Here is a 57,671-nt window from a genome sequence, read left to right as displayed (position 1 = left end):
GTTTTCATCCACCAATGAGACGGGGTCATCAAAGAGAACACCCTGCTGGCCTACGGGAGAAGCGCGGTGGAGCACATCATCAAACCCTAGCAGCGGTTGGTCCATAGAAGAAGGTACGCCTCGCAGCGCGCTATGCTCTACTGTTGGGTCATGATGCTTCACGATAACAGTGATTCCTTCCTCTACAACGATTTGAACTGTACCTATCCTACCCGGCGCACACGCATTTTCCGGTTTAAAGCGCCCTAGCTCAGCACGGCGTTTTAACGTGGTTCTCGTCATCAAACAAGACTGTGCCCACGGCACCCCCAAGAGAGGCGACCAAGGAGTCTTCCTTCAGTGGCAGTAACCTACTCGTACGTAGGCATTGAGCCAGCAACCAAACCCATATGCAGGCGCAATAAGAGCTGAGCGATATCCCCCGCTAGTTCAGCTGCTCGAGCACGGGAGGTCTCATCCTTACGCAGGGCAAGCGGCCCCACCGCGGTTTCCACCAGATCAACCTCACGATCAGCAGCAGCCCTAAAAGCCCGCAGGTGGCGAGGGTGCAGACCGTGAGCGGTCAGCTGATTACAGACCTTAGTAACCGCCAGGTCATACTCATCGTAGGCATCTTTATTCTCTAAGAGTAGGCCATACTTCATGAGCTCACGAAGCAGCGGCATATCAACCTCTGCCTCCTGCCCCAACTCACGCAGGGTGAAAGTTCGGGAAGGCGCAGCGGCCTCAGTAGTTTGAGCTTCTGCAACTTCAACCTCGGGGTCAGTAAACTGCACCTTGCCAGCGTCCAGATCAGCCAAGCGCTCCCTAATCACCTTGAGAGGGAGGTACTGATCGCGCTGCAGCTCTAGAACGTAGCGTAGTCGCTCGATGTCCTGGGCCGAATACTTGCGGTAGCCGGTATTGGTGCGCTGGGGACTGACCAAGCCTTTGTCTTCCAGGAAGCGGATTTTTGAGGCGCTGATACCGGGAAAGTCAGGTTCAAGAGCAGCGAGAACCTGGCCAATTGTCTTATTCTTGACCTGCCCATCAGCTGGCTCAGTTTGAACCGATTCGCCGGCCATTACCGCCCCGTGCCCAAGTAGAAAGCAAAGTGGAACTTGCCGATGTGCACTTCATCGCCGTTCTTAAGGTAGGCCTCATCGACTCGGTCACCGTTGACGTAGGTGCCGTTCAGTGAGTCAGCGTCAGTCAGGATGAAGCTACCTGCGTTAGGAATAAACAGAGCGTGGCGGCGTGAAACCGTAACGTCGTCCAGGTAAATATCAGATTCGGGGCTACGGCCAGCAATAATGGGCTCTACCGCGCCACTTTCATCAGAATCGGCGGTCAGCAAGAAACGTGCGCCTTTGAACTGACCATCAATGCCGATGAGTACGGCTGAACCGCCGGGCAGAGTAGCGATAACCGACAGCTCTTCATCAGTGGGGTTGTGTGAACTGGCAATATCAGAAATGGACAGCGGGATAGTGGTGGTGGCAGGATGCGCTTCGTGGTGGGACATGCTGGGGTCCTTGATGTAGTAGATCTCTGTTCGGTATGGGAACATACGCGAAGCGAGGGGGTTTCAGACTGGTTCAAAGGTCACAAAATGGTAAACAGTGAACCGTTTGTTTAATCTTAGCCAGAACCCCTGATTATTGCCCCATTCACACCGCTTTCTGGGCAGGTTTTTTACAAACGGAAGCCCATTAGCGCCTGGATAAGAAAAGAGCCACCGCCTTTGGCGGTGGCTCGGGGAAGAAATATCCCTTGACTAGGCGGTCTCAGCCTCGTAATCAGCTGCAGACATCAGGTTTTCGAGATCGGCTGCGTCAGCAGGGCGAACCTCTATGAGCCAACCCGCGCCATAGGGGTCTGAGTTCACAGTCTCGGGTGCCGCTTCAAGCTCCTCGTTAACAGCAACGACTTCACCGTTAATAGGAGCGAACAGATCAGAAACACTCTTGGTGGATTCGATCTCGCCAAAGGTAGCGTCGGCCTCTAGGGTTCCGCCCACCTCGGGTAAGTCAACGTAGACAACGTCGCCTAGGGCGTCCTGAGCATGATCGGTGACACCGATACGCACGGTACCATCAGCGGTGAGTGCGCTCACCCACTCGTGTTCTTTGGTGTACTTGAGTTCTGCAGGAATGTTGCTCATCGGAGATTTCCTTTTCTGTTGTGAAAGATGCCGATCGAGGCGCGTGAAACTCGAAAGTTTAAGGTTGAAACCATCGCGAGGGAACAAGGGCTTCTTCCCTCTTATTCTATGACACAGCCGATAGGTGAACGTAACGCAAGACACCGTGTTGCCTACTGCCCGCCAGAAAAGAGAATAAAGAAGCCGCCTCTCACTCCCCTGCTGGTTGAGCAGCGGCGCGAAAGGCGGCATTTACCTTATGCAGCCTGGACCCTAGATGACTTTCTCTGAGAACTTGTCGGGGTTACCAAAGCGGTGGGCGGTGATAGATACTGCCTGCTCACGCAGGAAAGGCAGCATCTCGATACGACCTGCCTCGGTCACGGGCTGGAAGTAAACCGCAATGTCGGGGCGCCCGTCCAGAGCCTCGTAGATTGAGGTGGAATCATCACCGATGTAGCGGATACGGGCACCTTCTAAGGAGGTACCTTCCAGATCCTGAGTAGTTGCCTTAGCGATACGTTGCAGGGAAGCGCGGTAGTCTGCATCGCTCTGCTCGATGATAGTGATCCCAGCTGAGGTTACGGCACCATGCACTGCCACGGGCAGAGCAAGAGCGGTGCTGAACTCAATCTTCGCCCCGGCCGCTACGCCCGCCAGCAGCACACGGATGGCGTGATCCATATTGCCCGTGGAGTCCAGGCGCACCTGAACGACAGTGGGCAGGTAACGCAGGATGTTACGCTCAACGCCAAGGTTGCTGGGATCATGCCCTACACCGAATTCAGTGGCCCATGCTGCGGCGTCCGAGCTGGCTGAGCGGGTGAGGAACTCGATGCCGCCATCGTTGGTGGCGGTAGGTTCACGCAGGGCTGCCAGGATCTCGCGTACTTCTGCCTTATGGGGGGAAGTGGTAGCGGTTGAGGGCTCGCTGACCCAGTCAGTTAGTGCTACCAGGTAGTTGGGGCCGCCAGCCTTGGTGCCTGAACCGACGGTTGACTTCTTCCAGCCGCCGAAAGGCTGACGCTGAACGATAGCACCGGTAATGCCGCGGTTGACGTAGGTGTTACCTGCCTGAACCTTAGAGAGCCAGAGGGCAAGTTCCTTGGAATCCAGTGAGTGCAGGCCGGCGGTCAGGCCGTAATCGGTGGCGTTCTGCAACTCAATAGCTTCTTCGAGGGTCTTTGCCTTCATGACGCCCAGGATGGGGCCGAAATATTCGGTCAGGTGGTATTCACTGCCGGGCTTCACGCCTGCGCGGACGCCGGGTGACCAGAGTCGGCCGGTTTCATCGAGCTGCTGGGGCTTGATGATCCAGGTTTCACCGTCGCCTAATGTGGTGAGGCCGCGCTTGAGCTTGCCCTCGGGCACCTCGATGACCGGGCCCATTTCTGAGGCGATGTCCTGCGGGTGCGCCACGTGCAGTGACTTCACGGCGTCGACTAGCTGGTTGTAGAAACGCTTGGACTCCCCTACGCTACCGACCAGGATGACGGTGGAGGCGGCTGAACACTTCTGGCCTGCGTGGCCGAAGGCGGAGGCAACGACGTCCTTGACCGCCAAATCGAGGTCTGCGTTGGGGGTAACGATGATGGAGTTCTTGCCCGAGGTCTCGCCGAAGAGCGGCAGATCCTTGCGCCAGGAACGGAACATCTCAGCGGTTTCGTAGCCGCCGGTCAGAATCAGGCGGTCGACGCGGGGGTCTGCAATCATTGTGGAGCCAGCGTCGCGGTCGGTGACTTTGACAAGGCGCAGTACGTCGCGGGGCACGCCAGCTTCCCACAGCACCTCAGCGATGAGAGCGCCGATGCGGGCGGTGTTAGAGGCGGGCTTGAAGATGACACCGGAACCGGCTGCCAAGGAGGCGATCACACCGCCCACGGGGATAGCTGTGGGGAAGTTCCAGGGGGGAATCACTAGGGTAAGCTTGGCGGGCACGGGGCGCGCACCGTCCATCTCATCTAGTCGTTCTGCCAGCATGGCGTAGTAGTAAGCAAAGTCAACGGCCTCAGAAACCTCAACATCGCCCTGGTCCAGCGTCTTGCCGGCTTCGTGCGCCATGATTTCCATAAAGTCACCGCGGCGAACTGCCAAACCGACTGCGACCTTGCGCAGGATTGCGGCGCGTTCGCTGGCGGGACGGGCGCCCCATTCGGCACCGGCGGCAAGGGTATCTGCGACTAGAGCATCAGCCTGTTCCGCCGAGCCTAGCTCGTTATCAGCCAGGGTGTCGATGCCGATGCGGGTGGTCGCTGAGCGTTCCAGAATAGCCCGGCCCCATTCGCGGTTAGCCGCAAGTGAGGAGTCGGTATCCGGGGTGTTCTCGAAGTCGCCGGCGGGCTTGAAGACGGTGTCTTCGGTTTCGGTCAGGCGGTTCTGGGTGCGTTGTGGGGGCTGAACCTCATCGGTGACGTCTGCCAGTGAAGCCAAGAAGCGCTGCTTCTCACGCTCGAAGAGAGCTGGGGATGAGTCCAGGTCGAAGACAGCACTCATGAAGTTCTCGCTGGATGCGTTCTCTTCGAGGCGGCGCACCAGGTAGGAGATAGCAACATCGAATTCTTCGGGGCGCACCACGGGGGTGTAGAGCAGCAGGTGACCGACGCGCTGGCGAATGACCTCAGCTTGCTGGGAGGCCATACCGATGAGCATTTCGAACTCGACGTCTCGGGCCACACCGCGGTCTTCTGCCAGGAGCAGGGCGAAGGCAACATCAAAGAGGTTGTGGCCAGCTACGCCCAGGCGGACGTTCTTGGTGTGCTCGGGTTTGAGCGCATAGTCGAGGATGCGCTTGTAGTTGGTGTCTGATTCCTGCTTGGAGTTGCAGGTCGTTAGGGGCCAGCCGTGAACCGCTGCCTCTACCTTTTCCATAGAGAGGTTGGCGCCCTTTACCAGGCGAACCTTGATGCGGGCACCACCGGTGGCTACGCGCTGGGCAGCCCATTTCTGCAGGTGCTGCATGGCGGCCAGGGTATCGGGTAGGTAGGCTTGAAGAACGATACCGGCTTCAAAGTGCTTGAGCTGGGGCTGATCCAGAATCTTGGTGAAGACCGCGATGGTCATATCTAGATCCTTGTACTCTTCCATATCCAGGTTGATGAACTTCTTCTGGGCAGAGTTAGCTGCCAGCTCGTAGAGCGGGGTCAGGCGGATGACGGCTTGTTCAACGACCTCATCAAAGGCCCAGTGAGAGTGGGGGCCTGACACTGAGGAAACTTTGATGGATACGTAGTCAACGTCATCGCGGGTCAGCAGACGCTTGGTTTCACTCAGACGGCGTTCTGCTTCGCGGTCACCCAGCACTGCTTCACCGAGCAGGTTGATGTTGAGCTTATTGCCGCTGGCGGTCAGGTGCTTGATGGCGGGGCCGAGCTTCTCATCGCGAGCGTCCACAATCAGGTGGCCAACCATCTGGCGCAGCACGGTGCGGGCGATGGGTACGGTAGGCCAGGAGACCTTACCAGCTAGCTTGCCGCCGACGCCTACGGCTGCCTTCATATAGCCGGGGAGGAAGGAGGGAACAATGGGGGCAATGCGTTCTAGGTTTTTACCGGCAACGCTCTGGTCTTCGGGGCGTACAACACCGTCTACGAAGCCTACTGTGAAGTCGAGACCGTTGGGGTCTTTGAGGACGCCAGCCAGTTTCTCTGCAGCGGGGTCTGCAGGAATATTCTGGGCTTCTTTGACCCACTGGGCAACGAGTTCGGTTGCTTGGATGGCTAGTTTCTGGTGGCGTTCATCGGCGAACGGCTGGGCCATGGTAGGACCTCCTCTAGGATGCGCGGTGTGCGCACAACTTGGCACTTGTTACCCATTTCACCATGTTTAGGTCAGTAAAACACTATTAGAAAAAGTGAATCTTCTTGATGTATTTGGTTTAGATTTGCTAAATTGTAATGACACTATAAGGAGGGCTTCCCATGTATGATTTGCGCCGTCTCGCCATGCTGCTTGAAATTCACGAGCGTGGGACACTGGCCGCAGCCGCTAAGGCACTGCACCTCACCTCATCAGCAGTCTCGCAGCAGCTCTCCACTCTTGAAAAAGAGGTGGGCGCTCCCCTGCTGCGCAAGGTGGGCAGGCACGTTGAGCTGACTACTGAGGCGCTGATTTTGGCGGAAAGCACCCGCAATGTGCTCTCAGAGTTGGACGCCGCTCGCACCCGTATTTCCCTTTTGGAGGGCATCCCTGCCGGGCAGGTGCGCCTAGCGATCTTTCAGTCTGCAGCGCAGGCTCTGCTCCCCGGGGCGCTAAAATACCTGGCAGAAGACGCGCCCCAGGTGGAACTTCACGCGGTGCAGATTAACCCTGAGACCGGCCTCATTCTGACGCGTAGCCGCGAGTTCGACATGGTGATTTCAGAGTCCTACCCCCACCGCTTCATCCCCGAGCATGCGGAGCTCACTTCTGAGCTGCTGACCCATGACACCCTTCATTTGGTGGTTGCGGCTGATTCTGGGGTGGAAGACCTAGCTGGTGCCGCTCACCTGCCTTGGGTTTTTGAAGGTGAGCACAACACCTCCCGGGTGTGGGCCATCGACCAGTGCAGGGCAGCAGGGTTTGAGCCTCAGGTTCGCTACGTGATTGACGATCTGGGCACCCACCTGCAACTGGCAGCGGCGGGGGCTGCCGCCGTCCTACCGGGCTTTGCCCTGGCGAACCTGGCTCGAAGTGCTGAAGCAGATTCTGTGAAAGTGATCCCCCTGCCCGGGGAGCCCAAACGCAAGATTTTTGTGACCGTGCGATCCGAGAGCGCAGAGCAACCGGCCATTAAAGCAGTCAAAGAGGCTTTGCGGCACGCGGTGGATAGCGCTCCCCGCTAAGCACAAACCCTGAAGCGCGTGGTTAGCCCTCCAGCAGCACCGTCTCTTCAACGTCAGCGGTCATGCCCTTCGGGTACTACTGGTGCTGGTCAGTGCCGGCAATGGTACGCCAAGCACAGGTGAGGGCGAACCAGCCACCCGTTACCCAGAACGCAATCAGAGCCCAGAGCGGACGCTCGGGTGCTAGTGCAACCAAGTAGGCGGTGGCAGCAAGCCAGAGGGTAATGGCAGCGATATTGACCGCCATAAACCTCTTCACCCTAAAGGGGTGGGTGTAGTAGGTAGGAGTCAGAGTAAGCACCGCTAGTACCAGCACAGCGATGACGTTGAAGAGGGCACCGGTACCCATCACGTACATGAAGACCGCCACAATATTCCAGGCAGCGGGGAAACCCACGAAGTAGTAATCACTGGACTTCCAGTGTTGGTTAGCGTAGCAGAACATGGAGGACACCAGAATCAGAATGACCAGTGCTAAGGCCAGAGGCTTTGGCCCCAGAGGTAACGCTAGGTACATGAAGAGGGCTGGAATGAAGGTCCAGGTCAGATAGTCAACGGCGATGTCAACAATTCCCCCGTCGAACCAGGGCAGCACTTCTTTGACGCGGGCTTTTCGTGCCATGGTGCCATCGACGGAGTCCACGACCAGGGCGACGCCGAGCCAGAGCCACATGGCGGTGTAGTCACCTTCAATGAGAGCGAGGGTTGCCAGGGTTGCCCAGGCTAGCCCTGAGAGGGTGAAGGCATGGACGAACCAGGCGGCGGCGCGCTGAGGAGATGTACTCTGGGGTGCTAAAGGCACGGAGGTCCTTTCGTATGCGGCTTATTTAGACGCAGGATTCAAGGGGTAAGTTACTACTCTAGCCTTTTAGCGGTACAAGGGTTGGTTTACTGCGGTTTTTAGCTGATGCACACCTTCACGATTGGCAGAGGTCTCCCCCACTAGGGATGGCAGTTCAGAAGAGCCAGAGCTAACTTGCATTTCAAGGAGGCTTATTCAAAAGTTCCACCAGCCCCATAAAACACCAACCACCGCACCACACCAAACACCCGCGCATACGGGCCCAGCAGCAGCCGGAAAGCCGTGGGCACAACACGCCACGTCTTACCCTGTGCAATCATTCGTTCGATTATCGCCCTGCGTTAATGGATGAACGTGTTGACCGCCTTTATATCCGATGGGGTTGTAAGTAGCGTGGTGAATTGCTTGGCTTTTTGCCCGGTGGTGCTCTGGTGTAGCAACGCTCTTTCTAGTCTGGCTTGAGGTTATTTCTGGAGCTTTTGCGCAGTACGAGGATCTAATTACGTACTACTGTCAAGTAAGCCATTTACAGCCCACCTAAGCGCTAGAGCAATAACTCAGCCAGGTCGCTGCCCACCACGAGGTCGGTGATGACACCGGTTTTTAGTGCCCCGCGCAGGGCAGCGGCGCGGTGAGTGCCCGCCGCTACACAGACCCGTCTGCCCACCTTCACCAGTTCAGCCGGGGTTGGCCCGGTCGCCCGGCGATTAACGTCCAAGTCAGCCCAGGTGCCGTTTTCCCTAATCATGACCGTGCAAATATCACCAGCGATACCCTCCGATCGCATGGACGCCAGTTGCTCCCCATCAAAGTAGCCACCGACATAGACGTGGGAGGGGATAGAGCCACCAAAGGCACCCACCCCAAAGAGCGCCACATCAGCAGACCGTTGCACCGCCAGCACACCGCGCACACTGCGCTCTCGCCACATCGCCGCCTTGGTCTCGGCAAAGTCAAAGAAAGCCGGCACGGGGAAGTGCACCATGCGGGCGTTATAGGCAGACGCCACCTGACCCAAAATTGCCCCCGAATACGGGATGCCGGTGTGGTGGGCATTGCCCGCCCCGTTGAGCTGCACCACGGTGACATCGTTCAGCGGACGCTTGGGCAAAAAGTGTGCCACCTCCGTCACGGTAGAGCCCCAGGCAACGCCCAGCACGGTGCCATGGTGTACCAGTGAATCCAAGAGCTTAGCGCCTGCTGCTGCTACGCTGCGCATGCGCACCGTCTCGCTGGCTCCGGCTGGCACCTGAGCCACGTGGACGCGAACCCGGTACAGGTCGGCTAGCCGGTTCGCCAAAGGCTCCTTGGGTCGTAGCTCCTCATTGAGCCGAATAGTCACTACACCGCTTTCACGCGCATTCTGCAGAAGCCTGGACACAGTAGGCCGGGAAACCCCCAACCTGGCAGAGATTGCTGCCATGGTTAGGTGTTCAACGTAGTAGAGGTGCGCGGCGTCAAACATCAAATTTTTACTTTTGCTCATCACTTTCCCATTCTAAGTGAAATTTTGCTCAAACATTTTGCAGTTTTTTACACTTGGCAGTTCAAATGGTAACAGACTTCACACCCATCGTATTTTTTTCTGGAGAGCCATTATGAGCGCAACATTCACCGCTAAATCCCATCTCACCGCCGCCTCCCGCACCGCCGCCCTTGAGGCCATGACCGACGATGCTGGAGTCGATATTCTCGTCATCGGCGGTGGTGTCACCGGTGCAGGTATCGCTCTGGACGCCGCCACCCGTGGCCTGCGCACCGCAATCGTGGATGCTGGTGACTGGGCTATGGGCACCTCCGCCTGGTCCTCTAAACTAGTGCACGGCGGTCTGCGTTACCTCTACAACCTAGATTTCAAGCTCGTTTCTGAGGCGCTTAAAGAACGTGGCCTACTGCTCGAGCGCACCGCTCCCCACCTCGTCAAGGCACAGCCCTTCCTCTGGCCCCTCAAGCTACCCCTCATTGAGCGTGCCTACTCAGCAGTAGGCATCGGCATGTACGACACCCTGGCTTTCGCTGGTGCAGGCGGCCGCAAGACCGTGCCCGCCCAGCAGCACTTCACCAAGTCCGGCACCAAAAAGGTCTTCCCCGGCATCAAGGATTCCGCTTTCTCTGGCGCCATCCAGTTCTACGATGCCCGCGTGGACGACGCCCGCCTGGTGATTGACCTGGTCCGCACCGCCGCCGGCTACGGCGCACTAGCAGCCACTCGCACCAAGCTCACCGGCGTCGATAAGGACGCTAGCGGTAGGGTCATCGGCGCCAAAATTCTAGATCTTGAGACCGGCACCGAAAAGACCGTCAAAGCCAAGCACATCATTAACGCAACCGGCGTATGGACCGAAGAAACCGAAGCTCTAGCCACCCAGGACGCCGGGCTCAAGGTACTTGCCTCCAAGGGCGTGCACATCACCGTGCCCCGCGACCGTATTAAAGCAACCAGCGGCATCTTCACCAAGACCGAAAAGTCCGTTCTCTTCATCATCCCCTGGCAGCGCTACTGGATCATCGGCACCACCGACACCCCCTACACCCAGCAGGATCGCCTCAACCCCGTGGCAACCCGCGCGGACATCGATTACGTGCTCATGCAGGCCAACAAGCTCATTGCCGATGAGCTAACCCATGACGACGTTATCAGTACCTTCGCTGGTCTACGCCCGTTGCTGCAGCCAGTGCTCAAGGACGGTTCAGATAAGTCATCTACCAAGGTCTCCCGCGAGCACACCGTCACCCAGATTGCTCCGGGCATGAGCGCCATTGCCGGCGGTAAGCTCACCACCTACCGCGTCATGGCAGAGGACGCTGTGGACTTCGCCCTGGGTGAGCGCGCTAAGACCCTGCCTTCGGTTACCGAGAGGATCAAGCTGGTCGGTGCAGAAGGCTACGAAGTTCTTGCATCCCGTGCTGAGGCCCTGGCTGCAGAAAACGGTTGGGATACTGCCCGCACCGAGCACCTGCTCGAACGCTACGGCGCTGAACTGACCGACATCATCGCTCAGATTGAAAAGGACCCCTCACTGGGTGTTCCTCTGGCTGCCGCACCCCAGTTCCTACGTGCTGACGTCCTGCAGGCTGTGCGCGCAGAAGGTGCCCTACACCTGGAAGACGTGCTCATCCGCCGCGTCCGCCTAGACCTTGAAGCTAAGGACCGTGGCCTGGCTGCTGCCGAAGAGATTATCTCAATCATGGCACCAGAACTGGGCTGGGACGAGGCAACTCAGCAACGCGAACTAGCCACCTACCGCAAGCGCGTCGAGGCTATTGCGGCAGCTTCAACTGAAACGTCCGATGAACGGGCAACCGATCATCTGATCAATGTCCCCACGATCGTAGGCTAACCAGCAACGCTGGCGCCTTCAACCCACCAAAATCCAACCATAATTTGTGGAACGTCCACCGGACGTTTTCTTCACACCGATGTGAAAGAGGTCTCTATGAGCTCACTATTAGCAACTGGCACTGAAGCCAGCGTGCAGGCAAGTGCCCTCGTCAATGCTGACGGCACCGCCACCCTCCTAGGTGCATTTGCATCAGAAACCCTGGGCACATTCATCCTGCTTCTTCTGGGTGCAGGCGTTGTGGCAGCAGTGAGTTTACCTAAGTCTGGTGCTAAGGGCGCTGACTGGATCAACATCGCTTTCGGCTGGGGCTTCGCTGTTTTTGCTGCAGTCTACGTTTCAGGTCCCTCCGGTGCTCACCTCAACCCCGCCGTCACGGTGGGCCAGATGGTTGCCGGGAACGATTTTGCACCCGGTATCGCACCAAGTTTCACCGCCATGCTGGTCTACTTTGCCGGCCAGTTCCTCGGTGCCTTCTTGGGAGCCTGGGGCGCCTACCTAGCCTTCAAAAAGCACTTCGATATTGTTGAACCCGGTGTCTCCCGCGGCGTCTTCTGCACCGCACCCGCTATTCGCTCCTACGGTTGGAACATCCTCACCGAAGCTATTGGTACCTTCGTGCTGGTAGGTTTCGTCGTTGCTTCCGGCCAGACCCCCTCAGGCCTTGGCCCGCTGGCTGTTGCTATTATCGTTGTGTCTATCGGTCTCTCCCTCGGTACCCCCACCGGCTATGCCATCAACCCTGCCCGTGACCTTGGTCCGCGTATTGCCCACGCACTGATGCCCATCAAGAACAAGTCAGCTTCAGACTGGTCCTACTCTTGGGTACCCGTCGTCGGCCCCCTCCTGGGCGCAACTGCTGCTGCCCTTATCGTTCCCGCGATTCTTGCCATCGCAGGCGCATAACCTCTCCCCATATATAGAGCGGCAGGACGCCGCGGCTCACCCCACTACCGGTAGCTACCTACCCGGCGTCCTGCCTCACCCACCCACCCATACACAAGGAAGTGTCACCATGACTAAGACCGAACTGCCCGAGCGTAAGAAGTACATTCTTTCCATCGACCAGGGCACCACCAGCTCACGCGCCATCCTCTTCACCAAGGCTGGCGAAATCAAATCAGTGGGCCAGCTAGAGCACGAACAGATTTTCCCTAAGGCAGGCTGGGTTGAGCATGACCCCCTCGAAATCTGGAAGAACGTGCGCCAGGCTGTCGGTGAGTGCTTGACTAAAGCTGAGGTCAACCACCACGAAATCGCTGCCGTTGGTATCACCAACCAGCGCGAAACCGCCGTGGTCTGGGACAAGACCACCGGCAAACCCATCTACAACGCCATCGTCTGGCAGGACACCCGCACCCAGAAAATCTGTGACGAGCTGGGCGGCGAAGAGGGCGCAGGTAAATACCACGACATCGTAGGTCTGAACCTCGCCACCTACTTCTCAGGCCCCAAAATCAAGTGGATTCTGGATAACGTAGAGGGTGCCCGCGAAAAGGCAGAAGCCGGCGACCTACTCTTCGGCAACACCGATACTTGGGTGCTCTGGAACATCACTGGCGGCGTGAAAGGCGGCGTGCACGTTACCGACGTCACCAACGCCTCCCGTACCCTGCTCATGAATATCAAGACTCTGGAGTGGGACGAGTCCATCGCTGCTGACATGAGCATCCCCATGAGCATGCTGCCCGAGATTAAGTCCTCTTCAGAGGTGTACGGCTACGGCCGCAAGAAGGGCCTACTCAATGGCACGCCCATCGCCGGCATCCTAGGCGACCAGCAGGCAGCGACCTTCGGTCAGGCCTGCTTCGAAAAGGGCATGGCGAAAAACACCTACGGCACCGGTAACTTCATGCTCATGAACACCGGCACCGAACCCGTGATTTCAGAAAACGGTCTGCTCACCACCGTTGCCTACAAGCTGGGCGACGCTGACCCGGTCTATGCCCTCGAAGGTTCAGTTGCAGTCTCCGGCTCCCTGATTCAGTGGCTACGCGATAACCTCCACATGATCGACAACGCTGCAGAGTCAGAAGAACTGGCAACCAGCGTAGAGAACACGGGCGGCGCCTACGTCGTTCCTGCCTTCTCTGGTCTCTTCGCACCCCACTGGCGCTCGGATGCCCGCGGTGTCATCGTTGGCCTTACCCGCTATGTCAACCGGGCCCACATCGTCCGCGCAGCCTTGGAGGCAACTGCCTTCCAGACTCGCGAGGTGCTGGATGCTATGAACGCTGACGCAGAGGCAGCCGGCACCAAGGTTTCCCTCGGAGAAGTGCGCGTGGACGGCGGCATGACCGCCAACGAGTTCCTCATGCAATTCCAGGCAGACCTCCTTGGCGTACCCGTGATCCGCCCCAAGGTCATCGAGACCACCGCTCTCGGTGCAGCCTACGCCGCCGGTATCGCCGTTGGTTTCTGGGACGGCGAGCAGGATGTCATCGACAACTGGGCAGAAGACAAGCGCTGGGAACCTGCAATGGACCAGGACGAAGTCGAACGCCAGTACCGCCTCTGGAAGAAGGCTGTAGCCCGCACCCTCGAATGGGTCGATGAGGACGTTGAGCAGGACTAGTCTCCAGCTGAAATCCCCATAAAAGTACCCGCTGTCTGCACAGACAGCGGGTATTTTTATTCAGGTCGGAAGGCTAAAGGGGGTTGCAGGCGCTCAGCACCGTGAAAGTGCCATTGCGGCCCAGCTGCTCCACCTCCTCAAAACGGTCTTCTAGCTGGGCGCGGTAGCGCAGGTGCGAATTGTGCACCAAAAGCAAACGCCCGCCCGGGGCAAGGAGCCGGGTTGCGGCATCCAGCAGGGGACGCACCATGGTGGCATCTAGCCGGGTACCCTCGTGGAAGGGCGGGTTGAGTAGCAGCAGGTCAAAGCTACCCGGCGCTGAACCAGCTGCAGCATCGTCCCAGGTGACGGTGGCGGACTGCTCCCCTGTTCGGTAGGGAGCAAGGGTCTGCGTAGCCGAACGCACGGCGTCCGCATCCAGATCGGTCGCGGTGAGCACCAAAGGCTGGCCACGTTCTTGCGCTCGGTGCAGGAGTCGCAGGGATACCGAGCCGTTACCACAACCAAGGTCGAGGACGCGTAGCGCTGCACCATCAGCCGGACGGTCTAAAGTAGATAGGAGGTCGCAGGCAATATCTGCCAGATAAGAACCCCCACGGTCTTCACGTCCACCCGAGAAAACACCGCCCAGACCCTGCAAAGTGCCCGCCGGTATCTGGGTCTCTTCGGCAGTATGGGCCAGGACGCTCTGTCGGGGTACCCTTGCTAGCAGGGCACGGAACTTTCCCTGGCCGCGTCCAGCCCAGACCTCGCTAAAGCTTTGCTCTAGCACCGTGTTCATGGTGCGAGTCATGTGCTTGGTGTTGCCACCCAAGCAGAGCGAAAAATCGGTAGTAGTCTGCGCGCTGTGGCGGGCTAGAGCACGGCCCCAATCATCTAGGGCTGCCAAGGTTTTGGGGAGGCGCCCCAGGGCCAGGGTGGGCTTCAGCGAGCACTCCGCTAGAGCTGCTTCAAGGTCCAGAGCTTCGGTGTCCAGGCCGGCAACCACCAGCCGAGCTGCGGCATCTTTCCCCTGACCTTCGAGTAACCGGTGAGCCAGGACGCGCAAAGCGTAGGCCTGCTGGTAGGAGCGACAGCGCACCAGCACTCTGGGTGCAGTGCCAGATTCATCGAGAACCCTTGACAGGGCTTGTAGGGTCAGTGCCGCGCTACTGTCTTCTAGTACTACGATATCCCCAGCATCCACGCCGATGAGCTGCTGGTCAGCCTCCCTCAGAATCAGGCGGTCCAGAGCTTCAGCGCGTTCATCGGCTGCGTCTATGAGGTTCTTCATCATATCGATACTTCGCTTAGCTACAACAGGTGCCAAATTCCCCCGCCAGGTCATTGACGCGCTCGCGCAGGTCATCGCGCAGCTTGTCCATGCGGGCATCGCCCTTGGCTCCAAAGACTGAAGGGTCGATGATGTTCCAGCGCACATATTTGACGCCTTCGAGTTCGGGGGTAGCCGCGTCCCCCACCGTGACCACCACATCAGCTGAACGCTGCATGTCGTCGGTCAACTGGGTGGGTGTTTTGGAGGCCATGTCCGCTCCAATCTTCGCCAGGGAGGCAGCCGCCTGCCCGTTCACGGTATCAGCGGGGGTAAGGCCTGCTGAGATAGCGGTAAAGACGTGGGGGACGTCCAGGGTTGCCAGCGCGGCAGCCATCTGAGACTTGCCGCCGTTGGTGTTGCAAACAAAAAGTACGGTGGGGTGAGTATGTGCCATAGTGGCTAGTCTACGCGGTTGGGTTGCAGGGCGGGAGCCCACCGAATCGGCTCAGTCCGCCCAGGTTCTCCCTGCCCTGGAATTATCTGCTGGCTCAAAACGTAGACCGCTCTGCCATGTCACGTGTCACAATAGAGTTATGAGTGAAACTGACCTGGCCCGGCGTGTCTACGGTATCTTTGAGTCGCCTCTTGGAGGCATGTATCTGGTTGCTGAAAATGAAGCAATCACTGGTGCTTACTTTGAAGGTCAGGCGCACTTTCCCATGGCTCGTGATTTAGGCAAACGCAAAGACCTCACCGACCACCCGGTCTTGGAGCAGGCAGCCCGAGAACTCGCAGAATATTTCGCTGGCACCCGCACCGTCTTTGAGGTCGCTTTGCACCCCGAAGGCACTGACTTTCAGCTAGCGGTGTGGGAGCATCTCAAGGGCACCGCCTACGGTTACACCACCACCTACGGAGCTATTAGCAAGGTGGTGGGCCCGCATGCACCTGCGCAGGCGGTTGGCCAGGCAGTGGGCCGCAATAAGTGCTCCATCTTCATACCCTGCCACCGCGTTCTATCAGCTGATGGTAAGTTGACCGGTTACGCCGGTGGGCTGGACCGCAAAGAATTTCTGCTGGATTTTGAATCCCCTTCAGCGGAAGAAAAGGGTCAGCTCTTCTAGTGGTCGATGCTCTCTTCACCGACAGCCTCTTGCCCCGCCAGCCGCAGGAGCTGGCACCCGGCGTCATTCACCTGCCCGGCTGGCTCAGCGTTGAGCAGCAGGATTTTCTGGTTGCTCAGTTCCACCGCTGGGGTGCTGGCAGCATACCGCCCCATCACCCCGAAATTTACGGCAAGAAAATGTCGGTTAAGCTCACCTCCCTGGGCTGGCACTGGAGCAACTACAGCTACAGCCGGTCAGCACCAGAATTTGGCGGACGCGCACCAGCCTCGGTGCCAGATTGGCTAGTGGGGGTGGGTAGAAAGGCACTACAGGACGCCTATAGTAGCTCCCACGCCAGCTATTGGCCCCAGCTTTCCGAGCCTGAATTAGTAGCTTGGGCTGCTACTTACAGCCCAGATATGGCACTTATCAATTACTACGCACCGGGAACGTCCATGGGCATGCATCAGGATAAAGAGGAGCGTTCCAGCGCCCCGGTCGTCTCGCTTTCCATTGGCCAGACGGCGCTGTTCAGAGCGGGCAATACCGAAACAAAAACGAGGCCCTACCAAGATATTCTGCTTGCTTCCGGTGACCTTCTGGTCTTTGGCGGGCCCAGCCGTTTCATGTATCACGGGGTACCAAAACTTCTGGAGGGCACTACCCCATCCGGCTGCTTGCTACCGGAGGGGCGCATCAACATCACGCTGCGCGTCACTGGCCTGCACCCATCGGAGAAACAAGCTTAGAGTTTTCAAAGGGCAGAAGGAGAATGAAATATGAGCACACCGGGTAACGATGGGCTGGTTCGGCCAAACTGGGCTGAAGCCGATGAGCTGATGCGGCTCTACTACGATACCGAGTGGGGCATGCCGGTCACCGATGAGCGCGGTGTCTTTGAGCGGCTCTGTTTAGAGGGTTTCCAGGCAGGGCTCTCCTGGCGCACGATTCTTACGAAAAGAGATGCCTTCAGAGAACTTTTTTCCGGTTTTGAGCCCGAGCAGGTAGCAGCTCTCACTGATGAGGACGTAGAACGGTTAGCTAGCGACTCCAGAATCATTCGCCACCGGGGTAAGATTCGGGCAGCTAGATCCAATGCGAGAGCCACGCTCAGGTTACGCGACCTAACTTCTCTTCAAAAACCGGATGGCAGCAGTATTTCCTTACAGACCAGGACGCTGGCTAACGGCCTACAGGTAGGGCCAGGTTTGCCCTCCCTCATCTGGTCTTTTCAGCCCTCCAGCACGTATAAGCCCCACGCTGTTTCTGACATACCTACACACAGCGAAACTTCGACTCAACTGGCAAAGACCCTCAAACAGCAAGGGTTCACGTTCATAGGCCCTACCAGTGCTTTTGCCCTCATGGAGGCCATCGGCCTGGTCGATACCCACCTGCTGACCTCCCATAGACGCGGCTCATCAGAGCTGTGGGAACCGGGCGGGCAAGCACGTTAGACTGGTGTAAACCCCGAAAGGCTAAGAATGCACCTGCTGCAGTATGCGCAGAAAACCTTCGCTATCCCCCTAGACGAGCTGCCCTTGACCGAAGCCGATCTTTGTCTGCTCAACGAGCTAGCCTACCTCCCCTTGGACGATATCGCAGAGGACCATCGCGGCTTTGCCCGGGGCATCTCAGCAGCCCAGATTTATCAGGAGTTCGTCACCGACAGCACGCTACGGACCAACTGGTTTCTTGCGACCAACCAGCGTCTGCAACTGCTCAAGATGGTAGCCACTTCACCCCGTTTTGCTGCCCTACGTTTCTTCCATTACCGGGCACATTTAGACGCCACCGAGCAGGTTCAGTTTGCGGCGCTCACCCTGGTTGTCTCGGGGGTCTTCAGGCAGGTCGTGTTTCGAGGGACCGATGACTCCCTGATCGGGTGGAAAGAGGACTTTCATCTGGCAGCGCAGAAGGATATCCCCTCCCAGCTCTTAGCGGTCAATTATTTGGAAGATAACCTCAAGCAGGCTGCCTCCACCCCCATCTATGTGACCGGCCATTCTAAGGGCGGGCATCTTGCCGTGTTCGCTACTGCTGCCCAGCCGCAGGAGCTAGAAAGACGGGTGGAAAGCGTCCTCGCCTTTGATGCCCCCGGCTTCATCGAAGCTTTTCTGAAGAATCCGGGTTATCTGCGCCTGCTCCCCAAAATTAGGGACTTTATACCCGAGGACAGCATCGTGGGCCGGCTCATGTTCCGCAAAACTCAGCAAGAGGTGGTAGCAAGCGGCGGCATCGGGCTCATGCAACATTCCGTCTTTTTCTGGCAGATCGATGAGACAGGCACCTTTATACCCAAGGATGCCACCACCAGTGCCAGCGAGCGCGTGGCAAAGGTGACCGGTGAGTGGCTCACCCGGCATGCACCGGAGGATATCGAAAAGGTGGTGGATGCGTGTTTCGATCTTGCCATGGGTGAGGGTTATGGCAGCCTGCTCGATATTGGGATCAAGGTGCTCCCCTTTATCCAGCTCATGCGGGCCAAGACCGCGGAGCTTGAGCCGGAGACCGCTGAGCTGGTGAGCCGGTTAGCGGATGACTATATGCAACTGTGGAAGGAACAGAAGAAGGCTGAAAAGCAGCAGATTAAAGAGAGCCGGGCTGTACCGGCCTGGCTAGCAGCCCCACCTAAGTTCCCTCAAAAACTCCTGGTGCAGCAAGCAACAAAAACCGGTGTGCCACTGAGCTTACAGAAACTACTGGAACGAGACGCTGCACGGGCAAAGAAAAAGCCAGGTGCCTAGCGGGTTGCTAAGCACCTGGTCATTGACGACGCTCGGCGGTACCGATGCGTTCAAGGGTTTATCTTCCCGAGGGTTTACTCCCCTACGCGACGCTGACGCGTACGCCGGTACTGGGGCGGGTCAGCAGCTGGGTCATGCTGAAGGTGGTGTCATCGGCTTCCTGGGCGATGATCACGTTGTCAGCTGAGAGCGCTGCGATAGTAGAGGACAGAGCCGCCACGGCGATTTTCTCGCCGGGGCAACGGTGCCCGTCCTGTACGCTGCCGCCACCCTGGGGTAAAAACCCCTTGACCTGCTCGTAGTCCTCAATATCCAAGAAACGCTGGGGGTTGAACTCACTGGGGTTCTCCCAGACCTTGGGTGAAGTGTGGGTTCCCAGGATGTCCATGAGTACGCGCTGCCCCTTCTGAACGGGGCAGCCCGAGACCTCGGCGTCCTTAGTGACAAAGCCAGGTAGCATGGGCACGAAGGGGTAGACTCGTCGGGTTTCCTGGGCAAAGGCAGTGGCAATCGGCAGGTTGATGAGGCGGCCGCCGTTTTCTTCAACCTCAGCCTTCACCTTCTGCGCCCAATCTGGGTTCTGTACCAGAGCCACGGCAGCAAAAGCAGCGAAGCGAGAGACAGCCACGGTGGGGCGGGTCAGGTTTTGCAGCTCGATACCGGCTAACTTAGCGGAAACCAGCTCGCCGTTTTCATCGCGCAAATCAGCCATGTGTTGCACAACGGAGTCGGCGTCAACGGTGGTGGCACCTGAGCGCACACCCTCAATGAGCGCTTCAGCCCACTTATCCAGTTTCTTGCGGTCAATCCAGGCCAGAACGTTCTGCTTAACCTCACCGAAAGTATCTAGCAGGTGGCTCATCTGGGTGGCGCGCTTATTCAGTTCTTCATCGGATGCCGGTACGCCGGCCCAGCGGAAGGCTGCACGGCCGTAGGCTACGGCAACATCATCGTAGACGTTCCCTGGCTTAGTCTTCCAGCGCTCGATGACGGCCTTCATTTCTTCTTCTACGTACTCGCGGAAGGCATCTACTCGGGTGTCCTCGTAGGCCATGGCTACCATGGCTGCCTTGCGCACCTTGTGGGCTTCGCCATCCAGGGTGTGCACGGCGCCTTCACCAAAGAGAGGGCCCTGCACTAAGGAGGGCATAGCACCATCGCGTTTGATGATGCTCTCATCATAGAAGAAATCCACGGCGTCCTCACCGCGAATGATGGTTGCCTTGCCGCCCAGGGCATTGATGGTAACTGGGCAGTGCGAATCAGCCGGCAGGCCTGCCTTGCTGCGCTGACGGGAGGCAAAGAGATAGCCGTCTTTGAAAAAGGTAAGAAGCTGGTCTTTGAAGGGGTTTTGCTTAATGGTGATGCTCATACAAAAAGTCTACTTTCTTTTGCAGGTTTAGAGCGCACCCTCACCTTCGTGTTACTTGTGAGTAATTTGTCTTTGCAATTCAATTTAATCTTCAATTTTTTATAAAGTGCGACGAGCAACAATTAAACAGTCATCGATAGTTGCGGGGGTACCATCCGCGCTAAAAATGTCACGGGTGATGAGTTCAGCGCGCACCAGTCCCCAGCCCTCAGCGTCCAAACCTAGATTGCGCCGCTCGTCCTCGGGGGTAATAAAGTGATCGGGGATTTCCCCTTCGTACCAGCTAGGTGGCGACGCGTGGGAAATAAGCACCAGGTGACCGCCGGGCACTAATTGACCGGCAGCTTTCTTAACAATTTCATCCCGAGCTAAAAAGACCGGGGATTGAAAGAAACTCGCGGTAACCAGGTGGAAGGTTTCTGCCTCAGCAGGCTGCCAGTCTTGCGCGTTGTGCGCCCTAAAGTGAGCCCGTTCCACCAGCCCCCTAGCTTGAGCTTCTGCCCGGGCGCGCTCAACCGCTATATCAGAGATTTCAAACCCGGTGGCCTGCCATCCCTGCTCCGCCAACCAGAGGACGTCCCCACCTTCACCACATCCCAAATCAAGAGACCGGCCAGGTGGTAGCCCTGAAACAACAGCAGCCAGCGTCTGATTGACTTTCCCGGACCAGACTTGCTCTTTGGACGAGTACAGCCCGTTCCAAAATTCTAGAGGGTTTTCATGGGGGTCTACATCAAGCACGAGGTTTCCTTTCTGGGGTTTACTATCGGGTTCTAGCTTATCCCGCGCCATCCCCGCTCATCCCACTATTGAGAATAATTCGCAGTAGGCATACAAAAGAGGACGCCAGTCCCTTACCCCGCCCAAGCGAAGCCGGCACCGGCGTCCTCACATGTTCTTCTTTAGAAGTACTAGGCTGGCATGATCATCGAGAGCACGAAAACCCAGAGGCAGAGAATTGCAAGGAGAACCAAGGAGACTTTGATAGCTGCGTTAGTAATCTTTGATTCCTGCCCAGCCATGTTCACTGAAGCTGCCGCAATGGCAATAGACTGCGGCGAAACAATCTTCGCCATCACCCCACCGGCCGTATTAGCAGCCACCAGCAGCGAGGGGCTGGCGCCAATCTGGGAGGCAGTGGTCGCCTGAAGACCTGCAAAAAGAGTGTTGTTATTGACCACTGATCCGGTCACAAACACACCAATCCAACCGATGACAGGTGAGAGCAGCGGGAAAACGGAACCAACTGCTGCCAGCGCTAGCGCCAGAGCAGAGGACATGCCGCCGAAGTTCATGACATTAGCAACGGCCATCACCAGGCAGATCATGAGAATCGGTTTCCAGAGCTGCTTCCAGGCACCACCAAGTTCTTCGAAGGCGGCTTTCCAGCTGATGGTAGAGATCAGAATAGTTATCAGTGCCGCGAAGAGAATAGCTGTACCCGATGCCGCAAAGCTGTTCCAGTTCCAGACAGCCTTCATGGGGGTTTCTTGAGCAACAATTGGGGCGACCTGGGAGATAGCACCGTGCAGGTTGGGCATCTGAACGGGAACGGTTGTCCAGTTCAACAGACCTGCAGCGGTGGTATCGGTGGCGGGGCGTACGAGAGTCTTGATCGTGGGTGTGCTCCACAGCAGAATCATGGCGGAAAGGATAATGAAGGGGCTCCAGGCCTTGAAGATTCCAGTGAAGCTAAACCCGGCAGGGTTACTCCCCAACTCTTCGAGGCTGGGGGCACCGGGCTCACGGTAAATATGGGCAGGCTGCCACTTCATCATGATGAGAGCAAGAAGGACCAAGCCCAAGAGGTAGGGGATAATATTAGCCAGCTCAGGCCCCAGAGCTACCAGGACGCCAGACTGAACAGCCGAAACAACCACGCCCAGTCCCAGAGCAAGAAGACCGGTCTGCTTTAGGCCACGCAAACCGTCTAACATCACGACCAGAAGAACGGGGATAAAGGCAGAAATAATCTGCAGAACCCACACCATCATGCCATTAAGGTCGGCCTGGGGCACTCCTGAAACGGTTGAGCCGGTCAGCACAGGGATACCGATAGCACCATAGGCTCCGGAAGCCACGTTAGAGACCAGCGCGACCAGGCAAGCCTTGACCGGCTCAAAGCCTAGAGTTACCAGCAGGGCAGCACAAATCGCGATGGGGATACCAAAGCCTGCCGCCCCTTCGAGAAAACCGCCGAAGCAGAAGGCAATAAGGAGCACCTGAATACGCTGATCAGCTGAAATCGCTGAGACCGAGCCACGGATGATCTCAAAGTTACCGGCGCGTACGGTGATGCGGTAGAGCCAAACAGCCATGAGTACGATCCATCCAATGGGCCACATACCCGAGAGGAATCCGTAACCGATAGCAGAAAGGGAGGACGCCGCGGGCATGCCAAAAACAAAAATGGCTAGAAGCACCGCTGATGCTAGCGACACTAATGCTGCGTGGAGGCCTTTCATCTTGAGCACGGTAAGACCGAGCAAGAAAATAAGGATGGGAATGGAGGCTACGAGAGCTGAGAGAGCCTGATTATTCAGTGGGTCATAGACCTGCTGCCACATGTGGGTAGGTTTCCTTTTCTAGGAGCAACGTGTCGTTCTTGGGTAATAGCGTGTGTGCCTGGGGCACCTTCATCTCCTAAATTACCACTTATTCCAACACGAAATACGGATAAAACAACGCGTGCAGTCCCGCGATAATTGCTCTGAAATAAGAAGACTCAACGCCCCCTCTACTCCCATTCAGCTGACCCTCCGATATTTGTTCATCAACACAAGTCAGAGCCATATTTTAGGAATATCGCTCACCAATATGACCACCTTTTGGAGCTCTTGCACCCTAAGTCAATGTTCTTCGTCTCATTTCCAGGAGCAGATTCAGGTAGTCGGTAATGAAGACCAAAAGCAACACAAAACCATATCCGCGCTATTCTTCTCTAACCTAATATCCATCTAAGCTTCAGCTATACAAGCGTGTCTTGACCAGCCAAAGCAGTAAACTCAGTTTTATATCCTTCCGTTTACTAGAGCCTACCTCCTCACGGGCTCACCTCACTCACATATCAAGGAAACTCTGATGATCTCTCCCTCTAAGAAACACCTTTGGAAGGCACCAGCGCTGGCCGCATCTGCCTCCCTTATCATCAGTCCAATGATGGCTATACCCGCTTTCGCTGCGGAGACCACCAGTATCGCTGCCATCCAGGGTACCGGGGCTGCCAGCCCACTGGTCAACCAAACTGTCACCACCCGTGGTGTAGTAACCGCTGTCTACAACCAGGGTGACCTGAGAGGCTACTTTATTCAGACGCAGGGCACCGGAGCGGCAGGCACCACGGAAGGGGCTTCAGATGCGATTTTCATCTATTCACCCAATACCGTAGCTCAGGTCAGCCACGGCCAGTTCGTGGAGGTCACGGGCACCGTCTCAGAGTATTTTGGTCAAACTCAAATTACTGTAAATAGCGCAGCTCAGTTGCTCGTCCTAGCAGAATCTTTCTCACCGGTTACTCCGCTGGCTATCCCGCTGCCTGAGGACGAAACACAGCGTGAAGCACTGGAAGGTATGCTCCTGCAGCCCAACGGACCCATTACTGTCACCGATAACTACAACACCAACCGCTACGGTGAAATTGGGTTGGTCAACGGCACCCAGCCTCTGCGTACCGCCACCGATGTTGTAGCCCCGGGCGAAGCTGCTCTGGCCTATGAAGCCGAGAATGCTGCTAAGGCATTCGTTCTAGATGACGGAGCCACCACAGACTACACACGCAGTAATAAGGACACCCCCCTGCCCTACCTCAGCGCCAGTGACCCTTTGCGAGTCGGTGCGCAGGTGACCTTCAATAACCCTGTTGTGCTCTCATACTCACACCAGATGTGGCGCCTGCAGCCCACCAGCCGCGTTACCGGTGATACTGACCCGGCAGCACTACCGGCGTCCTGGTCCAATACCCGCTATGAGGCACCGATCCTGGGGAGCCGTCAAACTGCATCCAGCTTCAACGTGTTGAACTACTTCACCACCGTGGGTGATACTGTAGCGGGTTGCAAGTTCTTTACGGACCGAGAGAATAACCCCATCACGGTGAGCGGTAGTTGTGCGGTGCGCGGCGCTGCCACTCTTGCCAGCTTTGAGCGGCAAGAATCCAAGATTGTTAAGGCAATCAACAAGATCAATACCTCGGTGCTCTCTCTGGAAGAGATTGAGAACAGTCTAGCTACCGGCGGCACCGATAGGGACGCCGCCCTCAACGCCCTGGTCGCGGCTCTCAACGAAGACGCGGGTTACGAAAAATGGGCCGCTGTGCCATCCCCCTCCCAGATCCCAGCTTCAGAGGACGTCATCCGCACGGCCTTTATCTACCAGCCAGCTCAGGTCAGGACCGTCGGTGAATCGGTGATTTATGATAATCCCGCCTTCAGCAATGCCCGCCAGCCCCTGGCTCAGGCTTTCGCTCCCGTCAATTCTCAAGAGGACCACGGATCCGAGGTATTTGTAGCTATCGTCAACCACTTCAAATCAAAAGGCTCAGGTAGCGGTGAGAACGCTGATCAGAATGACGGTCAAGGCGCCTCCAACGCTTCACGTATGGCTCAAGCTGCTGCGCTGGTTGACTTCGCACACGGCCAACGCGAAGCCGTGGCTACCGACAACGTAATGCTTATGGGAGACTTCAACTCCTATACCGAGGAAGATCCTATGCAGGTTCTTTACGAGGCGGGTTACACCAACCTGGGTAAGAAGTTTAATGCTGGTAACACCTACCTATTCGACGGCAGAGTAGGCTCCATAGACCATATCCTGGCTTCACCAGAGCTCACCGAGAAGGTTGAATCAGCACAAGTGTGGAACATCAACTCGGTGGAGCCAATCGCCCACGAATACAGCCGCTACAACTACAACATCACCAATCTCTATGAAGAGAACGAGTTCCGCTCCTCGGACCACGATCCCCTCCTCGTAGAGATGAACATTTACCCGCATGATGCCATAATGTTCACCGACGTATCTGAGGGCGATCCTTTCTATCAAGAAATTGAGTGGATGGCTCAGCAGGGCATTACCACAGGCTGGATTGAAAGAGATGGCACCCATACCTTCCGCCCCAAGGAGGGTATACAGCGAGATGCTATGGCAGCCTACTTCTACCGTCTTGCTGGTTCACCCGATGTCCAGTTGCCGTCGCAGCCTTCTTTCTCCGATGTTCCCACCACCCACCCCTTCTACAAAGAAATCGAGTGGATGAAGACAGAAGGTCTCGCTAACGGTTGGTCTGATGGAACCTTCCGCCCCTCATCAGAAATCACCCGTGAAGCAACCGCGGCATTCTTCTATCGGTACGCAGGTAGTCCTGACTACCAGGTTCCAGCTCATTCTGGGTTTTCCGATATTAGCCCCTCCCATTACTTCTACAAAGAAATTACCTGGCTCCACTCAACAGGTATCACCAATGGATGGGTTGAAGCTGACGGCTCAAAGACTTACCGCCCCTACACCTCAGTCAGTCGTGAAGCAACCGCGGCCTTTATCTACCGCTACTCACACGAGGTAGAGAAGAAAGACTAGCGTAAATTAACTTGGTGCTAAGGGGGCAGACCTATTGGGGTCTGCCCTCTTAGTTTTGTCTGGTCAACAAAATTAAGGTCATAGTTTGACCCACATGCCGGGCTTATTATCATGAGCTGAAGCCAAATCTTCAAGTGTGCGCTTTAGGCTGGTGACTCTAATGCCGGGTAGAAAGACGGTGGTATCAGTAGGCATATGAAGCCTCCCGTGATGAACTTTTAGCCCCTGGGACCGCACTCTGTGTGCAATATAAAGGTGCACGTGCTCAGGGACGCTTTTCGTGGGCAAACCGTGGATAAGAGCAGCTGTTTGGTGGGAAAAAATTGCTCCCGGAAGTGTGTCGGCTAGCCCGATGATACGCGCCAGATACTGCTCTTCTTCGGTGAGCTGAGACCAATAACGAGTACGCATGTATTTGCCCCGCGTCAAGCGTTGATAAACGCCCCGCCCCAGTCTGGATTCAAAGGAATACCTACCACCCAGCTCCTCGAGAAGGTCTGTGTAATCAAGAATATTGTCTGAAATATCTTTGAGCTTAGTCATGACAGAAGATTAGCCAGTCTCAGCGAAGGCAGGGGCTGCATCGCTATCCTGTGGATTACGCGATGCTGCCCCTACCAGTGAGTGTACTGATGTTGTCAGCCGACTGGTGAAAAGAAGATGGCTTGATGACTAGCCCAAGCGAGTTATCAACAGTTCTTCTTCACCATCTGGGTTATAGCACGGTACGAAGTTTAGCCACGATAGGCTACTCCAGTCAGCGGAGTGGTTTCAAAGTTCCACAGGGTCACCTTGCGCACCCTGATCTCGCTCCGTAATGCAGTGCGAGACGTGGGGTAGCCTCCCCAGTTGCCTCCTGCCTGCAGACAGATACGCAGATCAAAGGGGGTACGAGCTGGGTAAGCAGCACCCCAGGCTTTAGGCCTATCAGCACGAGTGATACGGTGGATTTCTTTACGATCCAGATAAATGATGATTTCCTGATCGCTCTTGAACATCCCATAGGTGTGAAAAGTGGTGCTCAAGGGCTTTTCAGTGGCCGGGCTAAGTTTGCTGGAGTGACGGTAGTCAGCGGTTCTAGATAGCGTGCGGTTCTGAGTAAAGTGAACCGTTGAAGTGAACCCCTCAGCCCTTGAATGGCGGGTCTCGGCGCCCTCGTGACCAAAAGCCTCTGCGGGGTCGATCTCACCGCCGATGCCAGCTGCGAAGGGGCGAGACCAGATGCCGCTCCATACACCGGCACTAATGTGAGGAGCTGTAGGCAGCATTGCCTCCACCTCATAGGCTCCATAGGTAATACCGTAGGCCGGTTTGGTTGAAATCCAACCGGTATCCCACCAGCGTTGCGTGACAGGGTCACCGCTAAAGGTACGAGGGCTAGACCGCTTGCTCATGGCAACTACTAGCTCATTATTGCGGACGGAGACCTGGGTGCCGCGGATTACGCCTCGATCGTACGTGACGTAATCATCATGCTTCGCCCCCCAGACATTCCACACATTGGTGTTGATTCCGTTGCGGAAAGTGTCAACGTACACGGGTTTCAATGCGAGTACTGAAGATTTCATTGGAGTCCCCCTGAAAAGTTGGTCGGGTATCGAGAATGGCGAACCCAGCCCATATAATTTTGGCTAAACCGTTTCTTGACCAATGAGGCGCAAAAAAAGGCGCTCTCACTAGTTTATCTAGTGAGAGAGGCTTTGTCTGTCGCCCTTATTGACCTCTGTTCCAGTAAATATCCAACAGGGGTAGAAACTGAGAACCTGCGCCGGATCAGGGATTCTCGCGCAAGCACTTGAACCACAGGTGCGGACACCTTGTCGGACGACGCTCACCTTCTCATCAACGACCCGAGCTCCCTGCCCGCCGTGGCCACCACTATCGGCGCCATACCGGCCTCTCACACCATCACTGCCTACGATCAACTGCCGCATCCAGATGACGCCGTACTCCTCCAAGACCATCCCGGCCTCATCGTGCATGCGTAGCGCTCGTTCCCTATTCCGTGGGTGTGCCTGACTCCACGGCTGGCAAGGTGCGGTTCTCGGGGTCGAGTCGGAGGCCGAGCGCTTCAGTAATCTCGGCGAGCGAAGCCAGCTGCTCGGGGGTGAGGTGGTCGATGACCAGGGCGCGGGCGGTCGCGAAGTGCCCCGGCGCCGCGGCGATGACGCACTCGTTTCCCGCGGCCGTGAGCCGAACGTTGGTGGCACGCCGATCAGCCGGGCAGTCGAACCGCTCCACCAGGCCGCGTCCTTCTAGGCGCGAACAGACATGGGATAGGCGCGCGAGGGAGGCATTGGTGCCCTGGGCGAGAGCGGTCATCCGCAGCGTCGAGTCCGGGGCGAAACGCAACATCGATAGCACCATGAACTCGAAGTGGGTGAGATTCGAGTCGCGTTGCATCTGAGCGTCGAGAGCCGGTGGCAGCAACTCGATCACTCGGATGAGTCCACGCCATGCCCGGGACTCGAGCTCGTCCATACTTGGCATCTGGCAATCCATGCGAGCAGTCTAACCAACTTTGCTTGTTGCAACAAGTATGCAGTGTTATACTTGATGCTACAAGTAATCTTCTGGATCGGCGGCCCTACTCCCGTCATGGGAGGGTCCCGACGCTTCCACTCGCAGAATGGAACCGGCACGGTCATCGGCGCGCTCGAGGTCCTGGGCGCCATCGTGACCCACATTCGTCGCGAGGAGCCCCCGCTGTTCCCCGCCGTTCTCGGCGTGCTGGCCGTTGCCAGCGCAGTGCTCGGGTTCATCGTCCTCACCCATTAAGTCGTCAACAACTAACTAAGGAGAGTCCCATGTCGGATTCATTAATCGCCGTCACCGGCGCCACCGGTCACCTCGGCGGCCTCGTCGTCGACAAACTGCTCGAGTCCCGACCGGCGGCAAGCCTGGTCGCGATTGTGCGTGACCCGGCGAAAGCGCAGCCCCTAGCAGAGAAGGGTGTGCAGGTGCGCGTCGCCTCGTACGTAGACCGCGCCGCCCTGGAGTCAGCACTGACCGGCGTGGAGACGCTGCTGCTGGTCTCGGGTAGCGAGGTCGCCCAACTGGTACCGCAGCACGTCAACGTCATCGACGCCGCTCGGACCGCGGGAGTGGGTCGCGTCGTCTACACCAGCGCATCCAAGGCGACCACGAGCGAGCTTGTGCTCGCGCCCGAGCACAAGGCCACCGAGGAATACCTGACCGCGTCAGGACTGGACTACACGATCCTGCGCAACGGCTGGTACACCGAGAACTATCTGCCGCAGGTGGCAACCGCCCGCCAGACCGGAGCCGTTATCGCAGCGGTCGGCGACGGCCGCGTTGCGAGCGCCTCCCGGCGCGACTATGCCGATGGTGCCGCCGCCGTGCTGGTCGGTGAGGGTCATAGAGGCAAGGTGTACGAGTTCTCCGGAGACCAGGCGTTGGATTACGATGAGCTTGCGGCCACAATCGGGCAGATTATCGGGAAACCTGTTACTTATCAGCGCGTGGATGGGCCGACGCTTGTCGAGATGCTCGTCGGGACTGGGATGCCCGAGGAGGTCGCGCAGTTCATGGCGGCCCTGGATGCGAACATCGCCGATGGTCTCCTCGCGGGCACGACTGGCGAGCTTTCTACGCTCATCGGGCGACCCACCACCAGCCTCAAAGACGGACTCCTCGCAGCCCTGGTCTAAACCACCCAGCCAGCGCCCGTCGGCGTTCTATCGCCGGCGGGCGCTGCAACGAGCTTTTACAGCCGCTGATTCAACCACATACTCTTCTAGCGCATTTCGGATTTAATTGGAGCTTATCTCCACTTCTCCCGCTCCCTCCAGCGTGGCAGTGTCCGCAGTATGCAGTGACGCGCCTTACTGTGTCCCGTGATACGATCGTTTCCAAGGTCGCGACCCACGCGGCTCAGAAAGAGGTAACATCATGAGCGTAACAAAGGGACTGCTGGTCACATTGGAGGCCCTACCCGGTAAGGAAGACGAGGTCCAGGAATTCCTCGGCATCGGGCGAGGGCTCGTCGAGGAGGAACCGGCCACCGTCGCGTGGTTCGCGATCCGCCTTGGACCGTCCACATTTGGGATTTTCGACGTGTTCCCCGATGACGCCGGCCGCGACGCGCACCTGTCGGGCGCAGTAGCAACCGCTCTCGGAGAGCAAACCGGCAAACTGTTCAGCGAGCCCACAATCGAGAAGTTAGACGTCCTGGCTTCTAAGCTCCCCGCCTAAGACCACGAATTCGTCGAGTGTGTCGCTGTGCGATGTTCAAATCGCACAGCGACACGTTTATCCGCGACGTGCTCGCGTGTGCCAGCGGCAACCACGGTCCCGCCAGCGTCGCCCGCACCGGGCCCTAGATTGATTATATGGTTGGCCACTGCGATGACACGCATATCTTGCTCTGCCGCGACGACAGTATTACCTGTCTCGACGAGCGTCTGCAGAGGCGCGACCAGATGATCCGTGTCTGCGCAGTGAAAACCCGACGTCGGCTCGTTTACAACGTACAGCGTGTCCCCACGCTACAACTCGGTAGCCAGTTTAACGCGCTGCGCTCCCCCGAGAGCTCAGTTGCCGGTTGACCCTGTCGAAGGTCATCGAGTCCAACGTCTGACAAAGCGGCCGGGGACCGAGTGATCTCCTCATCCCCCACGAAGAAAAGGTTGCCCTCCTCTACGCTCATCGACAACACGTCCGCGACCGTACGCCCCCTCCACGTGACCTCGAGCGTTGACATCTTGTACCGGGTGCCGTGGCCGTCTGGGCATTCGGTACACGCTGAAGGCAGGAAGACGAGCTCCACCATCACCGATTCCTCACCCTCACAGGTTGGGCAGCGCCCGCCAGTGACATTGAAGGAGAATCGGCCAGGCTTATACCCGCGCAAACGAGCTTCCGGGGTGTCTGCAAATCGACGGCGGACGTGGTCGAATAGGTCCGGTGTAGGTGGCAACGTTCGACCGCGGTGTCCGACCGATGCGATCGCCAAGTAGCGAAGGAAGCGCCTGACTGACCAGACTCGACTTGCCGGTCCCCGACACTCCCGTACCGCTGTAGCTCACCACCAGACAGCGTCGGCGTCGTCCGACTCAGTGAAAGGTAGCCCAGCCCCAAATCGACCAGTGGACGAAGTGACTGCCACACCCCCGAGGCGAGCTCGACCGCAACAACACGCTTCTCAGGCGAGGGACGCACTGTTGTGGGTCGCACATCCGACGCGGAGGGCTGCGGGGACCCGCCACCAGCGATTCAATCGGCGCTTCGGGCTTCAGCCGTTTGCCATGACAGACCGGGCAGATCGCAGCAGTGAGGGACTGCGCGACGCGCCGCTTCATCGAGGCGCTCTTTGTGTTCGCGAACGTGTCCAGAATGTACCGACGAACGTGCCCGAGTAGCTCGGCTCCGCACCTGCTTCGATCGCAGCTTTAGACTCGGAGAGGGTGGGCCGGGAGTAGACCGGAACGAAGGGGGTCTCATCAGTGTAGAGAATCCAGTCCCGCACGTCGGAGACAGCGAACTTCAGGTGTTTGCCGAGGCGGTACGCGGGCGGGCCGAGGCCGCGGGTGCGCCAGTAGTAGATCGTTGAGACGGGGATGCCCAAATACGTGGCCAGCTCGCCGACATCAATCAGGGGCTCCAGGCCCCACGAGTTGTCTGCGGTTGTATGAAAGGTGTCCATGTTGGACAGGTGGTGAGCCTGCGCCGCAGCGGGACGGCGTGTTAAAAAGATGGGTTCGTGATGAACGGGTCAAACCTCGCCAACGAAAAAATCGCGGAAACCTTTAAGTTTCCGCGATTTCTTAGTCGGGTTGACAGGATTTGAACCTGCGACCCCTTGACCCCCAGTCAAGTGCGCTACCAAGCTGCGCCACAACCCGATTGTCTCTGTTTAGCCTTGCGGCTTCCCTGAGCACTCGTATTACTATACACAGTTTTTTCTGACTGTGCCAAATTCTGCGAGGCCCTTTTTAGGAGTTTTACAACGCGTTCTCCATCACACATCAACCTGCCTTGAACAGTGAAATATTCTGCAGAAAGGAAAGCCGGGGTAGAGCTCATGGCGAGCCCTCCCCCGGACAATCACTACAGGTTACAGTCTTCTGCTCTAGCGGCGTCCACCCTTAGAACTCTTGCCAGCCTGACGCTCACCGAGAGTGCGGCGCTCGCGCACGCGCATAGTGATTTCAATGGGAGTGCCGGTGAAGTCGAAGGTTTCACGCAGACGGCGCTGGATGAAGCGGCGGTAGCCGGGGTCCAGGAAGCCGGTGGTGAAGAGAACGAACTTAGGCGGGCGGGATGAAACCTGGGTGCCAAAGAGGATGCGGGGCTGCTTACCGCCACGCAGGGGGTGCGGGTGGGCAGCAACGATTTCACCCAGGAAGGCATTGAGGCGACCGGTGGGGATGCGGGAATCCCAGCTATCCAGTGAGTGTTCCAGCGCTGGGACCAGCTTGTCCTTGTGCCAGCCAGTTTTTGCCGAAATATTGACGCGAGGTGCCCACTTGATATGGGCCAAATCGCGGTCAATTTCGCGCTCTAGCAGCTCACGGCGGTCTTCATCGAGGGTGTCCCACTTGTTGAAGGCCAGCACCATGGCACGGCCAGAATCAATACCCATCTGGATGATGCGAACGTCCTGCTCAGAGATTGGCTCTGAAACATCCAGCAGTACCACGGCTACCTCAGCACGCTCAATGGCAGTCTGGGTGCGCAGCGAGGCGTAGAAGTCTGCGCCCTTGGCCATGTGAACGCGGCGGCGGATACCGGCGGTGTCAACGAAACGCCAGGGACGTCCGCCCAGCTCCACGATCTCGTCCACGGGGTCGCGCGTGGTGCCCGCAAGTTCGTTCACCACAGCGCGCTCTTCGCCTGCCAGCTTGTTGAGCAGTGAGGACTTACCAACGTTGGGGCGACCGATCAGGGCGACGCGGCGGGGGCCACCGAGAGCTTCGGGCTCAGCGTACTGGGAGTGCTCGGGCATAACCTCCAGCACGGCGTCCAGCAGGTCAGCCAGACCGCGACCGTGCAGACCAGACACCGGGTAGGGCTGGCCCATACCTAGTGCCCAGAGAGCATGCACGTCGGGCTCCTGGTGGGTGTCATCGATCTTGTTGGCAATCAGCAAGATGGGCTTATCCACGCGGCGTAGCATGCGCACAATGGCCTCATCGGTTGCCGAAATGCCGACCAGGGCGTCAACCACCAGCAACACAACATCGGCGTGTGCCACAGCAATTTCTGCCTGTGCAGCGACCTGAGCATCAATACCCTTAGCATCGGCTTCCCAACCACCGGTATCGACCAGGGTGAAATCTTTGCCAGACCATTCGGCTTTGTAAGAAACGCGGTCACGGGTAACGCCAGGTTTATCTTCAACTACTGCTTCGCGTCGGCCCAGAATACGGTTGATGATAGTGGATTTACCGACGTTGGGGCGACCAACAATCGCCACCACGGGGTCAGCTTCTTGGTCATCGTCCTCATCCACGTCGAAGCCCCAGGCGCTCAGCATGGCGCGGTCTTCTTCGTTAAGGTCGTAATCCTGCAGGCCTGCTAGCAGGGCTTCAGCGCGCTGGTCAGCAGTTTCATCATCAATCTCAGCTAGGCGTTCTGAGACGTCATCCTCACCGCCGCCCAGAAATTTTACTTCGTAGTCATCATGGGGTGCTTGTTCTTCTGCCATGTGCCTCTCCTTCTATCCCTGCTACGGCACATGCCGCAGCAGATTCTTCGTTCTTGTGTAGTCTAATCGATGGTGTGAACGGGCTCGCCGTTAGCGGCCCAAAGCAGTATTAACTGCCGCAATCACTGCATCGATGGTTTCTTCAAAGTTTAGGTCGCTGGAATCCACCAGGGTGACACCGGGCGCTGCTTCGGTGAAGCTAGTGGTCTTTGAATCCTTCTTATCACGCTCTGACACCTGATGAACCAGCTGATCTTTGTTCTGGGTACCCCCCAGCTGAAGGCCGCGGCGAGCCAGGCGCACCTCTTCATTAGCGGTGAGCAACACACGAGCATCCGCATCGGGGGCTACCACGGTGGTGATATCGCGCCCTTCGGCTACCATGCCGTTTTTTGCCTCAGCAATAAAGCGGCGCTGCAGGTCGATCAAAATCTGGCGTACTTCCAGGTTGGAAGCAACCGATGATACAGCTTCAGAAATACGGGGCTCGCGGATCGCTTCTCGTACGTCCACTCCCCCCACCTCAATGACCTCTTCATCGGGGCTGGTGCCCTGAACGTAAGGAAAAGTACGAGCGGCGGTAACCAGCGCTGTGGCGTCCTCTACGTCTACTTTTTCGTTCAGGCAGTACCAGGTCAGGGCACGGTACATAGCACCCGTGTCGAGGTATTCCAGGTTAAAGTGGCGTGCAACTGCCTTAGAAACCGAGCTTTTACCCGAGCCGGAGGGGCCGTCGATTGCAATAACAAGTGTGTCAGTCATAGTTTTACCTTACGTGACAACCTTCCAGCCGCGGCTGGTGAGGTCATCAACTAGTTTTTCGTGTTCACTAGGGTTAACAGAAATTTCTGCCATACCCACGGGGGCACCCGGCGAGTGTTCCAACCGTAGATCTTCGAGGTTCACGCCCAGCTCGCCAATCTCGTGTAGTAGCCGAGATAGCGTGCCGGGGGTGTCATCCACCAGCACGGTGAGCTGGGCAAAGGCGCGTGGTGCCCCGCCGTGCTTACCCGGAATGCGGGCTACACCGTGGTTGCCTTCACTCATCAGCTGGGCAATATCGAGCCGGGATCCTGAGTCTGTAGGAGCCTCAAGCGTTGAAATAAGACGCTCTAGGTCTTCGCGTACCCCGTAGAGAGTTTGAACGACAGGCTGCGCGTTGGCCGCCAAAATCTGCACCCAGAGGTTGGGGTCGGACGCCGCGATGCGGGTGGTATCGCGCAGCCCCTGCCCTGCCAGCCCGAGTGCGTAGAGCGGAGTGTCCTGCAAGCGGGAAGCTAGCAGGGAGGACATCACCTGGGGCACGTGAGAAATCAGTGCCACGGTGCGGTCGTGCTCGCTGGCGTCCAAGAAGGTTACAGTTGAGCCCAGCTCAACGGCTACCTGCTGGGCTAGTTTGACCAGTTCCCGGCGCGCCAGTGGGTGCTCGCAAAGGACCCAGGGGCGGGCTGCGAAGAGTTCGCCGCGGGCAGCTACCGGCCCAGATTTCTCGCGGCCGGCCATGGGGTGGGTGCCCAGGTAGCGGGTAGCATCAGCGCCGGAAGTCAGCACATCAGCCAAGATGGCGGACTTCACCGATGCCAAATCAATGACGAAAGCCTGCGGGTATTCGCCCAGAGCCTTAACGACCAGTTCAGCGGTGACATCCGGTGGGGCTGCCACCACTACCAGTTGCGGTTCTAAAACGAAGCCGGCTTCTGCGCCCCACTCTTCTGCAACAGCTCGCAGGGAGGTACCGGCCCCAATATCCTCAGCGACAGCCTCAACCGTAGGCGAGATATCGCTGATATAAACCGTGTAGCCCAGGTTGCGCAGCCCCAGCCCGGCAGATGCTCCCAGGAGCCCCGCGCCAATCACCAGCACGGGGCCGGTCAGTGTAGCTGAGAAAGCGCTCATTACATATCCACCGATGCCAGCAACTTGCCGATTTCTACCTTAGAGAGATTACGCACGGTGCCCTGCTTCTGTGAGCCGATGTGCAGCGGGCCCATCTCTACACGGACCAGCTTCTCGACGGGGTAGCCTACCTGCTCGAACATACGGCGGATAATGCGGTTCTTGCCGGAGTGGATGGTCACTTCAACCAGCACGTGGCCGGGGGTAGAGTCAACCAGCTTGAACTCGTCCACGCGGGTTACGCCATCTTCAAGGCGCAGACCCTTTTTCATGGCAGCGCCGATACCGGGCTCCATAGGGCCGGGCACCTGCACCAGGTAGGTCTTGGGCACCTCGTAGGAGGGGTGGGTCAGGCGGTTAGCCAGTTCACCGTCGTTGGTCAGCAAGAGCAGACCCTCGGTTTCGACGTCTAGGCGACCTACGTGGAAGACGCGCTCGGTCATGGATGAGCGCAAAAAGTTGCTGATGCAGGGGCGGCCATCGGGGTCTTCCATGGATGAGACAACGCCCTTGGGCTTGTTGAAGACCATGTAGACCAGCTTGTCGTTGGTCTGGATGGTCATGCCGTCTACCTGGATGCTGACCTTGGTGGGGTCAACGCGCACGCCCAGTTCGGTGACCAGCTGGTCATTGACGGTCACGCGGCCTTCTTCAATCATTTCCTCGCAGACGCGGCGGGAGGCCACGCCGGCTGATGCCATGAGCTTCTGCAGGCGGACGCCCTCGTGGTCGTAGAACTCGTAGTGGTCTACCGGTGCGTTCTTTGGACGGCGGGGGCGGTGGGGACCAAAGTTTTTGGTAGCGCGGTTGTTGGGGCGGAATTCGCCCATCTCACCGGCGAAGGGCTGACCCGAACGGAACTTGGGGCCTTTACCGGTACCGGCCTTGCGGGGTCCGCCGGGAGTGCCGGGCTTGGCGCCGCGGTTGCTTTTGAAGCCGCCACCGGATGAACCGCCGCGGCCACCTTCACCGAAGGAACCGTAGCCGCGCTCTGAACCACCGCGTGAAGAACCACCGCGCGAGGAACCTCCGCGGCCGGCACCGCCAGAGCGACCACCTCCGCGGTATTCGTTGCTCTTTCCGTAGCCGCGTCCTGCGCCGCCACGTCCAGTGTTACCGCTTCGTCCTGAATTGTTTCCATATGCCATTGTGATGACCTCTTTCATTCGTGGGTGGGCGCTTTGTGCGCCCGTTTCGTTGTCTAACCGGGCTGGCCGGTACATCTTTAGGTGGTGGTGAGTTCTGGATCGCTTGCTACCTGGTCCACATCAGGCAGGTAGGGGGCGAGCGCCGGTAATTGGTCAAGGGATTTTAGCCCAAGTTTCTCTAACAGGGTGTCAGTGGTGATGTACTGGGTGATGCCCTTTTCATCGGGCACTGTCTCGGTAATCAGCCCGCGGGCTTTGAGGTTGCGGATTGCCGCGTCCACATTCACTCCGCGCACCTGCGCCACGTAGCTGCGGGTGGCAGGTTGCTGGTAGGCAATGACGGCAAGGGTTTCTAATGCTGCCCTGCTGAGCTTGGAGCTCTGAGCGCCTACCACGAATCGTCCCACCCAGGGTGAAAAGCCCTGCCGAGCGTAGAGTCGCCAGCCTCCGGCGATGCGGCGCAGTTCGAACCCTCGAGGTTCGTGCACGGTCTCACCGTCGTCATAGCCGTTGTATTCACGGTAGAGCTGCTCTAGGGCTGTCTCAATAGCATGTTCTGAGACAATCAGAGCTGCCGAAAATTCCCGTGCTGAAACAGGGACGTCCGCCACAGCTAGAATCGCTTCAATGGCGGCCTTGATCCCGCCGGGTTGAAGTTCTACCCGGGATAGCTGGTTCTCTGCTTGAACCTCTTGTTCTGCTGTAGGTTCTGAGGCTTCTTTATCCCAGGGGTTGTGTTCCCTTACCGAGGCTGGTGAAGCTTCACTAGCAGAGTCTGAGCTCTCATCCTCACTGTCAAAGCCCCACGATCCGCTGTTGAGAATATCGAGGTCATTGGCAGTGTAGTCGGGGTGCTGCGCCTTATTCTCGTTCATGCGCCCTCGCTTTCCTCGTGTTGAGCAGTGGGCGGCGCGCTGACGGTGATTGGCCCCAGTGTCTGCGGTTGATCCACGAGCAGCGCTCCCTCCTTGAAGAGTTCAAGCACCGCTAAAAATCGCACAATCGCCACCTCTACTGCAGAAGCACCGGTGATAATCTCGGTAAAGGTCACTTTGCCCCGCTCTTCCAACTGCGCCATGATATGAGCTTCTTCAGCTGCGATAGTCGTTAGGGGTCTATGCAGGTGGTCGGTCTCAACTTCGGAGTTTGGCGTCGAGGAGCCTTTTTTATCACGTGCAGGGTTAAGCGCTGCAGCCGCAATACGTGCAAACTCTTCTGGGCTTAAGTCAAAGACAAGCTCCGGCAGCACCTTGCTAAAGCGGGGGTCCAAGGCAACGGTACGGGGGAACCGGTGGGCTTCGGCAACGTACCGTTCTTCTAGAACAGCGGTCACTTCGCGGTAGGCACGGTACTGCAAGAGCCGAGCAAAGAGCAGGTCGCGTGCCTCAAGCAGGTCGGTATTAGCTGTGATGTGCGCGGCACCCCGGGGTAAAAGGCGGGCGGCCTTGAGATCCAGCAGGGTGGCGGCAGTTACTAGAAATTCGCTGGCGGTGTTAAGACCTCGGTCAGTATCTGCATCGAAGACACCGCTGATGTAGCTGAGAAATCCATCGGTTACCTCAGCAAGTGCGATATCGGTGATATCCAGTTTCTTGCGGGTAATGAGGTGGAGCAACAGGTCAAAGGGGCCTTCGAAGTTGCTCAGGTGAAGGGCAAAGGGTGCGGACGCCGGTGTCTGCGGGGGTGCATTGAGCTCTTGTACTGGTGTCGGTACCATCACGGCAGCGAATCTTTCTGTGTCAGTCGGCTCAGGGTGAGACCGGTTGAAACGTATCTTTCTCTATTGTGCCAACTGCCCCAGTGGCTTTCAAGGCTTAGTGAGCGATAGCTCGCCCACAGCAACCCCTAAAGATACACCAGGACGCCCGCTGAGGCGTCCTGGTCTTGAAAGCAAGGGGTGTGGTATGTTGCCCTGAGGTTAGGGCGCTCCGCCCCGTGAAATGAGTTCGCGGGCCAGCTGGCGGTAGGCATCGGCGCCGGGGTGATTAGATGCGTAAGAGAGGATGGGCTCTGCGGAAACCGAGGCGTCGGGGAATTTGACGGTTCGTTTGATGACCGTGTCAAAGACCTTGTCGCCGAAGGCATCAACAATGCGGGCTAGCACCTCTTTGGAGTGCAGGGTGCGGGAATCAAACATGGTGGCCAGCACGCCGTCAATTTCCAGCTTGGGGTTGAGGCGGTCCTGCACCTTTTCGATGGAGTCCACCAGCAGGGCAACGGCACGCAAGGCAAAGAATTCGCAGATGAGCGGGATGATAACGCCGTGGCTGGCGGTCAGTGCGTTGACGGTCAGTAGCCCCAGTGAGGGCTGGCAGTCGATCAAAATGACGTCGTAGTCGTTTTCAACGGCGCGCAGGGCAGAAGCAAGAACCTGCTCACGGGCGACCTCGTTGACCAGCTGCACTTCTGCTGCCGAAAGGTCAATGTTGGCGGGCAACAGGTCGACGTTGGGCACGCCCGTTTCTAGAATGACGTCACGCACATTGACCTTGCGGTCCATCATGACGTTGTAGACAGTCAGCTCAAGTTCGTGGGGGTTGGCTCCGAAACCTGCCGAGAGCGCACCCTGGGGGTCAAAGTCCACCAGGAGAACGCGGCGTCCGACTTCAGCCAGTGCAGCGCCAAGGTTGATGGTCGAGGTTGTTTTGCCGACGCCACCCTTTTGATTCACCATCGAAATGATGCGTGCCGGGCCGTGGGTGTTAAGCGGTGCGGGGTCGGGGTAGACGCGCAGGGGGCGGCCGGTGGGGCCGAGCTGCTCTGCTCCGGTTTCAGTCACTGGTACTCACCTTTAGTTTTATTTGAACACTTTTACCCATCAGTCTACTGGGTGCGGCAAACCGAGGGTATTTATCAGAGCCTCAGCGGTTTTTGAAGGCCAATACAGCACCCTCTACCCTCACCCCTTCAGTACGTAAAATGACCGTGTTTGTTACGGTCGAGCGTGGAGCTGAAAGCTGGACGCTCGACCGCAACAAGCACGGTCATCTCTTCACTGATGTGCTGGTCCTATTGGGACTTAAGTACCTTGGCAATATCGTCCAGCACCGCCATATCCTCGATGGTTGAAGGCACCTTGTAGTCCTCTCCATCAGCAATCTGCCGCATGGTTTTGCGCAGAATCTTGCCTGATCGGGTTTTGGGTAGGCCCTCAACGATTTTGACGTCCTTGAAGTCAGCAACCGCACCAATATCATTACGGACGCTGGCAATGAGCTCGCTGGCCAACTGCTCTTCACTGATGTCAGCCCCTGTTTTGAGCACCACGTAACCAGCGGGACGTTGGCCCTTGAGCTGGTCAGCGAGACCGATGACCGCGCACTCAGCAACTGCCGGGTGCGCTGCCAGCACCTGCTCCATGGCACCGGTTGAAAGGCGGTGGCCTGAAACGTTGATGACGTCGTCTGTGCGTCCCATCACGAAGACGTAGCCGTCCTCATCAATGTAGCCGCTGTCGCCGGTGGCGTAGTAGCCTTCAAACGCTTCAAGGTAGGAGGAGATAAAGCGGTCATCGTTCCCCCAGAGCGTAGGCAGGTTACCCGGAGGCATGGGGAGCTTAATGGCAAGGTTGCCTTCCTCCCCCGGGCCGACTGGTTCACCGAAGGGGTCTAACACCTGCAAGTTATAGCCCGGACTAGGCACTGAGGGTGAGCCGGGCTTGAGGGGTAGAGCTTCAAGCCCGCGGGGGTTAGCTGCGATAGCCCACCCGGTTTCGGTCTGCCACCAGTTATCGATTACGGGTACGCCCAGCTTCTCGGTGGCCCAGTGGTAGGTTTCGGGGTCTAGGCGTTCCCCGGCAACAAAGAGCAGTTTCAGTGAAGATGTGTCATAGTCTGCCAGCAGTGAAGCCTCAGGGTCAGCTTTACGGATAGCGCGCAGGGCGGTGGGGGCGGTAAAGAGAGACTTTGCGTTCGAGTCCTGAATAACGCGCCAGAAGGCACCGGCATCGGGGGTGCCTACCGGTTTGCCTTCATAGAGCACACTGGTTGCGCCCGCGATGAGGGGGCCGTACACGATGTAAGAATGCCCAACCACCCATCCGACGTCCGAGGCACACCAGAGCACCTCACCGGGGCCAACATCGTAGATGTTCTTCATGGTCCAGGCGAGGGCGACTGCGTGCCCGCCGTTATCTCGCACGACGCCCTTTGGCGCGCCGGTGGTACCTGAGGTATAGAGGATGTAGAGAGGGTCGGTTGCCTTAACAGTCACCGGCTCATGGGGCTGGGCCGCTGCCATGGCATCATCTGCAGACTGCCAGGTAACCGCCCCGCCGGTGTCTTTAGCCTTCTGCTCAGCTTCTTCTACCGTATGCTCGAAGCCTTCCCGCTCGAACACCAGCACTGCACTGGGTTTGCTCGCCGATAGATCCATCGCCTTTTCTACCGCGGGAATGTACTCAATACGACGGCGAGGTTCAACACCGCCAGAAGCGGTTACAATCACGGTGGGCGAGCAGTCATTGATACGGGAGGCCAGTTCAGCAGGTGCGAAGCCGCCAAAAACCACCGAGTGGACGGCGCCCAGGCGGGCTGTTGCCAGCATAGCGACGTGAGCCTGGGGAATCATGGGCATATAAATCAGCACACGATTGCCCTTGCCTACACCGGCGTTGGCGAGCGCTCCGGCGAAAAGCTCAACATCTTTCTTGAGTTCGGCGTAGCTGATTTCTTGGCGGGTGCCCAGCATGGCTGAATCGTAAATAATTGCGGTCTGATCGCCTCGCCCTGCCTCAATGTGCCGGTCTACTGCGTTGTAGCAGGTATTAAGTTCACCGTCTGGGAACCAGCGGTAGATGGGTGCAGCGCTATCGTCGATGATGGTCTGAGGTTTGGTGACCCAGGTGATGTTCTCGGCTTGCTCAAGCCAGAATTTTTCTGGGGTCTCAATACTTGCCCGGTAGGTTTCTAGGTAGGTGGTCATCGGATTACTCCTGAGGGGCGTTGGGTGGTGTGTGGCGGGAGGGGTTGAGATAAATTTAGTGCTAGTCATCACAATAAGCAATAATTTGTATACAAAATTTCAGGGTTTTTCATTTTTTCCGTAAAATTCTGCCATCTAGAAGAAATATTGACGCTCAATGTATACAAAAGGGGTGTTTGCGTTTTATGGTGGTGTCAGCACAACACCATGTGCCGTATCACACCGAGAGGATGAGCTGATGAGAGCTAGCGATCTTGCCTACCAGAGCCTGCGCAGCGACATCATGGAGGGAACGCTCTCCCCTGGTTCTGTGATTGTAGAAGTAGAGCAGTCTGAACGACTGGGAGTTTCACGTACACCTATCCGCGAAGCAATCTCGCGGTTACTCTCGGACGGCCTTGCGGAGCCAGCACCGGGGCGCGGCGTTATCGTTGCCCCTATCTCTCTTGAAAATGTCTACTCGCTCTTTGAGTTAAGGGTTTCATTAGATTGCACCGCCGCCGCTCTAGCTGCCGGCCGTGGGGATGCCACCCGCTTTATGCGTCTTGCGGAGCGGTTTAAGCAAGCGGCAGCTATTCTAGCTGCGGGTCAAGGGAATATTGCTGAGTACTATGCTCTGGTCGATGAGTTAGATACTGCCATTGATGCGGCGGCAGCTAACCGCTATCTCTACCAGGCTCAATTAACCTTACGTACCCAGCTAACCCGCATTAGGAAGCTGTCAAAGACCAACCCCGTCAGGTTAGCCCAGGCTGCTGATGAACATGCCCAGATAGCTCGTTGCATTGCCTCTCAGGACGCGCAACTGGCTGAAGCCGCTACACGTCTTCACCTGGCCAACGCACTATTCGCTATCGAAGAGGCAGCCGCCTCCCAAGAGCAGCACGGTCTCTTTGAAGTAGCTGCCCACCCCTAAATCTACCGCTGGTAGCGGAGCTGCTACCGGCGTCCACCTCTACAAAACGACATGATGAAAGAGAGATAACCCTATGACAGTCAACCACAAGGTTCGTGTTTACCGCTCAGAAGAAAACCTCCCCCGCGAAGAGCAGCTTGCCTACAAAATGGCTCTGGTTGCTACCGATCCGGTAGAGGTGCTCCCCGAAGTTGAAGAGATGGTGATTAACCGTGTCATCGATAACGCTTCGGTTGCTATCGCCTCCCTTAACCGCGGGCCTATCATTTCTGCTCGCGACCAGGCACTGACCCACGCGGCTGGCCCCGGTGGTAGCGGCGCAGGAATTTTCGGTGTGGACGCTGCCAGCAAGAAGGTCTCTCCCGAATGGGCAGCCTGGGCTAACGGCGTTGCGGTCCGCGAACTGGACTACCACGACACTTTCCTGGCAGCTGAGTACTCTCACCCCGGCGATAATATTCCCCCCATCCTGGCAGTTGCTCAGCACGTGGGGAGCAACGGCCGCGACCTCATCCGCGGTATCGCTACCGGTTACGAGATTCAGGTAGACCTGGTTAAGGCGATCTGCTTGCACAAGCACAAGATTGACCATGTGGCCCACATTGGCCCCTCAGCTTCAGCCGGTATCGGCACCCTGCTGGGTCTGGACACGGAGACCATCTTCCAAGCCATTGGCCAGGGCCTGCATACCACCACCGCTACCCGCCAGTCGCGTAAGGGCGAAATTTCAACCTGGAAGGCACATGCCCCCGCCTTCGCCGGCAAGATGGCGGTTGAAGCTGTTGACCGTGCAATGCGCGGCCAGACTTCCCCCGTTCCCATCTACGAAGGTGAGGACGGCGTCATCGCTTGGATGCTGGATGGCCCCGAAGCCCTCTACGAGGTGCCTCTGCCAGAGGCAGGCGAAGCCAAGCGCGCGATCCTAGACACCTACACCAAGGAACACTCGGCGGAGTACCAGGCACAGGCTTGGATCGACCTGGCGCGTAAGCTTAACCGCGAACACCCCGAGTTTGCTCACCCCGAGAACATCGAATCCATCGTGCTGCACACCAGCCACCACACTCACTACGTCATTGGCTCGGGCGCAAATGACCCTCAGAAGTACGATCCCACTGCTACCCGCGAGACCCTGGATCATTCCATCCCCTACATCTTCACCGTCATGCTGCAGGATGGCGAGTGGGACCACGTTGGCTCCTACGCCCCCGAGCGGGCTCAACGGGCGGACACTGTAGCTCTCTGGCACAAGGTCACCACCGCTGAGGACGCCGAGTGGACCCGTCGCTACCACTCCAACGACGTTGCAGAAAAGGCCTTCGGTGGCCGCTTAGAAATCAAACTCACCAATGGCGAGACTTTCAGCGAAGAAATCGCTGTTGCTGACGCCCACCCCCTGGGGGCCCGCCCTTTCGCCCGCAAGGACTACATCGGTAAGTTCCGCAAACTGGCTGAGGGCAAGGTTTCTGAAGCTGAGCAGAACCGCTTCCTGGAGGCTGCTGAGAACCTGGCTCACCTCAAGGACGGCGAGCTGGACGCTCTGAACATCACCGCCAGCATCGAGCTGGAAACCGGTAAGGGAGGCATCTTCTAATGCTGTACGCTCAGAAAACCCCTGCTCAAAAGCGCCTAGAGCTCCGCAAAATGCTGGCATCGGGTGACATTAAACAGTTCCCGGGTGCTTACACCCCCCTCTCTGCTCGCCTGATTGAAGAGAAGAAGTTTGACGGAGTCTACATCTCGGGTGCTGTACTGGCTAACGAGCTGGGTTTCCCCGACGTCGGGCTAACTACCCTCTCTGAGGTTGCCCAGCGCGCCGGGCAGATTGCCCGCGTCACCAACCTACCTGCCATTGTGGACGCTGACACCGGATTCGGCGAACCCATGAACGTTGCCCGCACTATTCAAGAATTTGAAGAGTATGGGCTAGCTGGCTGCCACATTGAAGACCAGTTCAACCCCAAGCGCTGCGGCCACCTTGATAACAAGAACATGGTTGATCTTGAAACCGCTACGAAGCGTATCAGAGCGGCGGCAGAAGCCCGCAGGGATTCCAACTTCCTCATTATGGCGCGCACCGACTTGCGCGGTATCTCATCGCTGGAAGAGACCATCGACCGCATCAAGGCTCTCGTGGACGCTGGGGCCGATGCAATCTTCCCCGAAGCGATGAAAGATCTCAGCGAGTTTGAGGCTGTCTGCAACGCGGTGGATGTGCCGGTCCTAGCCAACATGACGGAGTTTGGTAAAAGTGAGCTCTTCACCAAGGAGCAGCTAGCGGCCGTAGGTATAAATATGATCATCTACCCCGTCACCCTGTTGCGCTCCTCCCTGGGAGCAATGGAAGGTGTCCTAGACACCATCGCCTCAACGGGAACCCAGGAGGGATACGTCGATAAGATGCTGACCCGAGCCCGCCTCTACGACCTCGTTGATTACGAGGCCTACAACCAGTTCGATACCGGCATCTTCAACTTCGAGGTCCCTGACCGGTTCACATCCTAGCGGTTCCCGCGCCCCAGCGTCCGCCCGGTATTAACGCTCGGCCGGGCGGACGCCTCCACTTTCGAGCACTGACAGATTCAAAGGAGAAACCCATGTCAGAACAGTTGGACGTCAAACGCGGACTAGCCGGCGTCGTTGCCGACTACACCGCTGTTTCCAAGGTCAACGCTGAGACCAATTCCCTGCTCTACCGCGGTTACCCGGTGCAGCAGCTCGCTGAGGTCCCTTTTGAAAAGGTAGCCCTTCTACTCTGGAACGGTGAGCTTCCCACCGCTGAACAACTAGAAGAATTTACCGCTTTCGAGCGTAGCCACCGTGCGCTCTCCCCCGGTCTCAAAGCTGTAATTGATGCTTTGCCCACCGACTGCCACCCCATGGATGTCTGCCGCACCGCAACCTCCTTCCTGGGTGCTACCGATCCCCAGAGCGAAGACCTCTCCCCCGAAAATGAGCTACGCAAGGCATGGGAACTTTTTGCCACCATGCCGGCCGTGGTCTGCTACGACCAACGCCGCCGCCGGGGCCAGGATGTTATCGAGCCTCGCGAGGACCTGGACTACTGTGACAACTTCCTCTACATGGCCTTCGGTGAAGTACCCGTAGCTGAGGTCAAGACCGCTTTCAACGTTTCCATGGTCTTGTACGCAGAGCATTCCTTCAACGCCTCGACCTTCACCGCCCGCGTCATCACTTCTTCCCTGTCTGACCTTCATTCCGCAGTCACCGGTGCCATCGGTGCCCTCAAGGGCCCCCTGCACGGCGGCGCGAATGAAGCAGTTCAGCACACCTTTGATGAAATCGGTGTGATTGAGGGTGAGAGCGAAGCTGATGCCAAGGCGCGGGCAAAGGCTTGGATGGACGCCGCACTAGCTGAAAAAAAGAAGGTCATGGGCTTTGGGCACCGCGTCTACAAGAAGGGTGACTCCCGTGTTCCTACCATGCAGAAGTCATTCTTCGATATGGTGGAGCACTATGGCCGCCACGATCTCATCGGCCTCTATAAAGGTCTAGCAGAGTCCATGGACGAAGCTAAGGGAATCAAGCCCAACCTGGACTACCCCGCCGGCCCCACCTACCATCTGATGGGCTTCGATACCCCCACCTTCACTCCTATCTTCGTCTGTTCCCGCATCACCGGTTGGACGGCGCACATACTGGAACAGCGCGCTAACAACTCGCTGATTCGCCCGCTTTCTGCCTATAACGGTGTGGAAGAGCGGCAGCTGCCCTAGCGTGATGTTCTAGTCTCAAACCGCGGTGCTCCATGATATGAAAGTTCATGGGTCACCGCGGTTTTATTGTGCCCGGGGGTGGTGAGCAGCAAAAACTTCGCGCAGGGTATCAGCGGTAACCTTGGTGTAGACCTGGGTGGTGGTGACCGAGGCATGCCCCAAAAGTTCCTGGACCACGCGAATATCGGCTCCACCTTCAAGCAGATGAGTGGCGAAGGAATGACGCAGGGTGTGGGGTGAAATCTCACCCGGCAGCTTGGCACGTTCAGCGTGTTTTTTGAGAATGAGATAGGCTCCCTGACGGGTCAGCCTGCCCCCACGAGCATTCAGGAAGAGAGCCGGTGTGCCCTTACCTTTGGAAGCTAATGAGGGCCGCGAGCGCACTCGATAGTCCTCAATCGCCCTGGCTGCGTAAGACCCAACGGGGACTACCCGCTCTTTGTTCCCTTTGCCAAAAAGGCGGGCAACAGCGGGAACACTGGCTGTGCTCTCTGTACCGGCGTTCTCGCTCTCCCTGTCAAAAACCACGTCATCTAAGTCAACATTGATCACTTCAGAAATACGTGCACCGGTGGAATAGAGAAACTCTAGAATGGCACGATCCCTCAGCCCAACCTCAGTGGTGATATCAGGTGCTTCGAGCAGGCGAGTTACTTGCTCTACAGGGACTGCTTTGGGCAGGCGCGCCCCCGGCGTCGGTGGCTGTACCCCGGCGGCAGGGTCAATCGTTGTAACGTTCTCTCGCAACCAGAATTTATGGGCGCCTCTCACCCCCACGATGATGCGGGCGATAGAGCGCTGGCTCAGCGGTTTTCCTGATGCTGAGGGGGTCTCAGCACAGGCTACAGCAAAGTCCCGCACGTGTTTTTTGGTGATGGTACGGGGGTCGATAACGCCCTGGTCTGCCAGGTAGGTGCGGTAGCGGGTCAGGTCGCGCCGGTAGGCTGCCTGGGTGTTGGCGGCCAGACCGCGTTCGATGCCCAGGTGGTTGAGGTAGGCCTCGATGGCGGCTTTAAGTGGTGTGGGTGCCGCCGGTGCTCCGTCTGCCACCTTAGAGACCTTCGGCGGGGCGGATCTCGCCGCGGTAGTTGGCTTCGCGCAGGGCCGGGTGGGCGGTGAAGGGGGCGGACGCCGGGTAGAGAGTTTCGAAGTTACAGCGGGCAGCGGCGTCGGCGGCTAGGATCGCGTTGGTCGAGGCAGCGTTGTGGATACGCCCTGCCAGCACAGCGCGGACTGCCTCGTCAAGGGGCACCCAGCGCTGCACGATTTCTGCTTCTTCGTGAACCCGCTCTTCGCGGTCCTCGGCGGGAATTTCGCTGAGGTCGCGGGCAATGTAGATGCGGCAGGTCTCCCCCATACCGCCGGGTGAGTTGTAAAACTCCATGAGGGTATCCCACCGAGCGGCTTGGAGGTCGGTTTCTTCTGCCAGTTCGCGGGCAGCTGCGTGTACGGGGTCTTCGCCATCGATGTCGAGCAAACCCGCTGGAATTTCCCAGAGGTTGGCGCGCACGGGGTGGCGGTACTGGTTGATGAGCAGTACCTCGTTCTTGTCGTTGAGGGCAAGGACGGCGACCGCCCCGGGATGCAACAGAAAATCTCGTTCAAAGGGCTCGGCGCCTTCATCCAGTGCTATCCCCTCGCGGATGACGTCCCAGACGTAGCCCTCAAATTTGGTGGTGCGGCTGGTGACGTAGCGGGGGTTGGCGATATCGGCGATGGTTTCCTGGGTGGCGGCGAGCGCCGGGGCGTTGAGGCGGGGGGCGTCCCCCACCTCATACGAGAGATTCTGTTGCATGTTTCCCCTGCAGAGTTAGGTATTGGGTTCCTCTCCACCCTACTCCCCATTCTGAATATCGCACAGCACAAAATTGGCCTCGCACGCTTATAGTACGAGGCCAATATCTTGTTATAGGGTCTAAGCAAAGAGAGCGAAAGATTAGGCGCCAGGTCCGCCAGACATACCGCTTGCTTCACCCTGTTCTACAGAGTTTGCGTAGTCATTAGTGGGGTCATGGTAGATGGACTGTACGTGGCCCCAGCCTGCGGTAATTTCACCGTCAACGCCTGCTTGTGCTGAGGTACTCTGGCAATAAATTCGATGTAAACGTTCGGGCCTGAAATCTTGAAGTAGATACCGCCGTCAATGGAAGTGTCATAGGAAGTTGCGCCTTCCCAGCATACGTAAGTTTCATCAAGGGTTGCTTCGATAGCGGCCTTCTGGGTTGCCCAGGTTTCGTCGTCGGCCATACCGGCATAGTTACGAATCAGTTCAAGTAAAAGTTCTTTCTGAGCTGTTAGACCCACAGCCGCTAAGAATCAAGGCGCCGAGAGTCAGGGCTACACCGGAGGTAGCCAGCTTTGACGATGCGAGATGGTGTTTGTTAATCATGCAGCAAAGCATACGCTCCCCACCACACCCCCCGGGGCAAGGGTTAGGCAATGACCCTACTAGGCAAAATGCCATCTTATTCAACACTTCATTGCCAGAAATAAGCAGATAAATAGTTATTTACGAGTCATAACACTATTCACAGCATTTTCTTAAGAAAATAAGTCTAAGCTGCCCTCTCTGAAGGAAAAGGCAGCTTAGATAGATAGTTATTGAGACTCTAGGGTCTAGGCCTTGCGGGCCTCAAGTGCCGCCTTAATCAGCCCCGCAAAGAGGGGGTGGGGTCGGGTGGGGCGGGAGCGGTATTCCGGGTGGGCCTGGGTGGCGATGTAGTAGGGGTGCTCGCTCACGGGCAGTTCAACGAATTCCACCAGGGAAGAGTCAGGTGAGGTACCCGAGATCACCAGACCCGCTTCTTCCAGCTGCTGGCGGTAGTCGTTATTGACCTCGTAGCGGTGGCGGTGGCGTTCTGCAACCTCGGTTGCCTCGTAGACGCTTTCAGCCAGTGAACCGGCAGCTAGGGTTGCCGGGTAGAGGCCCAGGCGCATGGTGCCGCCCAGGTCGCCTGCGCCGTCCACGAATGCCTTCTGCTCTTCGATAGTGGCAATCAGCGGGGACGCGGTCTCGGGGTCAAACTCGGTCGATGAGGCGTCCTTGATGCCAAGCACGTTGCGGGCGTATTCGAGCACCATGGACTGCAACCCCAGGCAGATACCCAGGGTGGGAATCTTATGTTCGCGGGCATGGCACAGGGCGCCGATCTTGCCGTCAAGGCCGCGGATGCCAAAGCCGCCGGGTACGAGGATGGCATCCATGCCGCGCAGCTGGTGGGCGGCGTCCTCCTGGCTAGCGCAAAGGTCGGCGGCAACCCACTTGATGTTGACCTTAGCGTCGTTGGCAAAACCGCCGGCGCGCAGGGCCTCGGTGACCGAGAGGTAGGCATCGGGCAGGTCGATGTACTTACCGACCAGAGCAACGTTAACCTCGGTCTTGGGGGTGTGGACGGCGCTCAGCAGCTTATCCCACTGGGTGAAGTCAACGGGCTCAGCGTCAATGCCCAGGTAGTCCAGAATGTAGGCATCTAGGTTCTGGCTGTGCAGGGTCTTGGGGATGTCGTAGATGCTGGGGGCATCGGCGCAGGAAATAACGGCCTCGGGCTCTACGTCGCAGGCCTGACCAATCTTGATCTTGTGGGATTCGGGCACTTCGCGCTCACAGCGCAGAATCAGGCCGTCGGGAATAATGCCCAGACCGCGCAGGGCGGCAACAGAGTGCTGGGTGGGTTTGGTCTTCAGCTCGCCGGATGGGCCGATAAAGGGCACCAGGGAAACGTGTAGGAAGAAGACGTTGCGGCGGCCCACATCGCGGCGCACCTGGCGGGCTGCTTCAAGGAAGGGCTGGGATTCGATATCGCCCACGGTGCCACCAATTTCGGTGATGATGATGTCGGGGGCGTTCTCACCTTCGGCGGGCAGGCGCATGCGGCGCTTGATTTCATCGGTGATGTGGGGAATAACCTGCACGGTATCGCCCAGATATTCGCCGCGGCGTTCCTTGGCGATCACGTGAGAGAAGACCTGACCGGTGGTCACGTTGGCTGCCTGGGAGAGGTTCTCGTCGAGGAAGCGTTCATAGTGGCCGATGTCGAGGTCGGTTTCTGCCCCGTCGTCGGTGACAAAAACTTCACCGTGTTGGAAGGGGTTCATGGTGCCGGGATCGACGTTGAGATAGGGGTCGAGCTTCTGCATGGTCACTGAGAGACCGCGGGAGCGAAGAAGCCGGCCGAGAGATGAGGCTGAAAGGCCTTTGCCGAGAGATGATGCTACGCCGCCGGTGACGAAAATCTGGCGGGTGACTTTACCGTTGTTTGATGCGTTTGTATCTACCACGGAATTCCAGCCTATCACCTCTTCTGTTTCGCCGATGTAAACAGTGTTGCATAAGTAGGTGGGCGGAGCGGACGCCCTCACCCGGCGTCCGCTCCTCGTGCGGGTTCATGCAGGTGGCAGGTAGTTGTGGAGCCCGGCTAGGGCTGCCCTGCGTCCGCCAGGAGTTCTCGGGCGTGTTCCTGGGCTGCTGCTGACTGGTCATGACCCGAGAGCATGCGGGCCAGCTCTACAACTCGCTCTTCAGCGGTGAGAACCTGCACGCGGGAGAGGGAGCCGTCATCGTTTTTGCGCACCAGGATGTGCTGGTCAGCGAAAGCTGCCACCTGCGGCAGGTGGGTGACGACCAGCACCTGCACGTTCTTGGCCAACATGGCCAGGCGGCGGCCGATTTCGATGGCTGCTTTACCGCCGACGCCGGAGTCCACCTCGTCAAAGATAAAGGTGGGCACCGGGTCCACCTCAGAAAGCACAACTTCAAGAGCCAACATGACGCGGGATAATTCACCCCCTGATGCGCCCTTGCCCAAAGGCCGCGGAACGGCCTGGCGATGGGGTGCCAGCATAAAGGTCACGGCATCTTTACCGAAGCGGTTGAATTTCTCGGTCTCTTCGACCTTAACCACCAGTGAAGCATTGGGCATGGCAAGGGCAGTTAGTTCTTCGCTGACGGCAGCAGCTAGCTTTGAGGCAGCTGTACGGCGTAGTTCCACCAGAGCCCGTGCCTGCTCCCCTAGAGTTTCACGAAGTTCACGCAATTCAGCTTCCAGGGTTTCCTGGCGGGCCGGGTCATCGCCGAGAGTATCAAGGCGGGCACGTGATTCTTCAGCCCAGGCCAGAACCTCTGCGATATCCGCCCCGTACTTGCGGGTGAGCCCTTTGAGTTGGGCGCGTCGGTGTTCTACTTCTGCCAGGCGTTCAGGGCCTTCAGAATCTAGACCGGAGGTGTAGGCTGATACCTCTTCGGCGATATCGGTGATGTGAATCAAAGCCTCATTAAGTCGATCAGAAAGAGTTTTAAGGTCTTCATCGGCATCCGATTCAGAGGCTAGCGCAGTACGGGCTGAATCCAGCAACCCCAGCACGTTAGGGGCATCAGCATCCCCGTATTCGGTACCTGCCAGAGCAGCTGAGGCAGTGGTGGCGGCCAGACGTAGAGACTCAACGTTGGTGAGTTTCTGGCTCTCTGCGTAGAGAGCCTCGTCCTCACCTTCAAGAGGGTTGACACTGTCAATTTCTGCTAGAGCGCCCTGCAAAGTCTGTGCTTCCAAAGCGCGGGCGCGAGTATTTTCTCGCACGTCCCGCAGCTCACCAGCAGCCTGCTTGAAGCGTTCGTAGTTCTTCTCGTATTGAGCGAGCAGGCGTCCAAGTTTTTTACCGGCATAAGAATCTAGGGCATGACGCTGCTCGGCAGAAGACTTAAGGCGCAACTGATCTGACTGACCGTGCACTGCCACCAGCGTATGCCCGATATCAGCTAGCGTCCCAATAGGGGCTGAAACCCCGCCCACATGGGCACGAGAGCGCCCCGAAGCGTTTACGGTTCTCGCCAAGAGCAGTTCATAAGAACCGTCTTCCAGTTCCTCAGTTGACCCCCCGGCGTCATCGGCTAGCCCAATGGCTCTGTGCCCCACTGGCAGTTTAATGACGGCCTCAGCCAAAGCGCTAGAAGCCCCGTTGCGCACGCTGGAGGCATCAGAACGTGCGCCCAGTAGCATCCCCAGCGCGGTCACCACCATGGTCTTACCAGCACCAGTCTCACCAGTCAGCACAGAGAAGCCCGGTTCTAGAGGAAGGCGGGCATCGGTGATGACCCCTAAATCGCGCAGATGAATCTCTTCAATCACGGGCTATACTCCTGGGTTAAGGCGGCTAATGGGCAGAGCCGATGTGGCAGGGCTAGCCGTACTGGGGCCTCGCCAACCGGTAGTAGGTAGCTCAAACTTTCGGACCAGTCGCTCAGAGAAGGGAGCCGGGTGCATACGGGCTAGGCGCACCGGTTTGGACGATCGCGTCACCTCGATACGGGCCCCGGGCGGCAAATCGCGGGTTCGGCGTCCGTCGCACCAGAGTACACCTTCAGCGCCATTGGTGGGCAGCAGCTCGACCGCCATCATCGAGGTCGGGGCAGTCACCAGTGGCCGAGCAAAGAGCGCGTGGGCAGATAAGGGAACCATGAGCATGGCTTCAACGCTGGGCCAGATAATGGGCCCTCCCCCAGAGAAGGCATAGGCTGTTGAGCCGGTGGGCGTTGCCAACACCACCCCGTCACAGCCAAAGCCTGAGAGCGGGCGGCGATCGACCTCAATGACCACTTCAATCATTTTCTGGCGGTTACCTTTTTCAACGCTGGCCTCGTTCAGCGCCCAGGTATCGAGGATTTTTTCCCCGCCTTTCCAGACCTTAACGTCAATGGCCATGCGCTCTTCAACGGTATAGTCGCCCGAGACAATGCGGTCTACTGTTTCTGCAAGGTCAAACTCTTCCGCTTCTGCAAGAAAGCCTACGTGACCCAAGTTGACGCCCACCAAAGGGATTTGGGTGTGCCGGATCATCTCGGCTGCGCGCAGAATAGACCCATCTCCACCCAGCACCACGCCCAGTTCAATCTCGTTGAGAGCAACACTTTCGTGTGCGACCGCCACGGGCACAGGGTTCTGCCATCTCTGGGTCAGCGCTTCAAGGTCCGCTCGGTTCATCACCGGCACCAGACCCGCCGCATGCAGCTGGGCACAGGCCGCCCGGGCAGCGTCTCGGGCTTCGCTTCGCCCGGTGTGGGCAAAAACTAAAATCTTGCGAGTATCGTTGCCGTCTATGAACACGGGGGCGCTAGTTTCATTCACAGTTTTAGGCTAGCTGAAAGTAGCTCTTTTTTCCTCACTAGAAACACAAAACACCGAAGTTTTCGAACATTTATTCGAAAATTCGGTGTTTTGGTGGGTTACTCCGGTTTGTGGCACCAGAGGAAAAATTCGACATTACCGTCCTGACCGGGGAGCGAGCTCTCTTCCTGCCCCCTGATAACTAATCCGTACTCTTCGGCACAGGCCCGCACCGAGTTAACAGCATCCTGGCGTGCTTGGGGGTCTGTGACCACGCCGCCCCTGCCTACACGAGCACTTCCGACCTCGAATTGTGGCTTTACCATCAGCACGAGATCTCCACCTGCCCGGGTCACTTCTGCTAGAGGTTCAAGCACCTTGGTCAGAGAGATGAAAGATAGGTCAGTGACCGTCAGGTCCACCTGTCCACCAATATCTTCTGAGTCCATGTGGCGCACGTTCATGCCCTCATACACATCAACTTTGGGGTGTTCCCTCAGCTCAGGTACCAGTTGACTGTGCCCAACGTCCACCGCTGCCACCAGGGTGGCACCCCGCCGCAGCAGGACGTCGGTGAAACCGCCGGTTGATGCACCAGCGTCCAGGCAGCGTTTGCCCTTTACGGTAATGCCCGTAAAGGTATCGAGAGCACCGGCCAGTTTATGTCCGGCACGACTGACGTACTCGGTCAGCTCGCTGCGGGTGATGCTGACGGTATCACCCTCCCGCACTTTCTGGCCAGCCTTGGTGGCAGGCTGACCGTTGACATTCACCAGGTCAGCGTCAATCATCTTAATAGCCAGGGTACGAGAACGGGCAATACCCGCCTGCACCATGTAGTGGTCAAGTCTCATATTGCCCGTTTCTTTATGTAGTGTATTAGCCTCAGCAGCTAGTTGAGGCTTTCCTGCAGCTCTTCAGCTAGCCTGGCGTAACGGTCGATTCGTTCGCTGGGGTCCAGTGCCAGGGCAGCTTCTAAAGCGGCTTCAAATCCAGGGTCTAGCTCTACGCTAGGCTCTTCTTTAGCCACGGTTGAATACCTCAGGAGCTTTGGGAGCCTCGTGCACGTCTGGGTGAGCTACCCACCAGGCTGCGCAGGCAACTCGCCAGCAATCGACCTCTGCACCGGCTCCGTTCAGAGTCAGTTCGTTCCCCTTCACCTCAGCAACAAAGCCAGCGGCTTCTGCTCTTGCTCCAGTAGGGGTAACCTCCACATCGATCTGCGGATAGGGCTCAAAAAAGCCCTCCAGGGTTTCAATAATGTAAGTCGGACGCTCGATGGTAATGGCAGCCAGCACCGACTGGTAGGTATCGACGCCGGTCATCACCATAGCGGTTGCTATCTGTGCCCTATTTCCACCTTGAATATCGGTATCCAGACGGTCACCCACAACCACCGGACTGGTAGAGCCCAGCTTCTGCGCAGCGGTGGTAAAGATCGGTGACTCGGGCTTACCTGCCACCTGGGGTTGACGCCCAGTAGCTGTGGCAACAGCACCGACGAGGGTCCCATTCCCCGGAGCGATACCGCGCTCCTTGGGGATAGTGAAATCCGTATTGGAGGCAACCCAGAGCACAGATTTATCGGCTAAGGTGTAGGCAGCCTCAGCGAGGTCTTCCCACACCATCTTGGGGTTAAAGCCCTGAGCTACAGCGACCGGCTCATCGTGCTGCGATCGAACCGGGGTAAGACCGGCAGCTTGAACGCAGTCCGCTAACGCCTGGGCCCCTGTAATTAGCACCTTAGCGCCTACGGGTAGCTGTGCAGCCAGGAGCTCAGCAGCTGCCTGAGCAGAGCTGATAACGTGTTCAGCGTCAGTCGTGACGCCCAGCTCTACCAGGTGCGCAGCAACCGCATCAACGCTCCGTGAAGCGTTGTTGGTAACAAAAGCAACCTGCACTCCGGCGTCCTGAGCACGGTTGAGCGCATCAGGAGCCCCCTCAATCGCTAAGGGACCAGCGTAGACTACGCCGTCAAGGTCAGAAAGAATTGCATCGTGCGCATCAAGCAAGCTCTTAGTCACGGCTATCGTCCGCTTCAATGGCAAAGAGGGAGTCTTCAGCTGCTTGTTCTTCGGTCACGGTCTGCTCAACAGCAGACTGCGCAAGTGCGGCATCTAGCTGCTCTTCATCATCTTCAACGCCATCAACGGGTTCAGTTTCTTCGCCCAACAGTTCAGCTATTTCTTCTTCGACACTGGGCTCTTCAGTCACCACGTCCTCAGCCTGGTCTTCGTCTTCCAGGTCAATGGCCACTTCTTCGGGTTCGAACAGATCGTCCTCAGTGAAGATATCGAAGATTTCAGGTTCAGCGAATTCTCCCTGGCCTAGGGCAGCCTCGGTGACTACGGCTAGGCGTGCCCAACGGCGTGCTTCAGCAACACGGCCGTCCTCTTCCAGAAGATCGGCGTAGGCCTCAAACAGGCGGGGTGAGTAGTCAAAGCCGCGCTTAGGATCCAGTTCGGGAATCTCTAGGGCGCTAATTGCTTTCTTCAGCTCGCCGGCATCATGGTGTATACCGGAAACCACGATAGCAACCTCTGCGCGCACAGCAGCTGGTACTTCCTCATCCTTAGCCTCTTCGGCCAGGGTAAGTGCTTTCTCCATACGGCCCAGTGCGCGCTCACAGTCCACCATCAGTGCCAGGTGATCATTGGACCCGGAGATTCGACGGTGAGTACGCAGTTCGCGTAAGCACAGCTCGTAGTCGTCAGCAGCGTAGGCGGCAACGCCTACAACCTCACGTACCAGCCCGATACGACCAGCTCGCTTTGAAGCTGCAACAGCGTGCTCCAGAGCGAACTCAGGATCAATATCAATGTAGCGCCCTACCATCACCAGGTGCTTGGCTACACCTTCAGCATTTTGAGCTTCGAGCTGGCGCAACGCACGCAGGGTCCAGTTTTCTAGCTCCTGACCCGTTACATCGGTGTCAATTTCAGGTGAGTTGCGGCGGTAATCTGCTACAGGTGCCTGCGCGGCGTCATCCCGCTTAAATTCTTTGCGAGGGCCCTTGTCGAAACTGCGGTCATCACGACGGTTTGAGTCCCGGCCTCCGCGGTCGTCAAAACGCTTGGGCCCGCGGTCATTACGGTTATTGTCGTAGGAGCGGTTGCCGCCGCGGTCATTACGGTCAAAATTCCTGTTACCGCGTTCCTCACGAGGGCGATCACTGTCAGAACGGCGAGGACCGAAACCACCACGGTCATCACGGTTGCCGTAAGAACGTTCACCGTCATTGCGGCGCTTATCAAAGCCGTGGTTATTGCGGTCTCCCCGATCATCAAAACGCTTAGGGCCGCGGTCATCACGGAAGGTGCGCTCACTATCAGAACGACGGTTACCAAAACCACCGCGGTTATCATTTCGCTCATCTCGGCGCTGGCCGTAACCGCCACGATCATTGCGATCATAGCTGCGACCGCCGCGGTCATCACGGAAGGTGCGCTCACCATCAGAACGACGGTTACCGAAACCACCGCGGTCATCACGACGGTCAGAACGATCATTACGACGATCGCCAAAACCACCGCGGTCATCACGACGGTCAGAACGATCATTACGACGATCGCCAAAACCACCACGGTTATCGCGGCTGCCGTAGGAGCGCTCACCATCGTTGCGGCGCCCTCCGAAACCGCCACGGTTATCACGGTCATTGCGCTGGGTTCCGTCGTTTGAACTGCGACGTCTACCGAAACCGCCCTGGAAGTCTCTGTCGTCTACGCGATCCTCACGGCGCTGGCCGTAACCGCCACGATTATTACGATCATAGCTGCGACCGCCGCGGTCATCACGGAAGGTACGCTCACCATCAGAACGACGGTTACCAAAGCCACCACGTTCATCACGGCCTCCGTAGGAGCGCTCACCATCGTTGCGGCGCCCTCCGAAACCACCACGGTCATCACGACGATCTGAACGATCGTTACGGCTATTACCGTGGGAACGGTTTCCACCAGATGAGTGGCGATCGTTATTTTTCTTGTATCCATCGCGATTGTTATCTGAGTGGTTACGTGAGTAGTCAGCCAAGTATGCTCCTTTAAACTTTTTGCGGTAAGGCTCTTTCTAAAGAACCTCTTATTATGCACTGATTCCTAGTGTATCGGGCGTCTGTGCTCGTACGGAGGTGGGGTCACCTAGTGTTGATGCGTTTTCAGGCACACGCTCATTACTTAGTTTCCCCTTTAAATACAAAAAAAGGGGGGGTTCCCACCAAAAAAACCACCCAAAAAACACACACCCCACACACCCCCCCTAAAAACAAAATAGCCCCTGCCCACACAGGACAAGAGCTACCTCGAAAAAATAAATGCGGCAACGACCTACTCTCCCACACCGTCACCAGTGCAGTACCATCGGCGCAAAGAGCCTTAACTTCCGGGTTCGGAATGGAACCGGGTGTCTCCCTCTCGCTATAATCACCGCAAACCTGCGAGATTGTTATCTCAAAACCATACAGTGGACGCAAACACAAACAAACCAGCCAACAAACCCTGAAAAAAAATAATGTAAGCCTTCGGACTATTAGTACCAGTCAACTCCACGGGAATTCCCCGCGTCCATAC

50 protein-coding genes, 1 tRNA gene, 1 rRNA gene and 2 pseudogenes (1 of these 54 running past the window's edge) are annotated in these 57,671 nt (G+C 57.6%); 17 read left to right on the top strand and 37 right to left on the bottom strand.

What is annotated here, in order from left to right; translation table 11 throughout:
* The 5 genes from ABD982_RS10240 to ABD982_RS10220 form a co-directional block, all read right to left on the bottom strand.
* Window positions 1-105, bottom strand: the beginning of a protein-coding gene (locus tag ABD982_RS10240; protein ID WP_345447219.1) for a MerR family transcriptional regulator. The gene continues 486 nt to the left of window position 1, outside the view; only the first 105 of its 591 coding nucleotides appear in the window; the start codon lies at window positions 103-105; its stop codon lies off the left edge, out of view.
* 245 nt (window positions 106-350) lie between these two features.
* Entirely contained in the window at window positions 351-1,064 is a 714-nt protein-coding gene (ftsR, locus tag ABD982_RS10235; RefSeq protein ID WP_345447216.1) for a transcriptional regulator FtsR, read from the bottom strand.
* Window positions 1,064-1,504: an FHA domain-containing protein gene (locus tag ABD982_RS10230; RefSeq protein ID WP_237202477.1), complete on the bottom strand. Its 441-nt coding sequence runs from the start codon at window positions 1,502-1,504 to the stop codon at window positions 1,064-1,066. The genes ftsR and ABD982_RS10230 overlap by 1 nt, the downstream gene beginning before the upstream one ends.
* 252 nt (window positions 1,505-1,756) lie before the next feature.
* Window positions 1,757-2,143, bottom strand: a complete 387-nt coding sequence (gcvH, locus tag ABD982_RS10225) for a glycine cleavage system protein GcvH (RefSeq protein ID WP_251379763.1) — start codon at window positions 2,141-2,143, stop codon at window positions 1,757-1,759.
* Window positions 2,144-2,395: 252 nt separating this feature from the next.
* Window positions 2,396-5,878: a bifunctional proline dehydrogenase/L-glutamate gamma-semialdehyde dehydrogenase gene (locus ABD982_RS10220; RefSeq protein WP_345447210.1), complete on the bottom strand. Its 3,483-nt coding sequence runs from the start codon at window positions 5,876-5,878 to the stop codon at window positions 2,396-2,398.
* 161 nt (window positions 5,879-6,039) lie between these two features.
* Here ABD982_RS10220 and ABD982_RS10215 point away from each other — a divergent pair, with 161 nt between their 5' ends.
* The gene (locus ABD982_RS10215; RefSeq protein ID WP_345447207.1) at window positions 6,040-6,942 is read left to right on the top strand and encodes a LysR substrate-binding domain-containing protein; all 903 of its coding nucleotides are present in this window, start codon (window positions 6,040-6,042) and stop codon (window positions 6,940-6,942) included.
* Window positions 6,943-7,018: 76 nt separating this feature from the next.
* On the opposite strand, the gene ABD982_RS10210 is transcribed toward ABD982_RS10215, so the two are convergent.
* Entirely contained in the window at window positions 7,019-7,744 is a 726-nt protein-coding gene (locus ABD982_RS10210; RefSeq protein ID WP_345447204.1) for a CDP-alcohol phosphatidyltransferase family protein, read from the bottom strand.
* A gap of 544 nt (window positions 7,745-8,288) precedes the next feature.
* Window positions 8,289-9,230 (bottom strand): sugar-binding transcriptional regulator, encoded by a 942-nt coding sequence (locus ABD982_RS10205; protein WP_345447201.1) that lies wholly within the window; start codon window positions 9,228-9,230, stop codon window positions 8,289-8,291.
* Window positions 9,231-9,342: 112 nt separating this feature from the next.
* Here ABD982_RS10205 and ABD982_RS10200 point away from each other — a divergent pair, with 112 nt between their 5' ends.
* The 3 genes from ABD982_RS10200 (at window position 9,343) to glpK (ending at window position 13,660) form a co-directional block, all read left to right on the top strand.
* Window positions 9,343-11,085, top strand: a complete 1,743-nt coding sequence (locus tag ABD982_RS10200) for a glycerol-3-phosphate dehydrogenase/oxidase (RefSeq protein ID WP_345447198.1) — start codon at window positions 9,343-9,345, stop codon at window positions 11,083-11,085.
* A gap of 96 nt (window positions 11,086-11,181) precedes the next feature.
* Complete coding sequence (locus tag ABD982_RS10195) at window positions 11,182-11,991, top strand: MIP/aquaporin family protein (protein WP_345447195.1); 810 nt, start codon at window positions 11,182-11,184, stop codon at window positions 11,989-11,991.
* A gap of 109 nt (window positions 11,992-12,100) precedes the next feature.
* Complete coding sequence (gene glpK / locus ABD982_RS10190) at window positions 12,101-13,660, top strand: glycerol kinase GlpK (protein ID WP_345447192.1); 1,560 nt, start codon at window positions 12,101-12,103, stop codon at window positions 13,658-13,660.
* Between the two features lie 73 nt (window positions 13,661-13,733).
* On the opposite strand, the gene ABD982_RS10185 is transcribed toward glpK, so the two are convergent.
* Together ABD982_RS10185 and ABD982_RS10180 are read right to left on the bottom strand one after the other, a co-directional pair.
* Window positions 13,734-14,936, bottom strand: a complete 1,203-nt coding sequence (locus ABD982_RS10185; RefSeq protein ID WP_345447189.1) for a class I SAM-dependent methyltransferase — start codon at window positions 14,934-14,936, stop codon at window positions 13,734-13,736.
* Window positions 14,937-14,949: 13 nt separating this feature from the next.
* A complete protein-coding gene (locus ABD982_RS10180) occupies window positions 14,950-15,369 on the bottom strand; it encodes an arsenate-mycothiol transferase ArsC (RefSeq protein ID WP_251379755.1) in 420 nt (139 codons plus the stop codon).
* 139 nt (window positions 15,370-15,508) lie between these two features.
* Between ABD982_RS10180 and ABD982_RS10175 the strand changes: the two genes are divergently transcribed.
* From ABD982_RS10175 to ABD982_RS10160, 4 genes are read left to right on the top strand one after another with little or no spacing between them, the layout of a single operon-like run.
* Window positions 15,509-16,039, top strand: coding sequence for a methylated-DNA--[protein]-cysteine S-methyltransferase (locus ABD982_RS10175; protein WP_345447185.1), 531 nt, complete (start codon window positions 15,509-15,511; stop codon window positions 16,037-16,039).
* Window positions 16,039-16,770, top strand: a complete 732-nt coding sequence (locus tag ABD982_RS10170; RefSeq protein ID WP_345447182.1) for an alpha-ketoglutarate-dependent dioxygenase AlkB family protein — start codon at window positions 16,039-16,041, stop codon at window positions 16,768-16,770. Before ABD982_RS10175 ends, ABD982_RS10170 begins: the two co-directional genes overlap by 1 nt.
* Before the next feature lie 30 nt (window positions 16,771-16,800).
* Window positions 16,801-17,478: a DNA-3-methyladenine glycosylase I gene (locus tag ABD982_RS10165; protein WP_345447180.1), complete on the top strand. Its 678-nt coding sequence runs from the start codon at window positions 16,801-16,803 to the stop codon at window positions 17,476-17,478.
* 27 nt (window positions 17,479-17,505) lie between these two features.
* Complete coding sequence (locus tag ABD982_RS10160; protein WP_345447177.1) at window positions 17,506-18,768, top strand: Mbeg1-like protein; 1,263 nt, start codon at window positions 17,506-17,508, stop codon at window positions 18,766-18,768.
* Window positions 18,769-18,850: 82 nt separating this feature from the next.
* Here ABD982_RS10160 and ABD982_RS10155 read toward each other — a convergent pair whose 3' ends face one another.
* From ABD982_RS10155 to ABD982_RS10145, 3 genes are all read right to left on the bottom strand, one after another.
* A complete protein-coding gene (locus tag ABD982_RS10155) occupies window positions 18,851-20,140 on the bottom strand; it encodes a cytochrome P450 (protein ID WP_345447174.1) in 1,290 nt (429 codons plus the stop codon).
* Between the two features lie 99 nt (window positions 20,141-20,239).
* Window positions 20,240-20,881, bottom strand: a complete 642-nt coding sequence (locus tag ABD982_RS10150; protein ID WP_345447171.1) for a class I SAM-dependent methyltransferase — start codon at window positions 20,879-20,881, stop codon at window positions 20,240-20,242.
* A gap of 170 nt (window positions 20,882-21,051) precedes the next feature.
* Window positions 21,052-22,707 carry an L-lactate permease gene (locus tag ABD982_RS10145; protein WP_345447168.1) on the bottom strand — a complete coding sequence of 552 codons (1,656 nt, stop codon included), beginning with the start codon at window positions 22,705-22,707 and terminating at the stop codon, window positions 21,052-21,054.
* A 514-nt stretch (window positions 22,708-23,221) separates the two neighbouring features.
* Here ABD982_RS10145 and ABD982_RS10140 point away from each other — a divergent pair.
* Window positions 23,222-25,714, top strand: coding sequence for an ExeM/NucH family extracellular endonuclease (locus ABD982_RS10140; protein WP_345447165.1), 2,493 nt, complete (start codon window positions 23,222-23,224; stop codon window positions 25,712-25,714).
* Window positions 25,715-25,792: 78 nt separating this feature from the next.
* Here the strand turns inward: ABD982_RS10140 and ABD982_RS10135 are convergent, their stop codons facing one another.
* Window positions 25,793-26,257 carry a hypothetical protein gene (locus ABD982_RS10135; RefSeq protein WP_251379745.1) on the bottom strand — a complete coding sequence of 155 codons (465 nt, stop codon included), beginning with the start codon at window positions 26,255-26,257 and terminating at the stop codon, window positions 25,793-25,795.
* Window positions 26,258-26,448: 191 nt separating this feature from the next.
* Window positions 26,449-27,282, bottom strand: coding sequence for a glycoside hydrolase family 16 protein (locus ABD982_RS10130; protein ID WP_345447161.1), 834 nt, complete (start codon window positions 27,280-27,282; stop codon window positions 26,449-26,451).
* Window positions 27,283-27,531: 249 nt separating this feature from the next.
* Here ABD982_RS10130 and ABD982_RS10125 point away from each other — a divergent pair, with 249 nt between their 5' ends.
* Window positions 27,532-27,702, top strand: coding sequence for an SIP domain-containing protein (locus ABD982_RS10125; protein ID WP_345447159.1), 171 nt, complete (start codon window positions 27,532-27,534; stop codon window positions 27,700-27,702).
* 10 nt (window positions 27,703-27,712) lie between these two features.
* Here ABD982_RS10125 and ABD982_RS10120 read toward each other — a convergent pair whose 3' ends face one another.
* Window positions 27,713-28,195, bottom strand: a complete 483-nt coding sequence (locus ABD982_RS10120) for a MarR family winged helix-turn-helix transcriptional regulator (protein WP_345447156.1) — start codon at window positions 28,193-28,195, stop codon at window positions 27,713-27,715.
* A 63-nt stretch (window positions 28,196-28,258) separates the two neighbouring features.
* On the opposite strand from ABD982_RS10120, the gene ABD982_RS10115 reads away from it, so the two are divergent.
* The 3 genes from ABD982_RS10115 to ABD982_RS10105 all read left to right on the top strand — a co-directional run bounded on the left by ABD982_RS10115 (window position 28,259) and on the right by ABD982_RS10105 (window position 29,929).
* Entirely contained in the window at window positions 28,259-28,492 is a 234-nt protein-coding gene (locus tag ABD982_RS10115; protein WP_345447153.1) for a hypothetical protein, read from the top strand.
* Between the two features lie 29 nt (window positions 28,493-28,521).
* A complete protein-coding gene (locus tag ABD982_RS10110; RefSeq protein ID WP_345447150.1) occupies window positions 28,522-29,385 on the top strand; it encodes an SDR family oxidoreductase in 864 nt (287 codons plus the stop codon).
* Window positions 29,386-29,626: 241 nt separating this feature from the next.
* Window positions 29,627-29,929 carry a putative quinol monooxygenase gene (locus tag ABD982_RS10105; protein ID WP_345447148.1) on the top strand — a complete coding sequence of 101 codons (303 nt, stop codon included), beginning with the start codon at window positions 29,627-29,629 and terminating at the stop codon, window positions 29,927-29,929.
* On the opposite strand, the pseudogene ABD982_RS10100 reads toward ABD982_RS10105, so the two are convergent.
* The 11 genes and pseudogenes from ABD982_RS10100 to ABD982_RS10050 all read right to left on the bottom strand — a co-directional run.
* Window positions 29,926-31,178 (bottom strand): annotated as a pseudogene (locus ABD982_RS10100) (excinuclease ABC subunit UvrA); the annotation flags it as partial. The gene ABD982_RS10105 and the pseudogene ABD982_RS10100 sit on opposite strands and share 4 nt — an antisense overlap.
* Before the next feature lie 69 nt (window positions 31,179-31,247).
* A pseudogene (locus ABD982_RS10095) lies at window positions 31,248-31,379 on the bottom strand (helix-turn-helix transcriptional regulator); the annotation flags it as partial.
* 125 nt (window positions 31,380-31,504) lie between these two features.
* A tRNA-Pro gene (locus ABD982_RS10090) sits at window positions 31,505-31,578 on the bottom strand.
* A gap of 227 nt (window positions 31,579-31,805) precedes the next feature.
* Window positions 31,806-33,383, bottom strand: coding sequence for a ribosome biogenesis GTPase Der (der, locus tag ABD982_RS10085; protein ID WP_345447145.1), 1,578 nt, complete (start codon window positions 33,381-33,383; stop codon window positions 31,806-31,808).
* 90 nt (window positions 33,384-33,473) lie between these two features.
* Entirely contained in the window at window positions 33,474-34,145 is a 672-nt protein-coding gene (cmk, locus tag ABD982_RS10080; protein WP_345447142.1) for a (d)CMP kinase, read from the bottom strand.
* A gap of 9 nt (window positions 34,146-34,154) precedes the next feature.
* Window positions 34,155-35,279, bottom strand: a complete 1,125-nt coding sequence (locus ABD982_RS10075; RefSeq protein WP_345447139.1) for a prephenate dehydrogenase — start codon at window positions 35,277-35,279, stop codon at window positions 34,155-34,157.
* Window positions 35,279-36,427: a pseudouridine synthase gene (locus ABD982_RS10070; protein ID WP_345447136.1), complete on the bottom strand. Its 1,149-nt coding sequence runs from the start codon at window positions 36,425-36,427 to the stop codon at window positions 35,279-35,281. The genes ABD982_RS10075 and ABD982_RS10070 overlap by 1 nt, the downstream gene beginning before the upstream one ends.
* A 77-nt stretch (window positions 36,428-36,504) precedes the next feature.
* Complete coding sequence (scpB, locus tag ABD982_RS10065) at window positions 36,505-37,302, bottom strand: SMC-Scp complex subunit ScpB (RefSeq protein WP_345447133.1); 798 nt, start codon at window positions 37,300-37,302, stop codon at window positions 36,505-36,507.
* Window positions 37,299-38,144 carry a segregation and condensation protein A gene (locus ABD982_RS10060; RefSeq protein WP_345447293.1) on the bottom strand — a complete coding sequence of 282 codons (846 nt, stop codon included), beginning with the start codon at window positions 38,142-38,144 and terminating at the stop codon, window positions 37,299-37,301. Before ABD982_RS10060 ends, scpB begins: the two co-directional genes overlap by 4 nt.
* A 201-nt stretch (window positions 38,145-38,345) precedes the next feature.
* The gene (locus ABD982_RS10055) at window positions 38,346-39,206 is read right to left on the bottom strand and encodes a ParA family protein (RefSeq protein ID WP_345447130.1); all 861 of its coding nucleotides are present in this window, start codon (window positions 39,204-39,206) and stop codon (window positions 38,346-38,348) included.
* A gap of 230 nt (window positions 39,207-39,436) precedes the next feature.
* A complete protein-coding gene (locus ABD982_RS10050) occupies window positions 39,437-41,350 on the bottom strand; it encodes a propionyl-CoA synthetase (protein WP_345447127.1) in 1,914 nt (637 codons plus the stop codon).
* Window positions 41,351-41,588: 238 nt separating this feature from the next.
* Between ABD982_RS10050 and ABD982_RS10045 the strand changes: the two genes are divergently transcribed.
* The 4 genes from ABD982_RS10045 to ABD982_RS10030 all read left to right on the top strand — a co-directional run bounded on the left by ABD982_RS10045 (window position 41,589) and on the right by ABD982_RS10030 (window position 46,003).
* Window positions 41,589-42,266 carry a GntR family transcriptional regulator gene (locus ABD982_RS10045; RefSeq protein WP_345447124.1) on the top strand — a complete coding sequence of 226 codons (678 nt, stop codon included), beginning with the start codon at window positions 41,589-41,591 and terminating at the stop codon, window positions 42,264-42,266.
* A 73-nt stretch (window positions 42,267-42,339) separates the two neighbouring features.
* Window positions 42,340-43,860 (top strand): MmgE/PrpD family protein, encoded by a 1,521-nt coding sequence (locus ABD982_RS10040; RefSeq protein WP_345447121.1) that lies wholly within the window; start codon window positions 42,340-42,342, stop codon window positions 43,858-43,860.
* Entirely contained in the window at window positions 43,860-44,771 is a 912-nt protein-coding gene (prpB, locus tag ABD982_RS10035) for a methylisocitrate lyase (RefSeq protein WP_345447118.1), read from the top strand. Before ABD982_RS10040 ends, prpB begins: the two co-directional genes overlap by 1 nt.
* 92 nt (window positions 44,772-44,863) lie before the next feature.
* Complete coding sequence (locus tag ABD982_RS10030; RefSeq protein WP_345447116.1) at window positions 44,864-46,003, top strand: bifunctional 2-methylcitrate synthase/citrate synthase; 1,140 nt, start codon at window positions 44,864-44,866, stop codon at window positions 46,001-46,003.
* A 63-nt stretch (window positions 46,004-46,066) separates the two neighbouring features.
* Here ABD982_RS10030 and ABD982_RS10025 read toward each other — a convergent pair whose 3' ends face one another.
* The 11 genes from ABD982_RS10025 to rrf form a co-directional block, all read right to left on the bottom strand.
* On the bottom strand, window positions 46,067-47,053 hold the full coding sequence (locus ABD982_RS10025; RefSeq protein WP_345447113.1) for a site-specific tyrosine recombinase XerD: 987 nt from the start codon (window positions 47,051-47,053) through the stop codon (window positions 46,067-46,069).
* Window position 47,054: 1 nt separating this feature from the next.
* Entirely contained in the window at window positions 47,055-47,798 is a 744-nt protein-coding gene (locus tag ABD982_RS10020) for an NUDIX domain-containing protein (RefSeq protein WP_345447110.1), read from the bottom strand.
* A gap of 185 nt (window positions 47,799-47,983) precedes the next feature.
* A complete protein-coding gene (locus tag ABD982_RS10015; protein ID WP_345447107.1) occupies window positions 47,984-48,307 on the bottom strand; it encodes a DUF3500 domain-containing protein in 324 nt (107 codons plus the stop codon).
* A gap of 312 nt (window positions 48,308-48,619) precedes the next feature.
* On the bottom strand, window positions 48,620-50,299 hold the full coding sequence (pyrG, locus tag ABD982_RS10010; RefSeq protein ID WP_345447104.1) for a CTP synthase: 1,680 nt from the start codon (window positions 50,297-50,299) through the stop codon (window positions 48,620-48,622).
* A 119-nt stretch (window positions 50,300-50,418) separates the two neighbouring features.
* A complete protein-coding gene (gene recN, locus ABD982_RS10005; protein ID WP_345447101.1) occupies window positions 50,419-52,125 on the bottom strand; it encodes a DNA repair protein RecN in 1,707 nt (568 codons plus the stop codon).
* A gap of 3 nt (window positions 52,126-52,128) precedes the next feature.
* Window positions 52,129-53,121 carry an NAD kinase gene (locus tag ABD982_RS10000; RefSeq protein WP_345447098.1) on the bottom strand — a complete coding sequence of 331 codons (993 nt, stop codon included), beginning with the start codon at window positions 53,119-53,121 and terminating at the stop codon, window positions 52,129-52,131.
* A 98-nt stretch (window positions 53,122-53,219) separates the two neighbouring features.
* On the bottom strand, window positions 53,220-53,954 hold the full coding sequence (locus ABD982_RS09995) for a TlyA family RNA methyltransferase (RefSeq protein ID WP_345447095.1): 735 nt from the start codon (window positions 53,952-53,954) through the stop codon (window positions 53,220-53,222).
* A gap of 38 nt (window positions 53,955-53,992) precedes the next feature.
* Window positions 53,993-54,130 (bottom strand): GTPase, encoded by a 138-nt coding sequence (locus tag ABD982_RS09990; protein ID WP_345447092.1) that lies wholly within the window; start codon window positions 54,128-54,130, stop codon window positions 53,993-53,995.
* Window positions 54,123-55,124 carry an HAD-IIA family hydrolase gene (locus tag ABD982_RS09985; RefSeq protein ID WP_345447090.1) on the bottom strand — a complete coding sequence of 334 codons (1,002 nt, stop codon included), beginning with the start codon at window positions 55,122-55,124 and terminating at the stop codon, window positions 54,123-54,125. Before ABD982_RS09985 ends, ABD982_RS09990 begins: the two co-directional genes overlap by 8 nt.
* Window positions 55,117-57,135, bottom strand: a complete 2,019-nt coding sequence (locus tag ABD982_RS09980) for a hypothetical protein (RefSeq protein WP_345447088.1) — start codon at window positions 57,133-57,135, stop codon at window positions 55,117-55,119. Before ABD982_RS09980 ends, ABD982_RS09985 begins: the two co-directional genes overlap by 8 nt.
* A 280-nt stretch (window positions 57,136-57,415) precedes the next feature.
* Window positions 57,416-57,532: ribosomal RNA gene (rrf, locus tag ABD982_RS09975) — 5S ribosomal RNA — on the bottom strand.
* Window positions 57,533-57,671 lie beyond the last annotated feature (139 nt).

The sequence above is a fragment of the Rothia endophytica genome (assembly GCF_039543885.1).
In the GTDB taxonomy this organism is placed as follows: domain Bacteria; phylum Actinomycetota; class Actinomycetes; order Actinomycetales; family Micrococcaceae; genus Rothia; species Rothia endophytica.
The sequence above is the reverse complement of the archived record's forward strand: the minus strand, read 5'-3'. Positions and strand labels throughout refer to the sequence as shown.

Coding starts and splice junctions, on each gene's coding strand:
- ABD982_RS10185 (WP_345447189.1), bottom strand. CDS start 14,936: ATGATGAAGAACCTCATAGACGCAGCCGATGAACGCGCTGAAGCTCTG.
- ABD982_RS10105 (WP_345447148.1), top strand. CDS start 29,627: ATGAGCGTAACAAAGGGACTGCTGGTCACATTGGAGGCCCTACCCGGT.
- ABD982_RS10180 (WP_251379755.1), bottom strand. CDS start 15,369: ATGGCACATACTCACCCCACCGTACTTTTTGTTTGCAACACCAACGGC.
- glpK (WP_345447192.1), top strand. CDS start 12,101: ATGACTAAGACCGAACTGCCCGAGCGTAAGAAGTACATTCTTTCCATC.
- ABD982_RS10110 (WP_345447150.1), top strand. CDS start 28,522: ATGTCGGATTCATTAATCGCCGTCACCGGCGCCACCGGTCACCTCGGC.
- gcvH (WP_251379763.1), bottom strand. CDS start 2,143: ATGAGCAACATTCCTGCAGAACTCAAGTACACCAAAGAACACGAGTGG.
- scpB (WP_345447133.1), bottom strand. CDS start 37,302: ATGAACGAGAATAAGGCGCAGCACCCCGACTACACTGCCAATGACCTC.
- ABD982_RS10030 (WP_345447116.1), top strand. CDS start 44,864: ATGTCAGAACAGTTGGACGTCAAACGCGGACTAGCCGGCGTCGTTGCC.
- der (WP_345447145.1), bottom strand. CDS start 33,383: ATGGCAGAAGAACAAGCACCCCATGATGACTACGAAGTAAAATTTCTG.
- ABD982_RS10195 (WP_345447195.1), top strand. CDS start 11,182: ATGAGCTCACTATTAGCAACTGGCACTGAAGCCAGCGTGCAGGCAAGT.
- ABD982_RS10145 (WP_345447168.1), bottom strand. CDS start 22,707: ATGTGGCAGCAGGTCTATGACCCACTGAATAATCAGGCTCTCTCAGCT.
- ABD982_RS10075 (WP_345447139.1), bottom strand. CDS start 35,279: ATGAGCGCTTTCTCAGCTACACTGACCGGCCCCGTGCTGGTGATTGGC.
- ABD982_RS10200 (WP_345447198.1), top strand. CDS start 9,343: ATGAGCGCAACATTCACCGCTAAATCCCATCTCACCGCCGCCTCCCGC.
- ABD982_RS10070 (WP_345447136.1), bottom strand. CDS start 36,427: ATGGCATATGGAAACAATTCAGGACGAAGCGGTAACACTGGACGTGGC.
- ABD982_RS10160 (WP_345447177.1), top strand. CDS start 17,506: ATGCACCTGCTGCAGTATGCGCAGAAAACCTTCGCTATCCCCCTAGAC.
- ABD982_RS10165 (WP_345447180.1), top strand. CDS start 16,801: ATGAGCACACCGGGTAACGATGGGCTGGTTCGGCCAAACTGGGCTGAA.
- ABD982_RS10215 (WP_345447207.1), top strand. CDS start 6,040: ATGTATGATTTGCGCCGTCTCGCCATGCTGCTTGAAATTCACGAGCGT.
- ftsR (WP_345447216.1), bottom strand. CDS start 1,064: ATGGCCGGCGAATCGGTTCAAACTGAGCCAGCTGATGGGCAGGTCAAG.
- ABD982_RS10040 (WP_345447121.1), top strand. CDS start 42,340: ATGACAGTCAACCACAAGGTTCGTGTTTACCGCTCAGAAGAAAACCTC.
- ABD982_RS10130 (WP_345447161.1), bottom strand. CDS start 27,282: ATGAAATCTTCAGTACTCGCATTGAAACCCGTGTACGTTGACACTTTC.
- ABD982_RS10120 (WP_345447156.1), bottom strand. CDS start 28,195: ATGGACGAGCTCGAGTCCCGGGCATGGCGTGGACTCATCCGAGTGATC.
- ABD982_RS10135 (WP_251379745.1), bottom strand. CDS start 26,257: ATGACTAAGCTCAAAGATATTTCAGACAATATTCTTGATTACACAGAC.
- ABD982_RS10140 (WP_345447165.1), top strand. CDS start 23,222: ATGATCTCTCCCTCTAAGAAACACCTTTGGAAGGCACCAGCGCTGGCC.
- ABD982_RS10020 (WP_345447110.1), bottom strand. CDS start 47,798: ATGCAACAGAATCTCTCGTATGAGGTGGGGGACGCCCCCCGCCTCAAC.
- cmk (WP_345447142.1), bottom strand. CDS start 34,145: ATGACTGACACACTTGTTATTGCAATCGACGGCCCCTCCGGCTCGGGT.
- ABD982_RS10205 (WP_345447201.1), bottom strand. CDS start 9,230: ATGAGCAAAAGTAAAAATTTGATGTTTGACGCCGCGCACCTCTACTAC.
- ABD982_RS10230 (WP_237202477.1), bottom strand. CDS start 1,504: ATGTCCCACCACGAAGCGCATCCTGCCACCACCACTATCCCGCTGTCC.
- ABD982_RS10175 (WP_345447185.1), top strand. CDS start 15,509: ATGAGTGAAACTGACCTGGCCCGGCGTGTCTACGGTATCTTTGAGTCG.
- ABD982_RS10060 (WP_345447293.1), bottom strand. CDS start 38,144: ATGGTACCGACACCAGTACAAGAGCTCAATGCACCCCCGCAGACACCG.
- ABD982_RS10050 (WP_345447127.1), bottom strand. CDS start 41,350: ATGACCACCTACCTAGAAACCTACCGGGCAAGTATTGAGACCCCAGAA.
- ABD982_RS10220 (WP_345447210.1), bottom strand. CDS start 5,878: ATGGCCCAGCCGTTCGCCGATGAACGCCACCAGAAACTAGCCATCCAA.
- prpB (WP_345447118.1), top strand. CDS start 43,860: ATGCTGTACGCTCAGAAAACCCCTGCTCAAAAGCGCCTAGAGCTCCGC.
- ABD982_RS10045 (WP_345447124.1), top strand. CDS start 41,589: ATGAGAGCTAGCGATCTTGCCTACCAGAGCCTGCGCAGCGACATCATG.
- ABD982_RS10155 (WP_345447174.1), bottom strand. CDS start 20,140: ATGAGCATCACCATTAAGCAAAACCCCTTCAAAGACCAGCTTCTTACC.
- ABD982_RS09995 (WP_345447095.1), bottom strand. CDS start 53,954: ATGAGACTTGACCACTACATGGTGCAGGCGGGTATTGCCCGTTCTCGT.